This is a genomic window from Rhodoferax sp. EU05-FHT12H12 (assembly GCF_058791215.1).
This window is the reverse complement of record NZ_JBYTDI010000003.1, coordinates 311,850-366,696: the sequence shown is the minus strand read 5'-3', so window position 1 is coordinate 366,696 and position 54,847 is coordinate 311,850. Positions and strand designations below refer to the sequence as shown.

General features: G+C 63.8%; 58 protein-coding genes (1 of these 58 running past the window's edge). 40 read left to right on the top strand and 18 right to left on the bottom strand.

Annotation, left to right across the window (positions count from 1 at the left end; genetic code table 11):
* From AC3WS7_RS11160 to map, 7 genes are all read left to right on the top strand, one after another.
* Positions 1-336: the end of a cache domain-containing protein gene (locus AC3WS7_RS11160; protein ID WP_492656390.1), read on the top strand. Its footprint begins 1,122 nt before the window's first position; only the last 336 of its 1,458 coding nucleotides appear in the window; the start codon falls outside the window, past its left edge; the stop codon is at positions 334-336.
* Between the two features lie 70 nt (positions 337-406).
* Positions 407-1,519, top strand: a complete 1,113-nt coding sequence (locus AC3WS7_RS11155) for an SMP-30/gluconolactonase/LRE family protein (RefSeq protein ID WP_492656389.1) — start codon at positions 407-409, stop codon at positions 1,517-1,519.
* 85 nt (positions 1,520-1,604) lie between these two features.
* Positions 1,605-2,039 (top strand): DUF2846 domain-containing protein, encoded by a 435-nt coding sequence (locus AC3WS7_RS11150; protein WP_296468855.1) that lies wholly within the window; start codon positions 1,605-1,607, stop codon positions 2,037-2,039.
* Between the two features lie 95 nt (positions 2,040-2,134).
* Positions 2,135-2,806 carry an alpha/beta hydrolase gene (locus AC3WS7_RS11145; protein WP_492656388.1) on the top strand — a complete coding sequence of 224 codons (672 nt, stop codon included), beginning with the start codon at positions 2,135-2,137 and terminating at the stop codon, positions 2,804-2,806.
* Entirely contained in the window at positions 2,803-4,068 is a 1,266-nt protein-coding gene (locus AC3WS7_RS11140) for an Hsp70 family protein (RefSeq protein ID WP_492656387.1), read from the top strand. The genes AC3WS7_RS11145 and AC3WS7_RS11140 overlap by 4 nt, the downstream gene beginning before the upstream one ends.
* A gap of 184 nt (positions 4,069-4,252) precedes the next feature.
* Positions 4,253-4,516, top strand: coding sequence for a ParD-like family protein (locus tag AC3WS7_RS11135; protein ID WP_296468848.1), 264 nt, complete (start codon positions 4,253-4,255; stop codon positions 4,514-4,516).
* Positions 4,516-5,307: a type I methionyl aminopeptidase gene (gene map, locus AC3WS7_RS11130; protein ID WP_296468846.1), complete on the top strand. Its 792-nt coding sequence runs from the start codon at positions 4,516-4,518 to the stop codon at positions 5,305-5,307. Before AC3WS7_RS11135 ends, map begins: the two co-directional genes overlap by 1 nt.
* A gap of 13 nt (positions 5,308-5,320) precedes the next feature.
* Here the strand turns inward: map and AC3WS7_RS11125 are convergent, their stop codons facing one another.
* The gene (locus AC3WS7_RS11125; protein ID WP_492656386.1) at positions 5,321-6,055 is read right to left on the bottom strand and encodes a hypothetical protein; all 735 of its coding nucleotides are present in this window, start codon (positions 6,053-6,055) and stop codon (positions 5,321-5,323) included.
* A 104-nt stretch (positions 6,056-6,159) separates the two neighbouring features.
* Here AC3WS7_RS11125 and AC3WS7_RS11120 point away from each other — a divergent pair, with 104 nt between their 5' ends.
* Positions 6,160-6,501, top strand: coding sequence for a histone protein (locus tag AC3WS7_RS11120; RefSeq protein ID WP_296468843.1), 342 nt, complete (start codon positions 6,160-6,162; stop codon positions 6,499-6,501).
* A 72-nt stretch (positions 6,502-6,573) separates the two neighbouring features.
* Here the strand turns inward: AC3WS7_RS11120 and AC3WS7_RS11115 are convergent, their stop codons facing one another.
* Positions 6,574-6,783, bottom strand: coding sequence for a hypothetical protein (locus tag AC3WS7_RS11115; protein ID WP_492656385.1), 210 nt, complete (start codon positions 6,781-6,783; stop codon positions 6,574-6,576).
* A gap of 127 nt (positions 6,784-6,910) precedes the next feature.
* On the opposite strand from AC3WS7_RS11115, the gene AC3WS7_RS11110 reads away from it, so the two are divergent.
* Positions 6,911-7,099 carry a hypothetical protein gene (locus AC3WS7_RS11110; RefSeq protein WP_296468839.1) on the top strand — a complete coding sequence of 63 codons (189 nt, stop codon included), beginning with the start codon at positions 6,911-6,913 and terminating at the stop codon, positions 7,097-7,099.
* Between the two features lie 34 nt (positions 7,100-7,133).
* On the opposite strand, the gene AC3WS7_RS11105 is transcribed toward AC3WS7_RS11110, so the two are convergent.
* A complete protein-coding gene (locus tag AC3WS7_RS11105; RefSeq protein ID WP_296468837.1) occupies positions 7,134-7,352 on the bottom strand; it encodes a DUF2835 family protein in 219 nt (72 codons plus the stop codon).
* Between the two features lie 162 nt (positions 7,353-7,514).
* Entirely contained in the window at positions 7,515-8,099 is a 585-nt protein-coding gene (locus tag AC3WS7_RS11100; protein WP_296468835.1) for an outer membrane protein, read from the bottom strand.
* 202 nt (positions 8,100-8,301) lie between these two features.
* Here AC3WS7_RS11100 and AC3WS7_RS11095 point away from each other — a divergent pair, with 202 nt between their 5' ends.
* Together AC3WS7_RS11095 and AC3WS7_RS11090 are read left to right on the top strand one after the other, a co-directional pair.
* Positions 8,302-9,243: a class I SAM-dependent methyltransferase gene (locus AC3WS7_RS11095; RefSeq protein ID WP_492656542.1), complete on the top strand. Its 942-nt coding sequence runs from the start codon at positions 8,302-8,304 to the stop codon at positions 9,241-9,243.
* A gap of 21 nt (positions 9,244-9,264) precedes the next feature.
* Positions 9,265-9,510 (top strand): hypothetical protein, encoded by a 246-nt coding sequence (locus AC3WS7_RS11090; RefSeq protein WP_296468834.1) that lies wholly within the window; start codon positions 9,265-9,267, stop codon positions 9,508-9,510.
* 140 nt (positions 9,511-9,650) lie between these two features.
* Here the strand turns inward: AC3WS7_RS11090 and AC3WS7_RS11085 are convergent, their stop codons facing one another.
* Positions 9,651-10,610 carry a phytanoyl-CoA dioxygenase family protein gene (locus AC3WS7_RS11085; RefSeq protein WP_492656384.1) on the bottom strand — a complete coding sequence of 320 codons (960 nt, stop codon included), beginning with the start codon at positions 10,608-10,610 and terminating at the stop codon, positions 9,651-9,653.
* A 117-nt stretch (positions 10,611-10,727) separates the two neighbouring features.
* Between AC3WS7_RS11085 and AC3WS7_RS11080 the strand changes: the two genes are divergently transcribed.
* Positions 10,728-11,591 (top strand): helix-turn-helix domain-containing protein, encoded by an 864-nt coding sequence (locus AC3WS7_RS11080; protein ID WP_296468830.1) that lies wholly within the window; start codon positions 10,728-10,730, stop codon positions 11,589-11,591.
* Here AC3WS7_RS11080 and AC3WS7_RS11075 read toward each other — a convergent pair.
* Positions 11,588-12,340, bottom strand: coding sequence for an SDR family NAD(P)-dependent oxidoreductase (locus AC3WS7_RS11075; protein WP_296468828.1), 753 nt, complete (start codon positions 12,338-12,340; stop codon positions 11,588-11,590). The genes AC3WS7_RS11080 and AC3WS7_RS11075 overlap by 4 nt on opposite strands.
* Positions 12,341-12,529: 189 nt before the next feature.
* Here AC3WS7_RS11075 and AC3WS7_RS11070 point away from each other — a divergent pair, with 189 nt between their 5' ends.
* Complete coding sequence (locus tag AC3WS7_RS11070) at positions 12,530-14,179, top strand: ABC transporter permease family protein (RefSeq protein ID WP_492656383.1); 1,650 nt, start codon at positions 12,530-12,532, stop codon at positions 14,177-14,179.
* A 19-nt stretch (positions 14,180-14,198) separates the two neighbouring features.
* On the opposite strand, the gene AC3WS7_RS11065 is transcribed toward AC3WS7_RS11070, so the two are convergent.
* On the bottom strand, positions 14,199-15,125 hold the full coding sequence (locus AC3WS7_RS11065; protein WP_492656382.1) for a ZIP family metal transporter: 927 nt from the start codon (positions 15,123-15,125) through the stop codon (positions 14,199-14,201).
* A 169-nt stretch (positions 15,126-15,294) separates the two neighbouring features.
* On the opposite strand from AC3WS7_RS11065, the gene AC3WS7_RS11060 reads away from it, so the two are divergent.
* From AC3WS7_RS11060 to AC3WS7_RS11020, 9 genes are all read left to right on the top strand, one after another.
* Positions 15,295-15,705: a Rieske (2Fe-2S) protein gene (locus AC3WS7_RS11060; RefSeq protein WP_492656381.1), complete on the top strand. Its 411-nt coding sequence runs from the start codon at positions 15,295-15,297 to the stop codon at positions 15,703-15,705.
* A complete protein-coding gene (locus AC3WS7_RS11055; RefSeq protein WP_492656380.1) occupies positions 15,702-16,340 on the top strand; it encodes an ATP-binding cassette domain-containing protein in 639 nt (212 codons plus the stop codon). The genes AC3WS7_RS11060 and AC3WS7_RS11055 overlap by 4 nt, the downstream gene beginning before the upstream one ends.
* Positions 16,341-16,401: 61 nt before the next feature.
* Positions 16,402-17,007 (top strand): CDP-alcohol phosphatidyltransferase family protein, encoded by a 606-nt coding sequence (locus AC3WS7_RS11050; protein ID WP_492656379.1) that lies wholly within the window; start codon positions 16,402-16,404, stop codon positions 17,005-17,007.
* Entirely contained in the window at positions 17,004-19,187 is a 2,184-nt protein-coding gene (locus AC3WS7_RS11045; RefSeq protein ID WP_492656378.1) for a dihydrolipoyl dehydrogenase family protein, read from the top strand. Before AC3WS7_RS11050 ends, AC3WS7_RS11045 begins: the two co-directional genes overlap by 4 nt.
* 115 nt (positions 19,188-19,302) lie before the next feature.
* Complete coding sequence (gene selD, locus AC3WS7_RS11040) at positions 19,303-21,603, top strand: selenide, water dikinase SelD (RefSeq protein WP_296468814.1); 2,301 nt, start codon at positions 19,303-19,305, stop codon at positions 21,601-21,603.
* Between the two features lie 73 nt (positions 21,604-21,676).
* Positions 21,677-22,378 carry a DUF3047 domain-containing protein gene (locus AC3WS7_RS11035; protein WP_492656377.1) on the top strand — a complete coding sequence of 234 codons (702 nt, stop codon included), beginning with the start codon at positions 21,677-21,679 and terminating at the stop codon, positions 22,376-22,378.
* A gap of 4 nt (positions 22,379-22,382) precedes the next feature.
* Positions 22,383-23,510, top strand: a complete 1,128-nt coding sequence (locus AC3WS7_RS11030; RefSeq protein WP_296468811.1) for an FAD-dependent oxidoreductase — start codon at positions 22,383-22,385, stop codon at positions 23,508-23,510.
* Between the two features lie 85 nt (positions 23,511-23,595).
* Positions 23,596-25,212: a mechanosensitive ion channel family protein gene (locus AC3WS7_RS11025; RefSeq protein WP_492656376.1), complete on the top strand. Its 1,617-nt coding sequence runs from the start codon at positions 23,596-23,598 to the stop codon at positions 25,210-25,212.
* Positions 25,209-27,140: a YhgE/Pip domain-containing protein gene (locus AC3WS7_RS11020; RefSeq protein WP_492656375.1), complete on the top strand. Its 1,932-nt coding sequence runs from the start codon at positions 25,209-25,211 to the stop codon at positions 27,138-27,140. Before AC3WS7_RS11025 ends, AC3WS7_RS11020 begins: the two co-directional genes overlap by 4 nt.
* Positions 27,141-27,173: 33 nt before the next feature.
* Here AC3WS7_RS11020 and AC3WS7_RS11015 read toward each other — a convergent pair whose 3' ends face one another.
* Positions 27,174-28,148, bottom strand: a complete 975-nt coding sequence (locus AC3WS7_RS11015; protein ID WP_492656374.1) for a Bug family tripartite tricarboxylate transporter substrate binding protein — start codon at positions 28,146-28,148, stop codon at positions 27,174-27,176.
* A 187-nt stretch (positions 28,149-28,335) separates the two neighbouring features.
* Between AC3WS7_RS11015 and AC3WS7_RS11010 the strand changes: the two genes are divergently transcribed.
* From AC3WS7_RS11010 to groL, 3 genes are all read left to right on the top strand, one after another.
* Positions 28,336-28,617 (top strand): hypothetical protein, encoded by a 282-nt coding sequence (locus tag AC3WS7_RS11010; protein WP_296468802.1) that lies wholly within the window; start codon positions 28,336-28,338, stop codon positions 28,615-28,617.
* 256 nt (positions 28,618-28,873) lie between these two features.
* Positions 28,874-29,167 carry a co-chaperone GroES gene (groES, locus tag AC3WS7_RS11005; protein ID WP_094477374.1) on the top strand — a complete coding sequence of 98 codons (294 nt, stop codon included), beginning with the start codon at positions 28,874-28,876 and terminating at the stop codon, positions 29,165-29,167.
* Between the two features lie 91 nt (positions 29,168-29,258).
* Positions 29,259-30,908 (top strand): chaperonin GroEL, encoded by a 1,650-nt coding sequence (gene groL, locus AC3WS7_RS11000; protein WP_492656373.1) that lies wholly within the window; start codon positions 29,259-29,261, stop codon positions 30,906-30,908.
* Positions 30,909-31,132: 224 nt separating this feature from the next.
* On the opposite strand, the gene AC3WS7_RS10995 is transcribed toward groL, so the two are convergent.
* The 4 genes from AC3WS7_RS10995 to tal all read right to left on the bottom strand — a co-directional run bounded on the left by AC3WS7_RS10995 (position 31,133) and on the right by tal (position 35,736).
* Positions 31,133-31,783: an HAD family hydrolase gene (locus AC3WS7_RS10995; RefSeq protein WP_492656372.1), complete on the bottom strand. Its 651-nt coding sequence runs from the start codon at positions 31,781-31,783 to the stop codon at positions 31,133-31,135.
* Complete coding sequence (locus AC3WS7_RS10990) at positions 31,780-33,030, bottom strand: winged helix-turn-helix domain-containing protein (RefSeq protein WP_492656371.1); 1,251 nt, start codon at positions 33,028-33,030, stop codon at positions 31,780-31,782. Before AC3WS7_RS10990 ends, AC3WS7_RS10995 begins: the two co-directional genes overlap by 4 nt.
* Before the next feature lie 141 nt (positions 33,031-33,171).
* Positions 33,172-34,740 (bottom strand): glucose-6-phosphate isomerase, encoded by a 1,569-nt coding sequence (gene pgi, locus AC3WS7_RS10985; RefSeq protein WP_492656370.1) that lies wholly within the window; start codon positions 34,738-34,740, stop codon positions 33,172-33,174.
* Positions 34,741-34,788: 48 nt separating this feature from the next.
* Positions 34,789-35,736 (bottom strand): transaldolase, encoded by a 948-nt coding sequence (gene tal, locus AC3WS7_RS10980; protein WP_492656369.1) that lies wholly within the window; start codon positions 35,734-35,736, stop codon positions 34,789-34,791.
* Positions 35,737-35,878: 142 nt separating this feature from the next.
* On the opposite strand from tal, the gene zwf reads away from it, so the two are divergent.
* A complete protein-coding gene (gene zwf, locus AC3WS7_RS10975) occupies positions 35,879-37,345 on the top strand; it encodes a glucose-6-phosphate dehydrogenase (protein WP_492656368.1) in 1,467 nt (488 codons plus the stop codon).
* A gap of 59 nt (positions 37,346-37,404) precedes the next feature.
* Entirely contained in the window at positions 37,405-38,253 is an 849-nt protein-coding gene (locus AC3WS7_RS10970; protein ID WP_296468004.1) for a MurR/RpiR family transcriptional regulator, read from the top strand.
* Positions 38,254-38,366: 113 nt separating this feature from the next.
* Here the strand turns inward: AC3WS7_RS10970 and AC3WS7_RS10965 are convergent, their stop codons facing one another.
* A complete protein-coding gene (locus tag AC3WS7_RS10965) occupies positions 38,367-39,455 on the bottom strand; it encodes a porin (RefSeq protein WP_492656367.1) in 1,089 nt (362 codons plus the stop codon).
* 303 nt (positions 39,456-39,758) lie between these two features.
* A complete protein-coding gene (locus AC3WS7_RS10960) occupies positions 39,759-40,721 on the bottom strand; it encodes a porin (RefSeq protein WP_492656366.1) in 963 nt (320 codons plus the stop codon).
* A 242-nt stretch (positions 40,722-40,963) separates the two neighbouring features.
* Here AC3WS7_RS10960 and coq7 point away from each other — a divergent pair, with 242 nt between their 5' ends.
* Complete coding sequence (gene coq7, locus AC3WS7_RS10955) at positions 40,964-41,581, top strand: 2-polyprenyl-3-methyl-6-methoxy-1,4-benzoquinone monooxygenase (protein WP_492656365.1); 618 nt, start codon at positions 40,964-40,966, stop codon at positions 41,579-41,581.
* A 6-nt stretch (positions 41,582-41,587) separates the two neighbouring features.
* Here the strand turns inward: coq7 and AC3WS7_RS10950 are convergent, their stop codons facing one another.
* Positions 41,588-42,037 (bottom strand): OsmC family protein, encoded by a 450-nt coding sequence (locus AC3WS7_RS10950; protein ID WP_105261515.1) that lies wholly within the window; start codon positions 42,035-42,037, stop codon positions 41,588-41,590.
* Between the two features lie 122 nt (positions 42,038-42,159).
* Between AC3WS7_RS10950 and ilvA the strand changes: the two genes are divergently transcribed.
* A complete protein-coding gene (gene ilvA / locus AC3WS7_RS10945) occupies positions 42,160-43,788 on the top strand; it encodes a threonine ammonia-lyase, biosynthetic (RefSeq protein WP_296468014.1) in 1,629 nt (542 codons plus the stop codon).
* Positions 43,789-43,827: 39 nt separating this feature from the next.
* Here ilvA and AC3WS7_RS10940 read toward each other — a convergent pair whose 3' ends face one another.
* Positions 43,828-44,280: a general secretion pathway protein C gene (locus tag AC3WS7_RS10940; protein WP_296468016.1), complete on the bottom strand. Its 453-nt coding sequence runs from the start codon at positions 44,278-44,280 to the stop codon at positions 43,828-43,830.
* A gap of 59 nt (positions 44,281-44,339) precedes the next feature.
* Here AC3WS7_RS10940 and gspG point away from each other — a divergent pair, with 59 nt between their 5' ends.
* The 10 genes from gspG to AC3WS7_RS10890 are packed head-to-tail and all read left to right on the top strand — an operon-like array spanning position 44,340 to position 53,282.
* A complete protein-coding gene (gene gspG / locus AC3WS7_RS10935; protein WP_492656364.1) occupies positions 44,340-44,771 on the top strand; it encodes a type II secretion system major pseudopilin GspG in 432 nt (143 codons plus the stop codon).
* 3 nt (positions 44,772-44,774) lie between these two features.
* Positions 44,775-45,224, top strand: coding sequence for a pilus assembly FimT family protein (locus tag AC3WS7_RS10930; protein WP_492656363.1), 450 nt, complete (start codon positions 44,775-44,777; stop codon positions 45,222-45,224).
* Positions 45,221-45,586, top strand: coding sequence for a type II secretion system minor pseudopilin GspI (gene gspI / locus AC3WS7_RS10925; RefSeq protein ID WP_492656362.1), 366 nt, complete (start codon positions 45,221-45,223; stop codon positions 45,584-45,586). Before AC3WS7_RS10930 ends, gspI begins: the two co-directional genes overlap by 4 nt.
* A gap of 2 nt (positions 45,587-45,588) precedes the next feature.
* The gene (locus AC3WS7_RS10920) at positions 45,589-46,233 is read left to right on the top strand and encodes a prepilin-type N-terminal cleavage/methylation domain-containing protein (protein ID WP_492656361.1); all 645 of its coding nucleotides are present in this window, start codon (positions 45,589-45,591) and stop codon (positions 46,231-46,233) included.
* The gene (gspK, locus tag AC3WS7_RS10915; protein WP_296468026.1) at positions 46,230-47,186 is read left to right on the top strand and encodes a type II secretion system minor pseudopilin GspK; all 957 of its coding nucleotides are present in this window, start codon (positions 46,230-46,232) and stop codon (positions 47,184-47,186) included. The genes AC3WS7_RS10920 and gspK overlap by 4 nt, the downstream gene beginning before the upstream one ends.
* 37 nt (positions 47,187-47,223) lie before the next feature.
* Entirely contained in the window at positions 47,224-48,480 is a 1,257-nt protein-coding gene (gene gspL, locus AC3WS7_RS10910) for a type II secretion system protein GspL (protein ID WP_492656360.1), read from the top strand.
* Between the two features lie 18 nt (positions 48,481-48,498).
* The gene (locus tag AC3WS7_RS10905) at positions 48,499-48,993 is read left to right on the top strand and encodes a type II secretion system protein M (protein WP_492656359.1); all 495 of its coding nucleotides are present in this window, start codon (positions 48,499-48,501) and stop codon (positions 48,991-48,993) included.
* The gene (gspN, locus tag AC3WS7_RS10900; RefSeq protein ID WP_492656358.1) at positions 48,990-49,778 is read left to right on the top strand and encodes a type II secretion system protein N; all 789 of its coding nucleotides are present in this window, start codon (positions 48,990-48,992) and stop codon (positions 49,776-49,778) included. The genes AC3WS7_RS10905 and gspN overlap by 4 nt, the downstream gene beginning before the upstream one ends.
* A 52-nt stretch (positions 49,779-49,830) precedes the next feature.
* On the top strand, positions 49,831-51,888 hold the full coding sequence (gene gspD / locus AC3WS7_RS10895) for a type II secretion system secretin GspD (protein ID WP_492656357.1): 2,058 nt from the start codon (positions 49,831-49,833) through the stop codon (positions 51,886-51,888).
* Between the two features lie 5 nt (positions 51,889-51,893).
* On the top strand, positions 51,894-53,282 hold the full coding sequence (locus tag AC3WS7_RS10890) for a GspE/PulE family protein (RefSeq protein ID WP_296468037.1): 1,389 nt from the start codon (positions 51,894-51,896) through the stop codon (positions 53,280-53,282).
* Between the two features lie 9 nt (positions 53,283-53,291).
* On the opposite strand, the gene AC3WS7_RS10885 is transcribed toward AC3WS7_RS10890, so the two are convergent.
* Together AC3WS7_RS10885 and AC3WS7_RS10880 are read right to left on the bottom strand one after the other, a co-directional pair.
* A complete protein-coding gene (locus AC3WS7_RS10885; protein ID WP_492656356.1) occupies positions 53,292-54,224 on the bottom strand; it encodes a LysR family transcriptional regulator in 933 nt (310 codons plus the stop codon).
* Positions 54,212-54,427, bottom strand: a complete 216-nt coding sequence (locus AC3WS7_RS10880; RefSeq protein ID WP_492656355.1) for a hypothetical protein — start codon at positions 54,425-54,427, stop codon at positions 54,212-54,214. The genes AC3WS7_RS10885 and AC3WS7_RS10880 overlap by 13 nt, the downstream gene beginning before the upstream one ends.
* Here AC3WS7_RS10880 and AC3WS7_RS10875 point away from each other — a divergent pair.
* Positions 54,426-54,847: DUF4148 domain-containing protein (locus AC3WS7_RS10875; RefSeq protein WP_492656354.1), on the top strand; the 422-nt coding region annotated here is incomplete at its 3' end. The genes AC3WS7_RS10880 and AC3WS7_RS10875 overlap by 2 nt on opposite strands.

The window sequence follows — 54,847 nt, the reverse complement described above, 5'->3', positions numbered from 1 at the left end:
GCCGACTACGTGCAGCACACCGAAGGCCCCAGCATCAAACGCCCCCCCCCCGTTCCCGCACTTTGGAAACCCTGGTTTGACCGCGTGGCCCGCAACGCATTGCAACGGCGCGACCAGGTGATGGGTGCCCACCAGCGCACCACCCAGCTCGAAAACCAGGCCGCCCAGCACCTCGTGGACATGCGCAACGCCGCCGCCGAACACGAAGCCCAGATGGCTACCCGCGCTGGCGAGCTGCGCAGCGCCTACGCGCAACTCAGCGCCGCGCTGGCCGACGCGCAAGCCGCCCAAGGCGCGGCCAAAAAGCCCGCACGCCCCAACCCGCTGCCCGAATAACACGTCGCCCACGCGCCAGACCCACGGATGGGGTGCGCGCAAAATGGGCGCTCTTTTGGGGAGACATGCGATGAAAAAAATAGCGCTTTCTGTTGTTGCCTTGGTGGCATTGGCCGCCCTGTACCTGCTGGCCTGGCCGGTGCCCATCAACCCGGTGGTGTGGGACGCCCCCGCTGCACCGGGCTACACCGGTCCACATGCCGCCAACAACAAGCTCGCCAACCTTCAACTTATCGATCTGAAAGGTGAAGTGGGCCCCGAGCACATCCAGTTCGGCCCCGACGGCAAGCTCTACACCACCGTGCTCAGCGGCAACATCTTGCGCATGAACGCCGATGGCACCGAACAGCAGGTGTTTGCCAATACCGGCGGGCGCGTGCTGGGGTTTGACTTTGATGCCCAGGGCAACCTGATTGCCGCCGATGCCATCAAGGGTTTGCTGTCCATCGCCCCCGATGCCAGGGTCACCGTGCTGACGGACAGCGTGAATGCGGACCCCATCCGGTATGCCGATGCCGTGGTGGTGGCCAAGAGCGGCAAGATGTATTTCAGCGATGCCTCCACCCGGTTTGCCCCCAAAGACTGGGGCGGCACCTTTGAGGCCAGCGTGCTCGACATCCTGGAACAAGCCAGCACCGGCCGCATCCTCGAATACGACCCTGCCACCCAAGCCACCCGTGTGGTGGCCAGCGGCATCAGCTTTGCCAACGGCGTGGCGCTCAGCCAGGACGAACAATCCCTGTTTGTGAACGAAACCGGCAAATACCGCGTATGGAAGATTGCGGTGACCGCGAACCACCTGGACCTCAGCACCCTGGCCGCACAACCCAGTGCCCAGGCCAGCGTGTTGCTGGACAACCTGCCCGGCTACCCTGACAACCTGATGCGTGGCCTGAACGGCAAGATCTGGCTGGGTCTGGCCAAGCCCCGCAACCCCACCATCGACAAGCTCGCGCAAAAGCCCTGGTTGCGCAGCCTCACACTGCGCCTGCCGCGTATGTTGTGGCCCATCCCCAAGGCCTATGGCCATGTGATCGCATTCACCGAAGACGGCAAGGTGGTGGCCGACCTGCAAGACCCCAGCGGCACCTACCCCGAAACCACCGCCATCACCGAAACCAAAGACCGCCTGTATGTGCAGAGCCTGCATGCGCACGGGCTGGGGTGGATGGCGGCCAAATAGTTTGCACATTCACCCATTTGGGGGATAGCCATTCCCCCACGGTGCACCTAGACTCCGCGGGTCTTTTCTCAACCATCGAACACCCATGAAAAAACTTCTCTCCATCGCCTTCCTGAGCCTGAGCCTGGTGGGCTGCGCCTCTGTCTCCATGGGAGATGCCAAGCAAGACGCTGCCTTGAAAACCTTCAAAGCCCCCACAGACAAAGCCTCGCTTTACATCTATCGCAATGAGTCCATGGGCGCAGTGTCAAAAATGGGCGTCACCGTGGATGGTGTCTCGATTGGCCAGACCGCCGCGAACACCTACCTCTACAAGGAAGTGGCACCCGGCAAGCACACCATCACCTCGCAAGCAGAGAACGACAGCTCCATCGAAGTCGATGCCAAGCCAGGCAGCATTCTCTACATCTGGCAAGAAGTCAAAATGGGATTCTTCGGTGCGCGCTCCAAACTGCAGTTAGTAGACCCCGCCACAGGCCAGAAAGGCGTGCGCGAGACCAAACTGGCCGAAACCAAGTAAGCAGACCCGGCTGGCATTCTGGCTGCGGCCCCAGATGCCAGCCTCCGCTTTCGCGGACAATCACCCCTTCCCGAATTGGTGATTACTCCGCGCATATGACAGCCCTGCTCCCCCGCATCGAACTCGAATCCGCCCCCAACCCGACCGCCGCCGTCATCTGGATGCACGGGCTGGGCGCCAGCAGTGACGACTTTGCGGGCCTGGTGCCGGAGCTGGACCTGGCAGGCTGCCAGCCCATCCGATTTGTATTTCCGCAAGCGCCCAGCATCCCGATCACCATCAACGGTGGCTATGTGATGCCCGGCTGGTACGACCTGTACGGCATGGACCTGGTGAGCCAGCAGGACGCAGCGGGCATCCAGCGCTCCGAGGCAGACATTCGCGCCCTGATCAACAACGAAGTGGCGCGTGGCATTCCGTTTGATCGCATCGTGCTGGCCGGCTTCAGTCAGGGCTGCGCCATGGCGCTGCACACCGCGCTGCGCCTGCCGCAAAAAATTGCCGGCGTCATGGCCCTGTCCGGTTACCTGCCGCTGGCCGACCGTTTTCCCGGCGAACGCCACGCGGCCAATACCGACACGCCCATCTTCATGGCCCATGGCACGCAAGACCCGGTGGTGATCCTGAAGCGCGGGGAAGACTCGCGTGACGCGCTGGCTTCGCTGGGCCACACCGTGCAGTGGCACACCTACCCCATGCCGCACAGCGTGCACCCGCGCGAAGTGGCTGACATTGCCGCCTTCCTGAAGCAAGTGTTGCCCGCGTGAGCAGCACCGCTCGCCCCCCGGTGCTGGGCATTGACTTCGGCACCTCGAACTCCGCCTGTGCGCTGATTGACGCGCACGGCGCCTTGCAGGTCATCCCGCTGGACGGTGCCAAGGCCGAAATGCCAACTGCGCTGTTCTTTGCCAGCGAAACCCACACCGTGCTGTATGGCGCGGCCGCCATGCAGGCTTACCTGAATGGCACCGAGGGCCGGTTGCTGCGCTCGCTCAAAAGCCTGATGGGCAGCCGCCTGATGGACGAGTACACCGCCGTGGGCGACAAAAGCATCCGCTTCTTTGACATTGTGGTGCTGTTCTTCAAGGAGTTGAAGCGCCGCTGCGAAGCCCATGTGGGCCAGCCCCTGACCCACGCCGTGCTGGGCCGCCCGGTGCACTTTGTGGACGACGATGCCGAGCGTGATGCGCTGGCGCAGGAGACGCTGGGCCGTGCCGCGCTGGAAGCCGGCTTCACCCACATCGCCTACCAGATGGAGCCGATTGCCGCGGCGCTGGACTATGAGCAACGTGTGACACAGGAAACCACCGCACTGGTGGTGGACATAGGCGGCGGCACGTCCGACTTCACCGTCATCCGCCTCAACCCCGAACGCAGCACGCTGGGCGACCGCAGCGCCGACATTCTGGCCACCACCGGCGTGCACATTGGCGGCACCGACTTTGACCGCCTGCTGGACCTGACCACCGTGATGCCGCACCTGGGCTACAAGCACGTGGGCACTGGCGGGCGCATTGTGCCCAGCAGCGTGTTTTTTGACCTGAGCACCTGGCACCTGATCCACCAGGCCTACACGCGCAAGGCCATGCACTTTGCCAAGGAGCTGTGGACGGATTACACCGACCAGACCCTGCACCGCCGCCTGATGGACGCGCTGGAAGAACAACACGGCCACCGCATGCTGGCCAGCGTGGAAGCCGCCAAGATTGCCTGCTCCATCAGCGGCGAGAGCGCGGTGGTGCAACTCGACTTTCTGGACCGCAGCCTGACGCCCATCGTGGATGTCGTGAACATGGAAGCTGCCTTGCACCAGTCGCTGGCGCAGGTGGTGCAGTGCGCGCAGGACTGCGTGGCGGCGGCCGGATTGCAAGGGGTGGATGCGGTCTACCTCACCGGCGGTTCCTCGGCCCTGCGCCCGCTGATCGAGGCGCTGCGCCAAGCCATGCCGCAGGCCACGCTGGTGGAAGGCAACCGCTTTGGCGGTGTGGCCGCCGGGTTGGCTTGGGCCGGTGCCGTGCAGCAGTTCTAGTTTGCTATTATTTTGATAGCTGTTTGCGCATATCACGCGCTGGCTAGAGGCATATTTCATTCAAAAATCTGAGCTTCCGGCGCATGCTTGGCGCAGCCTTGTCTTTGCCATGCGCTAGGTGGTGCATGCACCAAGACCATATGAAACGCATATAATTCGTATACGTTTCATATGGAGTTAGCGAATGGGTATTGTCAAAATTTCGGACCAGATGCATGAGAACCTGCGCGTGGCGGGCAGCGCGCTCAGCCGGTCCATCAACGCACAGGCCGAACACTGGATGCGCGTGGGGATGCTGATTGAGATGTACCCTGAGCTCAACCACCGGGAGATCAGCCAGCTGCTGATCCGCGCTGAACTGGCAGGAGGGCTGGATATTGCCGGGGCGGTCAGCGGGCTGGCGGGCAAGCTCCCCACTGCAGCACCTGCGGCGGTGGGCAAACACTGATGCGGCACGACGTCCCCCTCAAATCCGCCGCCGAAATGGTCCAGTGCCGCCGGGCCGCCCAGCTGGCGGCCGAGGTGCTGGCCATGATCGAACCCCACGTGGTGCCCGGCGTCAGCACCGAGGCGCTGGACCGCCTCTGCCACGATTACATCGTCCAAGTCCAGGGCGCCATTCCTGCCAACCTGGGTTACATGGATTACCCCAAAACCATCCTCACCTCCGTCAACCAGGTGGTGTGCCACGGCATACCGTCGGCCAACAAGATCCTGAAAAAGGGTGACATCGTCAACATCGACGTGGCCGTCAACAAGGATGGCTGGTTTGGCGACACCAGCCGCATGTTTTATGTGGGCGAGCCCAGCGTGCTGGCCCGCCGCCTGGTGGAGACCACGTACGAAGCTCTGCGCGCCGGCATCCAGCAGGTCAGGCCCGGCGCCACATTGGGCGATGTGGGCCACGCCATCCAGACGGTCGCCCACCGCGCGCGCTTCAGCGTGGTGCGCGAATACTGCGGCCACGGCATTGGCCAGATCTACCACGACGAACCGCAGGTGCTGCACTACGGCCAGCGCGGCCACGGGCTCACCCTGGAGCCGGGCATGGTGTTCACCATCGAGCCCATGCTGAATGCGGGCGGCCGCGAAACCCAGGAGCTGGCCGACGGCTGGACCGTGGTGACCAAGGACCACTCGCTCTCGGCCCAGTGGGAGCACATGGTGGCGGTAACCCCTACGGGCTACGACGTGCTAACCGCCTGGCCGGGCGGCACGGGAGCCTACGCGCCCCTTTGACGCGAATGGTCCTTCAGCGCTCGTAAGGCAGCAGCGCCTTGGCGGCCTCGACCCGGTCACGCAGCGCCACGGTGGGGTCATGCATCACCTGCATCAAGAACGCGCGAGGACCTTGCTCCCGGGCGTCGCCTGCGGGAGGAATCTGGGCAGAGGCTGGCACCACTGCTGAAGCACTGGGGTGCTGCGCTGCAGCCAAGCGCAGCAGCGCTTCACGCCATGCCGGCAGTGGCATGGGCATGAGCCGCGAAAGAATGTCCGCTTGTTGGTCCCGATTGGGGGGGATGTCGAGCCAGGGTTCGTCCCCGAACACCGAAACCAAATCGGCACTCACAAACGCGGACCAGTGGCCCGTGTGTGCATCCACCGCGGGGACTGCGCGCGCCAGGCCTCCCTTGCCGACCACAAGCCCGGTGCGGGAGGGGTACAGGCCCAGGCGGCTCTCGGAGATGGCAGCGAGGTACTGCTGGCGTAGCGCTGCCAAGAAGTCTGCGGCCTCGCTGGCCGGGACAGCTTGCGCCACGGAAAACCACAACTGCAAACCATCGTTGCCCGAAACCGCAATGGCCGGCGCAGGCAATTCCAGATCGCTCTGCACCGCGCGCCACACGCTGGACAACACCGCCCAGTCCGCGGGCCTGGCCAACTCCAGCACCATCACTTTCACAGGGGCAAGTGCGTGTGCCTGGACGGAGGGCGCCTGGTCTGGCACCCCATAGAGACGGGAGAATTCTGCGTTGAAACGGGTCATGGTGTGGCGAAGGAAAGCGGGGGGTGAAAGCTGTGGTGCCAAGATTGGCGACAATACACCCCTGGCTGGATCACTGGTCAGATAACAAAAGGAAAATCAATCCCATGGCAACTGCAAAAAAAGCGGCCCCCAAAGCCGCCGTCTCCCCCAAGAAAATCGCTGCACCTGCAAAGGCCAAAAAGGCCGTTGTGTCCAAAGAAGCCAAAGCGATTGCCAAACTGACGGACAACATCGCCAAGCTGACCGAACGCAAGAACAAGATCTCTGCAGAGATCAATGCCTTGCGTGACCAGCGCACCGCGCTGAAGGCCGCACCTGCTGCTGCACCCGCAGCCCCCAAGGCCAAAGCTGCCGCGAAGCCCGCTGCCAAACCCGCAGCAAAGCCTGCGGCCAAAGCACCTGCCAAGGCACCCGCCAAAAAGGCCAAGGCAGCCGCCAAGAAATAATCGCCCCGCGATTTTTCAAAAACAACAAGGGCCCCAATGTGGGGCCCTTGTTGTTGGTGCGTCAGTTCCGTCTTAGCTGCATTTGGGGTTACACACCGCTTGTGACTTGCCGATGAACTTGCGCGTCTTGAGTTCACTGCGGGGGCGATGTTTGCCGCACAGGAAACAGGACATGGTGGTGGCGCCGGGGCTGGATGCGGTCAGGAACGGAGAACCTCCGACCTTGGACTTGTATCGCAACCCGTCTTCCAGGATCTTGGTTTTGTCTGCTGGCTTACTCATAACCCCGATTTTACGTCCTAGCTGGCCTGGATACTGCTTGCACACCATGGAGCCAAACTGTCAGACACCCTTGTTAGTATGGGACTGACGTTTGAATCGAACCAAGAGGCGACTCCTAATGCAAACAATGTCTCCATCAGCCCGTGTGAATGTCACGCCTGAGAACAGCAGCCTGGACCACCGGGAAGCAGCCCGCTTCCGCTTCTGCTCCGGGCGCTGCCAGGGCGAGCGCCCACCCGAGGGTGGCGTAGAGCTGGCACCCGGCCGCTGGCGCTGCAGCGTCTGCTGGATGGAGCTCGCCAGAAAACGCAGTTGAGGCCGTCAACCCATCCTCCCGGCGCCCCGATGCCCTAGCTGCGCTGCAGCCGCGCGCCTGTGCCACCGTCATCGCAGGTCAGCACGAACTGCCCCCGAACGCCGCCGCTGCTGACAAACGGTGTGAGCAGCGCGGCCGGAAACTGCACCCTGCGCCCGTCCGTACACCGCACCAGAACCTGCCGAACCTCGCCACGGTAGTACGGGAGATAGTCTTGGGCGGAAATGTGGAGGCTGAATTCGAAGCGGTGCATGGAGGAGATGCTAGCGTCACTTCACCTTCGCAGGATTTGCTATTATTTTCATAGCTGCTTGCGCATATTCCATAATGGCTACCTGTCAATTTGACCAAGAAAATGCAAACACCTCCCAGAGCACACTCCGGGAGGTGTTTCTCAGGTCGCTGCGGTGTCCGCTCAGAACTTGTAGCCGATGCCGAACGAGAACACGTTCTCCTTCAGGCTCGATGTGGTGCCTGAGGCAAAGGTCACGTCACGGAACTGGTTGAGGTCGTAGCCCGCTTGCCAGTACATGTTTTTGTCCAGCATCTGGCGCACGCCGATGCCGTAGCCCACACCTTGCACGTCGTTGGTGCTGCTACCGTCATTGGCGGCGGCAGAACCGTAGATGGAGGACAGCTTGCCGTAGAGCTGGAAGTTGTTGGCCAGCGCAAAGGTAGGAATCACATCAATCGAGTACCGGTTGTTGATGCTGGCTGCGGTGCCGTTGGCGTAGGTGCCGGCCAGGTGGTTGCCCGAGCTGTAAGAGCCACCCAGGCCGATGGCGAAGTTGGGGGCCAATGCCCAGTCGTAGCGGGCCTGCAGGCCCAGGGCGGTGGTTTTTCCGGTGTCAGACGTTCCATCGGTCGCCGTGGCTGATCCGGTGGACAGCTCGGCGTTGGCGCCGATGCTGAAACCCGAGAGATCCGCCGGGCCCGCCGCAAAGGCGGAAGAGGCTGCAAAAGCACCCAATGCAAGGGTCGTCAGAACAAGTTTTTTCATGGAGAGAACCGGGTTAAGGGTCCGAGTTAAGGGACCTCCATGGTCTCGGTGGCGTGTAAACCTGTGTTGGCTGCTGCGCAAAAGCACGTAAACAAGCGTGCGTGCCCTGTAAAAATTTGTGCGACCGATTGGCACCCCACACGGCACAACGCGCAAACCCCTGCATACACTTGGCAACCTTTTCTGAGTGACCCACCCACCTGTGCAAGCCCTGCTCCACACCATCGCCACGATGGAACTGCCCCTTGATGCCCAGCGCCTCTTCCATGGCCGCGGCGGCCTGCACCCTGGCTGCGAACAGTGGGCGCTGGACTTGTATCCGCCCGTGTGGGTGCTCACCAGCTTTGCGCCAGTGGATGCAGCCAGCCTTGACACCATTGGCACGGCGTTAGCGGCACGCTGGGCGCAGCTGGTGCCCAAGCAGCCGCTGAACTGGGTGTTCCAGTGCCGGGCCGAGGGCCACGCGGAAACGCGGCTGATGGCCGGTGCCGTGCCCGAGCCACATGTGGTGTCGGAAGACGGCACGCAGTACAAGGTGCATGTGCTGCGCGGGCAAAACCATGGCCTGTTCCTGGACATGGCCGAGGGCCGGCGCTGGGTGCGAACCCATGTGGCCGCGCACCCCAAGACCTATGCCTTCAAGGTGCTCAATCTGTTTGCCTACACCTGCGCCTTCTCGGTGGTGGCACTGCAGGCGGGCGCCAAGCAGGTGGTGAACGTGGACATGGGCCAGGGCGCGCTGGCCATTGGCCAGCAAAACCACCGGCTCAACGGCTTCAACACCGGCGCCAGTTTTCTGGCACACGACATCTTCAAGACCTGGGGCAAGATCACCCGCGGCGGGCCGTATGACCTCATCGTGCTGGACCCGCCCAGCTACCAAAAAGGCAGCTTTGTGGCCACCAAAGACTACGCCCGCCTGGTACGCCGCCTGCCCGAGCTGCTGGCCCCCGGTGGCCACGCGCTGGTGTGCCTGAATGCGCCCGAGCTGGACACCACTTTTCTGCAAACCCATATGCAAGAGCAGGCACCGGAGTTGACGTTGGTGCAACGCCTGCCCAACCCGCCCGCGTTTGCCGATGTCGCACCCGAGCGTGCGCTCAAGGTGCTGGTGTACCGGGCACCTGAACTGGCAACCCTCTGAAGCCTTGACGTATAAATCACCATGCCCGCTACCGAATTGAAAGTCACCCCCGCCGGCACCGTGGCCGGCAAACTGCTGCTGATCCCCACCGGCGAGCAAGGCCCGCTGCTGCCCCATGTGCAGGACTGGGTCACCACCAAACTCAAAGCCAAACAGCCCGTCAAGGATGTGAGCAACACGGTGCTTGTCAAAGGCATCAAGCAGTGGTCCGCCTTTGAAGAAAAGGTGGGCGGCAAGAAGGTGCTCACCGTGTTCAAGATCACCTGAGGGGCTGAAAGCCATTGTTCGGGGCCGAGAGTCCGGGTGACTGGGCGTTCTGCTCCGTGTCCCCCGGCCTTCGGCCTCCTCCTTGACCTGCGCAGAACACCCAGTCACCCGAACTCTCAGGTGGCTTGTGTGCAGAGCGCTTAACTCCAGTCGGCCAGCCCCAGAATGCGCTCGCCTAGCGGGGTGAGTGTGGCGGTGGGGTACTTCTTCTTTTCCCACTCCCGCGGGTCGCCCGGAAAGGCGTAGCCCTGCGGAGCTTCACGTTCGCGCCACGATGTCACGCGCGCATCGCGCAGCATGGTGTCCCCCTCGTTGGCGGGGGTGAAGGCGATGTACTGCGCAGCGCGCACCCGGTGGTCTGACGTGTTGGGGCGGATGCCGTGGGCCAGCAGGCTGTTGAAGATCAGCAGGTCGCCCGCCTGCATGGCAATGAACTGCACCGGCCACGGCAGACTGTCCACATCGGGGCGCCAGGGGTTGCGGTCCGCGGGTGCGGTCTTGCGCCATTCGTTGAAGTGTTTGAACAGCTCGGGGATGCACTGGAAACCGCCACTCTCCGGACTGGTGTCCGACAAGGCCAGCACGCCCTGCACGTTGACGGGCAACGGGTCCAGCGTGGTGTCGGCGTCCCAATGGATAAAGCCAGTGAACTGGCGCGCGCCGCGGTTGGGTGTGTTGAGGTTGGCGCGGTCGATGCTGACCCACAGGTCTTCGCGGTCCCAGATGTCCACAAACGCGTCGTACACGCGCGGCGTCTGTCGGTTGTTCCACAAGGTCTGGTGCTGGTAGGTCTCCACCATGCCCGAGCCGTTGAGTTCTTTCATCTCGTGGCCGCGCAGCTCGGCACGGTTCCAGGTGCTGGGGTCTTTCGGGTCCCAGTCCTGGAACGCCCACAGGAAATCGGTAGTGGCCTTCACCTGCTCGGCCGGGATGGCTTGTTTGATGACCACATAGCCATAGGTCTGCCAGTGCGCAAAGTCGGCTTCGGACAACACGCGCAGCGGCAGTTGCTTTTGAATGTCGCGCAGCTGTTCGCTGGCGGTGTACGAGAGGGTGGGGTTGCCCGGGCGTTGGTCGCCGTAGCGGTAACGGTCGTTCATGTCGGTCTCCTGCGTGTTGTTTTGACGTAGGGAATTGTGGAAACGGACGTGCCTTGGCGGTACCTGCGGACTGCCCAAGACTGGTACGATTCTGACCAATTCAATCCACCCAAGGTCATGAAACCGCAGTTTGAACAAGTCACCGTACCGGTGGGCGAGTCCTGGAGCCTGTTGTGGCGCGAGCTGCCCGAGCTGCCGTTTCTCTGGCACTACCACCCCGAGTTCGAGCTGACCCTGACGCTGAACGCGCAGGGCCAGCGTTATGTAGGCGACAGCCTGGAAGACTTTGCCTCCGGCGACCTGGTGCTCACCGGCCCCAACCAGCCCCACACCTGGGCCGCCACCGAGCGGCCCGATGCCAGCCTGCCCATGCTGGCCGTGGTGATGTGGTTCAGCACCGACTGGCTGGAGCGTGCCTTGGCCAGTTGGCCCGAGCTGACGGCACTGCACACCCTGTCGGCCCAGGCCGGACGGGGGCTCAAGTTCTCGGATGCGGCGCGTGCGCAGGTGCAGCCGCTGATCCTCGCGCTGCAGGCGCAAGAGCCGGCGCTGCGCCTGCCCACGCTGCTGCACATCCTCACGCTGCTGTCCAAAGATGCAGAGGCACGCCCGCTGGCCACCCACGCCTACACGCCCGCGGGCGACAAGGTGGGGGCACGCATCGGCAAGATCCTGCACCGCCTGCATGCGCAGCCGACGGACACCGTGTCAGCCCCGGCCTTGGCCGCGGAGGTGGCCATGTCGGTCGGCGCCTTCCACCGCTTCTTCAAACGCCACACCGGCATGACGGTGCTGGACTACGTGGGCCAGCTGCGCATCGGCCAGGCCTGCCAGTTGCTGATCAACACTTCGCGGCCCATCAAGGTGATTGCCAGCGACGTGGGCTACGGCACGCTGGCGCACTTCAACCGCCAGTTTCTGCAGCGCAAGGGCATGACGCCGCGCGCGTTTCGCGCCAGCTACCAGGGGGCAACGGCCTAGGACTTTCCGGCCGTAAAGCCGCCATCCACCAGCAGGTTGGCGCCGGTGATGAAGCTGGCCTCGTCACTCAGCAAAAACAGCACCGGGTTGGCCACCTCTTCGGACCGCCCCAGGCGCCCAATGGGGTGCAGGGCAATCAGCCCTTGTTTCATGGCGGGGTCCAGCCCGGCGAGCAAGGGCGTGTCGATGTAGCCGGGCCCGACCGAGTTCACCCGCACGCCCTTGGCCGCCGCCTCCAGCGCCAGGGTGCGTGTCAGGTTCACCACACCACCCTTGGCCGCAGAGTAGGCTGCCGTCATGCTCTGGCCAAACACCCCGAGGATGGACGCGCAGTTGACGATGCTGCCGCTGCCCTGCCCATACATCGGGCGCAACGCAGCGCGTGCCACGCGGAACACGCCCATCAGGTTGATGTCGATGATGCGCAGGAAGTCTTCGTCGGTGTACGCGTCGGCCGGGCTCAGGCCGCCAATGCCCGCGTTGTTGAACACACCGTCCAGGCGACCAAAGGCAGTGACCGTGTCGGCGATGAGCTGATCGACTTGGGGCGTGGACGCCATGTCGGCCGCCAGAAAACGGCAGCGACCGCCATGTTGCTGGGCCAGCGCGTCTGCAAGCCTGGCCCCCTGGGAGCTGGCCAGGTCGGCCATCACCACATTGGCGCCCTCTTGCAAACAACGCTCTACCGTGGCCAGACCAATGCCACTGGCACCGCCCGTAACCAGAATGCTCTTGCCTTGTAAACGCATGGTTTTCTCCTGAAGATGTGTAAGGGAACATCCGACAATGACAGCTTCTATCGTGTTCAACTGTCGTGCACCGTACATTGATGCAGCGCAGAGAAAGCGCCTATCGCAGTGCGTTTGAATGCTATATTTTTAATAGCTTCTTGCGCACACTCCATATGGGCTGCAGACCAATTTGACTACTATTTACCCATGCAGCATGCCCCCCCCACCCACAGCCACCCCGTAGCCCTTGCGCTGCTGCTGGCCGTGCTGCTGCCGCTGGGCTGGAGCCTGTGGGGCGCCGTGGCCGCCGGACTGGATGCAGCGGGCTGGGCCGCGCTGGCCCATGCACCACACACCCTGGCAGCACTGGGCGCCAGTGTGTGGACGGGCGTGGCCTCCACGCTCTTGGCCACCGCGGCTACCGCGTGGATATTGGCCGCCACCGTGGGGCGGCTGCACAGCACGGCACAGGGCAACCGGCTCACGCGCCTGCTCTCGCCCCTGCTGGCCGTGCCGCACGCGGCCTTTGCCATTGGGCTGCTGGCCCTGCTGGCGCCCAGTGGCTGGCTGCTGCGCTTGTTGTCGCCCTGGGCCACCGGCCTCACTACGCCCCCGCCCTGGCCGACCACCCAAGACCCCTGGGGCCTGGGCCTGATGGCGGTGCTGGTGTGCAAGGAGATTCCGTTTTTGCTGTGGGCTGCACTGGCCCACCTGCAGCGGCCCGATGTGGCGCGCCGACTGCAGCAGGAGCTGCGCCTGGCGCACACGCTGGGCTACGGTGCCTCTGCCGCCTGGTGGCGCGTGGGCTGGCCGCAGCTGCTGCCGCGCCTGGCCGCGCCCTTGCTGGCGGTGCTGGCCTACGGGCTCACGGTGGTAGACGTAGCGCTGCTCATAGGCCCCAGTACACCGCCCACACTGGCCGTGCTGGCCTGGCAGTGGCTGCAAGATGCCGACCCGATGCGCAACGCACAAGGTGCCGCCGCGGCTTGGCTGCTGGCTGCGGTGCTGGCCCTGTGCGCCACGCTGGCTTGGGGGCTGCTGCACACGCCCTGGAGACGCCAGCGCTGGACGCGTGGTGTAGCTGAGCACACAGGCCGCACGCCCACGGCAGGTAGGCCCACGGCACTGGCCTGGCTGGCGGCGCTGTACGGCGCGGTGATGCTGGCGCTGCTGCTGGGCAGTGTGATCGGGCCCTGGCCGTTTCCGCAGCTGCTGCCCGAGGCCTTCACTTGGGTCGCCTGGCAAGGCGTAGCCCGCAGCAGCAGCACCCTGTGGACCACGGTGTGGCTGGCACTGGCCAGCAGCGGTGCCGCGCTGCTGTGGGCCGTGGCGTGGCTGGAGTGGGCGCCAGCGCACTGGCAACTGCGGGCACGGCCCCTGCTCATGCTGCCGCTGGTGTTGCCCGCGGTGCTGTGGGTGGTGGGCCTGCACCGGCTCAGCCTGGCCTGGGGGTTGGACACCACGGGTATGGGCCTGTGGCTGGCGCACACGCTGGCCGCACTGCCTTATGTGCTGATAGCGCTGCAAGGCCCTTATCAAGGGTTTGACCCCCGCCTGCGCCACGTGAGCGCCAGCCTGGGCCATGGCCATGCGGTGTTTTTGCTGCGCGTGAAATGGCCGCTCTTACGCAGCGCGCTGGCCGCCAGCGCGGCGATTGGGTTTGCGGTGAGCGTGGCGCAGTACCTGCCCACGCTCTATGTGGGCGCGGGACGTTTTGCCACGGTCACCACGGAAGCCCTGAACCTGGCCGCCGGTGGGCAGCGCTCGCTCACCGCGGCCTTTGCCTGGCTGCAGTGGCTGCTGCCGGTGCTGGTGTTTGCGCTGGCCGCACGGCTGGGGCGGGCACGCCGGTTTTAGACGATGCGGGAGGCTGGGCTTAACCCAGCGTGGTGTCCAGCACCATCATCAGCGCAAAGCCGGCCATCAGGCCCAGGGTGGCTGCGGTCTGGTGGCCGTTGCGGTGGGTCTCGGGTATCACCTCATGCGACACCACAAACAGCATGGCGCCCGCGGCCAAGCCCAGGCCCACTGGGTAGGCCAGCGCGGAGCTGCCCACCAGGCTGATGCCCACCAACGCACCCAGCGGCTCCAGCAGTGCGCCCAGGGCAGCAATGCCCACGGCCTTCCAGGCCGGGGTGCCAATGGAGCGCAGCGTCATGGCCACGGCCAGGCCTTCGGGAATGTCTTGCAAGGCAATGGCCGTAGCCAGCGGCAGGCCCACGCCCATGTCGCCCTGCGCAAACGCTACGCCCACCGCCATGCCCTCGGGCAGGTTGTGGATGGCCACGGCAAACACAAACAGCCACACGCGGTTGCAGCGCGCGTAGCCGGGGCCGCAGGGGCCGCTGCTGTCATGTTCATGCGGCGTAAAGGCGTCCAGCCCCAGCATCAGCAACACCCCCAGGGCCATGCCCAGCACTACCAGACCCGCGCCCAAACCCGCATTACCAGTTAGCTCGCGCCCGGCAGCAATACCCGGCAAGAGCAGCGAGAAAGCCGCCGCGGCCAGCATCATGCCGGCGGCCAGGCCGAGCATCACGTCTTCGGTCTTTTGCTGCAGGCTGCCAAACAGCAAGGCAGGCAAGGCCCCCACCGTGGTGGCCACCAAGCCCGCCGTGCCACCCAAGAGCGCCCAAGTGACAAACGGATTGCTCTGCCCCGCAGGCAGCACGCCACCCTGGGCCCACAGCGCCAGCAAGCCCAGCAACGCCACACCGAGTCCGGCCAGCGCCAGCGGGTGGGCACGGGCGTGGGCGCTCAGGGACTGGGACCAGGTGGAGGCGGTGGTGGTGGTGCTAGGCATGGGCAGGACTCTGAAAACGCGAACAGTGGGCAAACTTGGAGGAAGGCTAGATGTTAGCCATTCACTATGAACATATAAACATCAATATTTTTAAGCTACCCATAGCGGCCTTCAATGGCGCAACCCGCCAGGGCTATCATGCAAAGCCCCAACCCACCCGGCCCGCCCTGTGAGCACGCCTCCGCCCGACCCGCAACACTGGCATCAAGTGCCCCACGCCCCGGCCCCCGGCACGGTGCTGGGCACGCTTCCAGCCGTGGCGGATGGCCAGGCCCTGATGCAGGAACTGCCGCCGTCCACCGGAACACCGGGCCACGGCTTCCGCTACCTGCTGCTGCGCAGCGGCGCCGAGGTCAAGGCCTATGTGAACCGCTGCGCCCACTTTGGTGTACCGCTGGCCGCGCGGCAAGACCAGCTGATTTTTCAAGCCCACACCAGCCTCAGCTGCAATGTGCACTACGCACGCTACCGCTGGAGCGATGGCACCTGCGCGGGCGGCGAATGTGAGGGTGTGGGCCTGCTGCCGATCCCGGTGGTGGTGGACGCACAAGGCCGCATTTGTATTGCCCCCAGCCCATGAGCCTGCACATCCGCATCACCCAGCTGGCCACGCCCACCACCTCCCTGGTGCAGGGTCTGGACCTGCACGTGGCCCCCGGCACCGTGCACACGCTGATGGGCGACAGCGGCTCCGGCAAAAGCAGTGTGCTGGCCGCCGTGTGCGGCACGCTGGACGAGGCCCTGCAGTGGAACGGCGAAGTGACGTTGAACGGCCAGCGCATTGACACCCTGCCCACCCAGGCGCGCAAGGTCGGCATCCTGTTCCAGGAAGACCTGCTGTTCGCCCACATGACGGTGCGTGAGAACCTGCTGTTTGCCGTGCCCGCCGGGCCGCAGCCCGTGCGCGAGGCGGCGGTGTTGGCCGCACTGGCCGATGTGGAAATGGGCGCTTTTTTGCACGCCAACCCGGCCACCCTGTCGGGGGGCCAGCGTGCCCGCGTGGCACTGGCGCGTGCGCTGCTGGCCCAACCGCGCGCCCTGCTGCTGGACGAACCGTTTTCCAAGCTGGACGCCGCGCTGCGCGGCCGCATGCGCACGCTGGTGTTTGGCCTGGTGCAAAGCCGCCAGATTCCGGCCCTGCTGGTCACACACGACGCCGCCGATGTGGCCGACCCGCAGTGCCTGACCCAGCTGCGCCCGCCAAGCCCCCTGTAAGAAACCCCGGCTTTGTGCGACCAACCGGCAGACGCCAAGCGCGTCGCCTAGACTGCACGCCATGCTCGACCGCTACGCCATCCCCCTGATCCGCCCGCCCATCACAGCCACGGCCCGCCTGTTGGTGCGCGCCGGGCTGGGGGCCAACACCGTCACCTTGCTGGGTTTTGGCCTGGGCCTGTGCGCTGCAATTTTGATAGCTAGTGGCGCATATCCCATGGGCGCTGCGGCCATTTTGGCTTCAAGACTGTGCGACGGACTGGACGGTGCCGTGGCCCGCCAGACGCAGGCCACCGATGCGGGCGGCTTTCTGGACATCACGCTGGACTTTTTGTTTTACGCCAGCATTCCGCTGGCCTTTGCCGTGGCCGACCCGGCCAACAACGCCCTGCCTGCAGCGCTGCTGCTGGCCGCCTTCATGGGCACGGGCAGCAGCTTTTTGGCCTTTGCGACCTTGGCTGCCAAACGCGGGCTGCAAGACCTGGCCACACCGGGCAAATCGTTCTACTTTTTGGGCGGGCTGACCGAGGCCACCGAAACACTGGCCTTCTTTGTGGCCATGTGCCTGTGGCCCGCGCACTTTGCCACGCTGGCCTATGCCTTTGCCGCCTTGTGCGGCATCACCATCGTCACCCGCATCTGGTGGGGCTGGAGAACCTTCCAATGAAGCTGTCCAAACTGGTGCTGCTGGCGGTGGTGGCCGCGGCCATTGCCGCGTTTGTGGGGCTGGACCTGGGCCGCTTCTTGAAGCTGGACTACCTGCAGTCCAGCCAGGCGGCGTTTGCGGCCCTGTATGCCGAACAGCCGTGGACGGTGCGGGCTGCGTACTTTGCCATTTATGTGGCCGTGGCCGGCCTGTCCCTGCCCGGTGCGGCGATTGTCACGCTGGCCGGCGGCGGCATTTTTGGCCTGGGCTGGGGCTTGCTGCTGGTGTCGTTTGCCTCCAGCATCGGCGCCACCTTGTCGTTCCTGGCCGCGCGCTTTGTGCTGCGCGATGGGGTACAGGCCCGCTTTGGCAAACGCCTGGCCGACATCAACGCCGGGGTAGAGCGCGAGGGCGCGCTCTACCTGTTCAGTCTGCGCCTGATTCCCGTGGTGCCGTTTTTTGTGATCAACCTGGCCATGGGCCTGACCACGCTGCGCACCTGGACCTTTTACTGGGTCAGCCAGCTGGGTATGCTGGCGGGCACCGCGGTGTATGTGAACGCGGGCACACAGCTGGCCGACATCCACAGCCTGCAGGACGTAGCCAGCCCCGGCCTACTGGGCGCGCTGGTGCTGCTGGGTGTGTTCCCCCTACTTGCAAAGGCTGCCATGAACTACCTCCAGAAACGCCAGGTCTACGCCCGCTGGAATGCGGTGCGCCCCAAGTCGTTTGACCGCAACCTCGTCGTCATCGGGGGTGGCGCGGGCGGGCTGGTGTCGGCCTACATTGCCGCCGCCGTCAAAGCCAAGGTCACACTGGTCGAGGCGCACAAGATGGGCGGCGACTGCCTGAACTACGGCTGTGTGCCGAGCAAGGCGCTGATCAAGAGCGCCAAGTTGGCCCACCAGATGCAGCATGCAGAGCGCTATGGTTTGCATAGCAGCTTGCGCACAGAGGACAGGGGCCAGGCACTCTTTTCATTCAAAAAAGTGATGCAGCGCATCCACGACGTGATTGCAGCCATCGCGCCGCACGACAGCGTGGAGCGTTACACCGGCCTGGGCGTGGAGGTGCTGCAGGGCCACGCAAAAATCATCAACCCGTGGACGGTGGAGATTGCACTGAATGACGGCGGTAAACAAACCCTGACCACACGCAGCATCGTCATCGCCGCGGGTGCCCGCCCTTTCGTGCCGCCGCTGCCGGGCCTGGATGAAGTGGGTTATGTGACCAGCGACACCCTATGGGACGAATTCGCCAAGCTGGACGAGGTGCCTAGGCGCCTGGTGGTGCTGGGCGGCGGGCCGATTGGTTGCGAGTTGGCGCAAAGCTTTGCGCGGCTGGGCTCACACGTCACCCAGGTAGAGATGGCAGCCCGCATCATGGCGCGGGAAGACCTGGAGGTATCGGAGCTCGCAGCCGCAGCCCTGCGCGCCGATGGTGTGGACCTGCTCACCAGCCACAAGGCCTTGCGCTGCGAAAAGGTCGACGGCGAAAAAGTGCTGGTGGTGGAGCACGCCGGGGTGGAAAAGCGCATTGCCTTTGACCAGTTGTTATGCGCCGTGGGCCGCAGTGCGCGGCTCACGGGTTATGGCCTGGAAGAGCTGGGCATCCCCACCCACAAGACGGTGCAAACCAACGAGTACCTGCAAACCATCTACCCCAACATCTATGCGGCGGGCGATGTGGCCGGGCCCTACCAGTTCACCCACACCGCGGCGCACCAGGCCTGGTATGCCGCGGTGAATGCGCTGTTTGGCGACTTCAAGAAGTTCAAGGCCGACTACGCCGTCATCCCCTGGGCCACTTTCATTGACCCCGAGGTGGCACGTGTGGGCCTCAACGAGCAAGACGCCAAGGAGCAAGGCATTGCCTACGAGGTGACGAAGTACGGCATCGACGACCTGGACCGCGCCATTGCGGACAGCGAGGCCCACGGCTTTGTGAAAGTGCTGACCGTGCCGGGCAAAGACAAGATTCTGGGGGTGACGATTGTGGGCACCCACGCAGGCGACCTGCTGGCCGAGTACGTGCTGGCCATGAAACACGGGCTGGGCCTGAACAAAATTCTGGGCACCATCCACACCTACCCCACGCTGGCCGAAGCCAACAAATACGCAGCCGGTGAATGGAAGCGTGCGCACCAGCCGCACCAGCTGTTGGAATGGGTGCGCAAGTTCCACGACTGGAAACGCGGCTGAAATAGTGCCCCCACGCTCCGCCGCTGCGCGGGTCGCTGCCCCCCGAGGGGGCGCGTTTCCGCTTGGGGCGGCCCGGCGCTGAAACCAGCCCCCCAACCCGGCACAATCCACGCCTATGCAAACTCCCGCCTCCCCCATCGTCCGCGACATTGTGCTGGTGGGCGGCGGCCACAGCCATGTGGGCGTGCTGCACCATTTCGCAATGCACCCGCTGCCCGGTGTGCGCCTCACCCTCATTTGCACCGATGCACACACGCCCTACTCCGGCATGCTGCCCGGCTATGTGGCGGGCCACTACCGCTATGACGACGTGCACATCGACCTGTGCCGCCTGTGTGCTGCCACCGGTGCGCGTTTCATCCAGGCCGAAGTCACCGGGCTCAACCGCGAAGCCCGCACCGTGCAGCTGCGCGGCCGGCCCGACATCGACTACGACGTGGTCTCTATCAACACCGGCTCTACCCCCCAAATGCAGGTGGTGGGTGCGGCCGCGCATGCGGTGCCGGTCAAGCCCATCACCGGCTTTCAGCAGCGCTGGCTCGCGCTGCTGGCGCGGGTGGAACAGCACCAGGGCCCGTTGCACGTCGCCATCGTCGGTGGTGGCGCGGGCGGGGTGGAGCTGTGCCTGTCCATGCAGTACCGGCTACGCGCTGTGCTGCAGGCCGCCGGGCGCGATGCCGAAGCCTTGCAGTTCCACCTGTTCACCTCCGAGGGCTTGCTGCCCACCCACAACACCGGTGTGCGCAGCCGCTTTGCACGGGTATTGGCGCAACGCGGTGTACACGTGCACCCGCACACCGCCATTGCCGAAGTGCAGGCCGGGCGCCTGCGCAGCGCCCAGGGCAGCTGGTTTGCTGCCGACGAAGTGCTCTGGGTCACCCAGGCGGGCGGCGGCGCCTGGCTGCAGGGCACGGGCCTGGCGCTGGATGCGCACCGCTGCATCCGCCTGCACGACACGCTGCAAAGCATCACCGACCCGCGCGTGTTTGCGGCGGGCGATGTGGCGGCCATGGAGAACTTCGCGCTGGAGAAAGCCGGCGTGTTTGCCGTGCGCATGGGCATGCCACTGGCGCGCAATCTGCAGCGCGCGGTGCAAGGCCTGCCGCTGCAGCCCTACCGCCCGCAGCGCCGCTGGCTGGCGCTGATCAGCACCGGCGACCGCTATGCCGTCGCCTCGCGCGGCGCCATCGGCTTTGCGGGTGCCTGGGTCTGGCGCTGGAAGGATTGGATAGACCGGCGCTTCATGCAACGCTTCAGTGTGCAGGGAGCGGATGGTTTGCCAGGCATGGCGGCACCGTCGGTGCCCGCAGCACCCGCCGCCCTTCAGCTATCGGCGGAAGAGTCCCAACAAGCCCAGGCCGCCGTGGCCATGCGCTGCGGCGGCTGCGGCGCCAAGGTGGGGGCCAGTGTGCTGTCGCGCGCGCTGCAAGACCTGTGGGTGGCGCCCAACCCCGATGTGCTGCTGGGTCTGGACAGCCCGGACGACGCCGCCGTGGTGCGCGTGCCGCCCGGCCGGGCGCTGGTGCACAGCGTGGACTTTTTCCGCGCCTTTGTGGACGATCCGTTTGTCTTCGGCCAGATCGCCGCCAACCACGCGCTGGGCGACCTGTTTGCCATGGGCGCGCAGCCGCACACGGCCACCGCCATTGCCACCGTGCCCCCGGGTGTCGACCGGCAGGTGGAGGCCACGCTGCGCCAGATGATGGCCGGTGCGGTGCAGGTGCTCAACGCTGCGGGCTGCACCCTCATTGGCGGCCACAGCGGTGAAGGGGCCGAGCTGGCGCTGGGTTTTGCGGTGAACGGCCTGGTGGAGACCGATGCCAACGGACAGATGACTGGCGTGTTGCGCAAAGGCGGCATGCAGCCGGGCGACGTGCTGCTGCTGACCAAACCGATCGGCACCGGCGCCCTGTTTGCTGCCCACGGCCGCGCGGCGGCCACCGGGCGCTGGGTACAGGCCGCCCTGCACAGCATGGTGCACAGCAACCAAGCGGCGGCACACACCCTGCGCAGCTTTGGTACCACGGCCTGCACCGACCTGACCGGCTTTGGCCTGATCGGCCACACGGTGGAAATGGCGCGCCCCAGCGGCGTGCAGGTGCTGCTGGACGTCAACGCCCTGCCCCTGCTGGATGGCGCGCTGGACTGTGTGCAGCAAGGCCTGCTGAGCTCCTTGCACGGCGCCAATGCGCGCCAGCAGCATGTGGTGCAAAACGCAGCGCACGCCATGGCCCACGCGCGCTGGCCGCTGCTGGTGGACCCGCAAACCGCCGGCGGCCTGCTGGCCAGCGTGCCCGCGGCGCAGGCCACTGCCTGCCTGGCGGCGCTGCACGCGCAGGGCTACACCGCTGCCTGCGCCATTGGCCGGGTACAGGCCCTGCCAGCCGGAGAAGCGCCGGTGGTGGTGGCCCTGTAACGCTATGTTTTCAATAGCTGCTCGCGCATATTCCACAAGGGCTAGAGGCATTATTTATGCATTTTTGTGGGCAATGGCGGGCGCTGAATCCTGGGCGCAAGCACCCGAGCCACCCTTGCTGCAGCCCTTTGCGGGGGCCCCAGAAGGCGCGCCGCCCGCGCCCTGGCGCGTGGTGGGCCTGCCGGGCAAAAAGGTGCCGCTGCTGGCGCCCGACATCACCCCGCTCGATGGCCAGTCGGTGCTGCGCCTGCGCAGCGACAAGAGTTATGGCACGGTCAGCCATGCCGTGCCACCCGGTGCCGGTGCCCGCTTTCTGCAATGGCGGTGGCGTCTGGACCAGCCCTTGGCCGCGACCAACCTGCGGCGCAAGGACGGTGACGATGCCGCACTCAAGGTCTGTGCCCTGTTTGACCTGCCGCTGGAAAAAATCCCCTTTGTGGAGCGCAACCTGCTGCGTCTGGCGCGCCGCGTGAGCGGTGAGGCCCTGCCCGGCGCCACGCTGTGTTATGTGTGGGACACCACCTTGCCGACCGGCACCCTGCTGGCCAACGCCTACACGGGCCGCGTGCGCCTGCACATCCTCGCCAGCGGCTCGGATGCCCTGGGCCAATGGCACGGCCAGCGGCGCGATTTGCAGGCTGACTTTCTGGCCAGTTTTGGCGACGAAACCGACACCGTGCCGCCGCTGCTGGCGATTGTGCTGGGCGCCGATTCCGACAACACCGGTAGCGCCAGCCTGGGGTTTGTCAAAGACCTGCTACTCATGAAACAATAGCAGCATGAACGCTCTGGCTGCGCATCTCAAGAACCATGTGGACTCGGTGCCGCATGGCGATGCGCGTGGTTACCAGCCGCGCCAACTGGTCTTGCTGGGGGGTGGCATGGCCAATTTGCAGGTGCTGGCCAACCTGGCCGCCCACCCGCTGGCCGAGATGCGCATCATTTTGGTGGCGCCCCACCCGCGCAGCATTTACCCCGGCATGTTGCCCGGCTTTGTGGCCGGTCACTACGCGCTGGACGAATGTGCCATCCCGCTGGAGCCGCTGGTCCGGCGCGCCGGCATTCGCTGGCTACAACGCAATGTGAAGGCGCTGGACGCCGCCACCCAGACCCTGCTGTTGGACGACGGCAGCACCCAGCACTACGACTGGCTGTCGGTCAACACTGGCCAAATACAAAACCGCGAGCAGATTGAACGCGACATCCCCGGTGCGCGCGAGCACGGCCTGTTTGTGCACCCCATGGAAACCTTTGCCGCCCTGTGGCCGCGCGTTTGCGAACTCGGCGAGACACGTGCGTTGCGCGTGGCCGTGATTGGCACCGGCACCGCCGCCATGGAGCTGGCCATGGCCGTGCGCCAGCGGCTGCCCAACAGCGCGGTCACGCTGGTGGCCGGCCCGCTGGCCGATGGTGCCAGCACCCCCAGCCCCTTGCAGCAGCGCCTGACCACCACCATGAAAGCCCAGCGCATCACCGTGCTGCATGACAACGCGGTGGGCCTGAAAGCCGACGAGGTGCATTTGGGGTGCGGCGCCCGTCTGGCATGTGATGTGCCACTGCTCGCCATTGAGGGGCAGACGCCCGCCTGGCAGGCGCAAAGCGCGCTGGCCCTGTCGCCCCAGGGCCGGATCATCACCGACGACTACCAGCGCAGCACCAGCCACCCGCAAGTGTTTGCCGTGACGGACAACAGCATGGCGCTGGCGCGCAACCTGCCGGCCGCCACCACCGGCGGCACCCTGCACGCCAGCCGCAACGAGGCGCATGCCCTGCACCTGCTCTTTGGCGGGGCACGGCAGGCGGTAGCGGGCTGGGGCACCTACAGCGCCCAGGGCCGCCCCATCAGCTGGCTCAAGGAATGGGCCGACCGCCGATTTGTGGCGCGTTACTTGCAAAGCACGCCTTAGTGCGTCCAGCACGGCGCAGCCGTGCCGCCGCTGTTGCAGCCCGGTAACCCGGGATTGGCTGCCTTGAGCGACAATGATTTTCACCATGAAACGCATTCTCTTTGCCTGTTGTCTGGGCCTGTTTGTCGTCAGCTCCGGGGTGGCAGCAGAGCCAAGCCCGCCCCCCGCCACGGCGGTGGATGCCGCCAATACCCTGCACTACTTCAACCGCCCGGTAGTCACCTTTCGCAGCAGCTTGTCCGGCGTCTCCGCCTCCGACCGCGCGCAGCGCGCTGCGGCCCGGCTGCGCGAACAACTCGACGCCCCGGGGCCCCACCGGGTAGACCAGAAGCCTGAGCCCATGGGGGTGCTGGTGCAGATTGATGGCGCCACCACCTTTGTGGTGACGGCTGACGATGTGGATGTGCTGCAGCAAGAAAGCCTGGAGGCCAGCGCCCAGCGTGCGGCCCAGGCGCTGGAGCGGGTGATCGCCGAGAGCCGCGAGGCGCGTGACTGGCAGGCCCTGCTGTGGGCGCTGGGCTGGTCGGCCCTGGCCAGCGCACTGGCGCTGGTGCTGGCCTGGGCGCTGCGGCGCGGCCATGCGGCACTGGCGCGGCGCCTGGTCACGCTGTCCGAGTGGCATTCCCGCAAGCTGCAGTGGGGCGGCATCGAGCTGCTGCAGCGCGAGCGTGCTGCGGCGGTAGTGCGCAAGCTGCTCAACGGCGCCTATGCCGTGGTGCTGCTCTTGCTGGTGTACGAGTGGCTGAGCTTTGTGCTGGCGCGTTTTCCCTTCACCCGCGTGTGGGGTGAAACGCTCAACAGCTATTTGCTCAATCTGCTGGGCCTGATAGGGGGCGCCATGGTGGGCGCCGTGCCGGGCCTGTTCACCGCGGTGGTGATCTTCTACCTGGCGCGCGCCGCCACCGGCATGCTGCACCGCTTTTTCGACCGCGTCCAACAAGGCCAACACAGCGTGGCCTGGCTGGACGCCGATGTGGCCGTGCCCACCCGGCGCATTGCCACCGCCGTGGTCTGGCTGTTTGCGCTGGCCATGGCCTACCCCTATTTGCCGGGCGCACAGACCGAGGCGTTCAAGGGCCTGTCGGTGCTGGTGGGCCTGATGATTTCGCTGGGTGCCTCCAACCTGGTGGGGCAGGCCGCCAGTGGCCTGATCCTGACCTACGGCCGGGTGTTTCGCCGCGGCGAGTATGTGCGCATTGCGGACCAGGAAGGCACGGTGACCGATGTGGGCATGTTTGCCACCCGCATCCGCACCGGCCTGGGTGAAGAGGTCACCATCTCCAACACCACCATCCTGGGCAGCACCACCAAAAACTATTCACGTGCCGTGCAAGGCGAAGGTTATGTGCTGGACACCACGGTCACCATTGGCTACGACACCCCTTGGCGACAGGTGCACGCCATGCTGCAAGAGGCCGCCGCCCGCACCGAAGGCGTGTTGACCACCCCCGAGCCCCAGGTGTTCCAGACCGCACTGTCGGACTGGTACCCGGTGTACCGCCTGGTCTGCCAGGCCGTGCCCTCGGAGCCGCGCCCGCGGGCGCTTCTGCTGAGTGCGCTGCACGCCAACATCCAGGACGTGTTCAACACCTACGGCGTGCAAATCATGTCGCCGCAGTACATTGCCGACCCACAAACGCCCAAGCAGGTGCCGCCGGACCAGTGGTTCGCCGCACCAGCCCAGCCACCGCGCCAGACATGACACCTTTGCAGCAAATCGCCTACATCGTGCGCACCGAGCTGCGCGCGTTTGTGCGTTACCCCAAGATGCGGGTGGCCGCCGTGGCCGTGGCCTTGCTGCCAGCGCTCTACGCACTGATCTACCTCTCCAGCGTGTGGGACCCGGCGTCCAACACGCGGTCACTGACCGTCGCCTTGGTGAATCTGGACGAAGGGGTGGAGTACCGCGACCATGTGTTCAACGTGGGCTGGCAGGTCGTGTCCAAGCTGCGCAGCAGCCACCGGTTTGGGTATGTGGACCTGCACGATGCCGAGGAAGCCCGGCACCGGGTGCGCCAGGGCAGTCTGGCCTTTGCGCTCATCATTCCCAAAGACTTCAGCTCCAACGCCATTCCCGGTGCACAGCCGGGTGGCGGCAAGCTGGTGATCTACAGCGCCGAAGGCAACAACTACGAGACCGCCGTGATTGCCCGCCAGTTCGCCACCGAACTGGGCCACGAGGTGAATGAGAGCCTGAACGAGCGGCGCTGGGCCCTGGTGCTGAGCAACGCGGCTGGCTCCCAGCACAGCGTGGAGCAACTCCGGCAAGGGGTGGAGCAGTTGCGCCTGGGCGCGGTGCAGCTCAAGGCCGGCAGCGAACAAACCGCCAGCGCGGCAAAAACGCTCTCGGGCGGTGCGGGCAAGCTGCAAAACGGAGTGGAACAACTGACCGATGGCATGCGCCAACTGGGCGCAGGCCTGCGCACCATGGACGCTCGGCGCCCCCCCAACTCCGAACTCAACCGCCTCAAAACCGGGGCGGAGAGCCTGGCGGCGGGCCACGACGAGCTGTCGCGCGGCATGGACGAGCTGCAGGTGGGTTCGCAAAAAATTCGCGAAGGCGTGGCGGGTTTTCAAGAAGAGGCCAACGGTAGCCTGCTGGTGTCTACCCGCGTAAAAGACAACACCAACCAGTTGGCCAACGGCGTCAACCAGCTCGACGAAGGCATCAAAACCGCGGGCCATGCGCAACGCCAGCTGGCCGAGGGCGCGGACAAGGTCAGTGTTGGTGTTGGCGCGCTCACCACCGGCATGCGCGCACTCAATGGCGGCATTCGCACTGCAGTGGCCAAACTGCCCGAAGACAGCCAGCTGGATGAGCTGAACCGGGGCGCCAGTGCGCTGGCCAACGGCAATTTCGCCCTGGCCGACGGGCTGCAGAAAATCCGGGCTGGCTCTCAGGGCCTCTCGGGCGGGCTGGATCTGCTGGCCAACTCCCTCCCCGCTGCGCTGGACACCCCGGGCGGCAGTGCTGCCGGAATGGCCAGCTCGGTGCAGCCGGTGATGGAGCTCAGCGCCCCGGTGTCCAACAGCGGCAGCGGTTTTGCCCCCAACATCCTGCCCGCTGCCTTGTGGCTGGGTGCAGGCATTGCGGCTTTTTTGATCCATGTGCGCACGCTGCCGCGGCGGGCCCAGCATTTCTCGCGCCCGGCGCAGCTGCTGGGCAAGATGGGCCTGCCCGCAGGGGTGGTGGTGGTGCAAGCGCTGCTGCTGGGGTTTGCGGCACAGCAGGTGCTGACCATGCATGTGGCCAACGGCCTGGCCTTTATGCTGACATTGGTGGTATCCGGCCTGAGCTTTCTGGCCATGGTGCTGTTGCTGACCAAGGCCTTTGGCGATGCGGGCAAGGCCATGGCCATGGTGCTGCTGGCGGTACAGCTGTCCTCGTCGGGCGGCGTGATGCCGGTGGAACTGAGCGGCGGCCTGTTCACCCAGATCAGCCCCTGGTTGCCCATGACCTGGGTGGTGCGCGCCGTGAAGGCCAGCCTGTTTGGTGCCTTTGATGGAGAGTGGGTCCGACCGCTGGCCTATGTGGCCGCGTCTGGGGCAGCGGCCATGCTGCTGTCGATGGCGCTGGGGCGCTGGCGTTTTGTCAAAACTGCCGCCATGCGCCCGGCGGTCGATTTGTAATACGCCACGCGGCGCATCCCTGCAGACCTTGGCTTACTCGACCTTGGCGCCCGAGGCCTGGACGATGCCCTTCCACTTGGCGTAGTCGGTCTTGAGCAGGGTGGAGAACTGCTCGACCTTCATGGCCACAGGCTCGGCACCCTGGGCCTGGATGGCAGCCTTGACTTCGGGGTTGGCCAACAACTTGTTGACCTCGGTGTTCAGCGTGGTCACCACGGCAGCCGGTGTGCCGGCGGGGGCAAACAGGCCGTACCAGGTGCTCACATCAAAGTCCTTGTAGCCCGACTCCGCCACCGTGGGCACATCGGGAAGCGAGCTGCTGCGTGCAGCCGAGGTGACGGCCAGGGGGCGCAGCTTGCCGGCCTTGATCTGGGCCATGGCCGAGGGCACGGAAGACACCAGCAAATCCACATTGCCCGCCAGCGCGTCCATCAACGCCGGATTGGAGCCCTTGTAGGGAATATGCCGGATATTGATATTGGCAGCCTTCTCAAACAGATGACCGGCCAAGTGGATGGTGGTGCCATTCCCCGGCGAGCCGTAGGTGATGGTGTCGGGCGTGGCCTTGGCAGCAGCCACCACATCGGCCAGGGTCTTGAACCTGGAATTGGCGCTGGTGGCAATCACCACCGGGGTGTACGCCACATGGGCCACGGCGACCAGATCCTTGGTCGGGTCCCAGGGCAGGTTGCCATACAGCCAGGGGCCGACCACCAGGTTGTCCTTCTGGCCCATCACGATGTCATAGCCGGTGGGGGCGGCCTTCACCGCCTCGGTGATGCCGATGGTGCCGCCAGCGCCCGCGCGGTTGTCAGGCACTATCGACCATTTGTTGGCCTCGGTGAGCTTTTGCGCCACCAGGCGGGACAGGATGTCGGTGCCGCCGCCGGGAGGAAAGGGAATGATCAGGCGGACCGATTTGTTGGGGTAGGCCGCATTCTGGGCCTGGGCTACGCCCACCGCCGCCGCAGACACCAGACCCCACACCAACAACTTCTTCAACAACATGGCAATTTCTCCAGAAAAATAAGGGCCGGGGGCCCACGTCCCAAGTCGGGCGATTCTGCCCCAAGGCTGCGAGTTTCATCCTGCGGGATACCCGCACAGCCCGTGCGGCGAACACAACACCCCACTTGAGAGAGACTAGGGTTTACCCTATACTGCAGTGCAACATCGTTCATTTTGGAGGTTTCCCATGGCCAGCACTGCAATACGTACCCCCCATTTCGCCCCCGCCCAGCAGCCCAATGTGGCACAGGCACTGCGCGACCTGCTGGTGTCGGCACGCACACTGAGCAGCGCGCTGTGGGCAGCGGCCTTCCAGCGCCAAACCGTAAGCCCAGTGGAACTGGACGAAGCCAGTCAGCTGCGTGCCCTGGCCGACGACGCGATGGCCAAGGACCCCAACTTTGCGCAAGACCTCTATGCCCTGGCCGATCGCGTAGAGCGCGCGGCCCTGGCCGGCCAGACGGTCTGAACATCCGCCCCCTCCCTTAAAAAGCGTCCCTTGGCGGGGCGCTTTTTTTATGCCCGTGCACGGTGCAATGCGGTGCAGGCAGGACCCGGTACCGTGAGGGCATTCGCGGCACGCTCCCTTGAAAGTGGGGCAAAAGGCCTTATCATTAGCACTCGTTGGGATGGAGTGCTAACAGCGCCCTTTCCACAAGTTCATGTGTGCTTACCCTTAGGTGGGCACCTGTTCCCTTTCTGTTTCAAACCCTAGGAGATTCCTCATGAAACTGCGTCCTCTGGCAGACCGCGTGATTGTTAAGCGCGTTGAAAGCGAAACCAAGACTGCTTCCGGCATCTACATTCCTGACAACGCCGCTGAAAAGCCAGACCAAGGCGAAGTGCTGGCTGTGGGCCCAGGCAAGACCAACGACAAGGGCGAAACCAAGGCCCTGACCGTGAAGGTCGGCGACCGCGTGTTGTTCGGCAAGTACTCCGGCCAGACCGTGAAGGTGGACGGCGACGAACTCCTCGTGATGAAAGAGGATGATTTGTTTGCTGTGGTTGAGTCCAAGTAATACCGGGCTTAAAGCACTATTGAATTCATAGCTGGCCGCGCAATATCCATGCGGGCTAGCGGCATATTTCACTTAAATTTGGAGTCATAACATGGCAGCAAAAGACGTAATTTTCGGCGGCGAAGCCCGCGCACGCATGGTTGAAGGCGTGAACATTTTGGCCAACGCGGTCAAAGTGACCCTGGGCCCCAAGGGCCGTAACGTGGTGCTGGAGCGCTCTTTCGGCGCCCCCACCGTGACCAAGGACGGTGTGTCCGTGGCCAAGGAAATCGAACTCAAAGACAAGCTGCAAAACATGGGCGCGCAGATGGTCAAGGAAGTGGCTTCCAAGACGTCCGACAACGCCGGTGACGGCACCACCACTGCTACCGTGCTGGCCCAAGCCATCGTGCACGAAGGCATGAAGTACGTGGCTGCCGGCATGAACCCCATGGACCTGAAGCGCGGTATCGACAAGGCTGTGACAGCCCTGATCGCCGAGCTGAAGAAGGCCTCCAAGCCCACCACCACCTCCAAGGAAATCGCCCAAGTGGGTTCCATTTCCGCCAACTCTGACTCCTCCATTGGCGAAATCATCGCCAACGCGATGGACAAAGTGGGCAAAGAAGGCGTGATCACTGTGGAAGACGGCAAGTCCCTGCAGAACGAGCTGGATGTCGTGGAAGGCATGCAATTCGACCGCGGCTACCTGTCCCCCTACTTCATCAACAACCCCGAAAAGCAAGCTGCCTTGCTGGACAACCCCTTTGTGCTGTTGTTCGACAAGAAGATCAGCAACATCCGCGACCTGCTGCCCACACTGGAGCAAGTTGCGAAGGCTGGCCGTCCCCTGCTGATCATTGCTGAAGATGTCGAAGGCGAAGCCCTGGCAACTTTGGTGGTGAACACCATCCGCGGCATCCTGAAGGTGGTGGCTGTGAAGGCGCCTGGCTTCGGCGACCGCCGCAAGGCCATGCTGGAAGACATCGCCATCCTGACCGGCGGCAAGGTTATCGCTGAAGAAGTGGGCCTGACCCTGGAAAAGGTGACTTTGGCCGACCTGGGCCAAGCCAAGCGCATCGAAGTGGGCAAGGAAAACACCATCATCATCGACGGCACCGGCGCCGCTGCTGACATCGAAGCCCGCGTGAAGCAAGTGCGTGTGCAAATCGAAGAAGCCACGTCCGACTACGACCGTGAAAAGCTGCAAGAGCGCGTGGCCAAGTTGGCCGGCGGTGTGGCCGTGATCAAGGTTGGCGCTGCCACCGAAGTCGAAATGAAGGAAAAGAAGGCCCGCGTGGAAGACGCCCTGCACGCTACCCGCGCTGCTGTGGAAGAAGGCATTGTGGCTGGTGGTGGCGTGGCTCTGCTGCGCGCCAAGCAAGCGGCTGGCGCCATCAAGGGTGACAACGCCGACCAGGACGCCGGTATCAAGCTGGTGTTGAAGGCCATCGAAGCGCCTCTGCGCGAGATCGTGTTCAACGCCGGTGGCGAAGCCTCGGTGGTGGTGAACGCCGTGTTGAACGGCAAGGGCAACTACGGCTTCAACGCTGCCAACGACAGCTACGGCGACATGATCGAAATGGGTATTCTGGACCCCACCAAGGTGACACGCACAGCCCTGCAAAACGCAGCGTCTGTGGCATCCCTGATGCTGACCACCGAGTGCATGGTGTCTGAGTCCCCCAAGGCTGAGTCCGCTGGCGGCGGCGGTATGCCTGACATGGGTGGAATGGGCGGCATGGGCGGCATGGGCATGTAAGCTCTCCTGGCCTGAGGCGCCATGCCGGCGTTGCAAGGGCTTGCCGTACCGTAGGTACTGTCTGCGCCCTTGCGCCTTGGCCTGGCACCTCATGCTGCGTCGTAGTGGCTTTGCCGCTTGCGACAAAAGCCAAATAAAAAGCCCCGCAAGGTTTTACCTTGCGGGGCTTTTTTACGCCTAGCTCACTATACTTTTGAGAGCTGCTTGCGCAATATCTACGCGGGCTAGAGGTCTATTTCTCTCAAACCTGCGGTTTGCAGATCCTGCGCCACCTGGGTAGCATTCTTGAAGTGGATGCCGTGCCAGCCCTGGGCACGGGCGGCCTCGATGTTGCCCAGCAGGTCGTCGATGAACACCGTCTTGGCCGGCTCCAACGCATAGCGGCTTTGCAGCAGCTGGTAGATGGCGGGCTCGGGTTTGATGAGCAGCACATCGCCCGAAAAAATACCACCGTCGAAGTTCCGCAGAAACGGGTGCAGGCGCTCCAGCGTGCGCGCATAGGGCACGGGCATGTTGGACAGGAAATAGAGATGCAGCGGCTCGCCGCCATTCACCTGCGGCTGCGTGCGCAGCGCACACAACCGGTTCAGCAGCGCCATGGACTCGGGCATGGGCACCAACCGCTCACCAATGCTTTCCACCAACTTGGTCAGCGCAGCGCGGTCCAGCCCCAGGCGAGCCACGGTGCGCTCAATGACCTCGGGCATGGACACCGTGCCGCGGTCAAACTCCTGCCAGTCGGCATGGCCAAACACCTCGTGCGCCAGGTGGCCGGCCAGCGCGGGCGTCGGCGCACGGTCGGGAAAACATTCAGTCACCAGATCTACCGGGCGCCAGGTGAACAGCACCGCGCCAAAGTCAAACACCACATTCATGCGTCAGGTCCTTCAAGTTTTAAATGCTTCAGGGCGCGTTTGAGCGCGGCGGCCAGCTTGGCCGGTTGCGTGCGCGTGACGCGCACCTGCGGCGTGCCGTGCCAGTCCGCACTGCGCTGGATAGCCAGGGCCACATCGACGATGTGCTGGTCGCTCCACACCAGGCCGGGCTGGGCATGGAGGGCACGCACCTCGAACACCCCCTCGGCGCGGTGCGCCTTGGCGTCCAACCGGCCAATGAGTGCACCGCGGCACAGAATGGGCAGCACAAAGTAGCCGTACACACGTTTCTCTTCAGGCGTGTAGCACTCCAGCCGGTAGTCAAAGTCAAACAGCGTGGAGCCGCGTTCACGGTCCCACACCACGGGGTCAAACGGAGACAGCAGTGCAGTGTGTGTGGCCTCCAGCTTGTTGGCACTCGCCTTTTTCAGCAGCGCAGTGTGGCTAGCGTGTACATAGCCGGGTGCATCCCAGCCCTCCACGTCCACGCGCAGCACGCTGCCAGCGTCCACCAGCGCATCCAGGTCCGCGTCTTTGAAGCGCGGCTTGGTGCGGAAGTAGTCGTTCACCCAACGCGCCTGGGTGATGCCCAGCGCAGCGATGGCTTTTTCCATCAGTTGGGCGTGCAGCGCTGCCTCGCTGGGCGGGGCCGCAGGCTGCAGCAGCTGCGGTGCCACGCGTTCGCTGAGGTCATAGACGCGGTGGAAGTTCTCGCGCCGTGCAATCATCAGCTCGCCCAGCGCAAACAGGGCTTCCAGCCAGCGTTTCTCGTCCTTCCAGCCCCACCAGGCACCGCCCTTGCCTTCGGGCCGCTCAAAGTCGGACGATTTCACGGGGCCGTTGCTGCGGATGTGCTCCAGCAACTTGTCCAGGTGCGGGCGCTGCGCCGCATGGCTTTGCGCGGCCTTGGCCAGGCCCCAGTGGCGGCGGGTGTGGCGGTTGTAGGCTCGGTGGATGTGCAGATCGTCCACGTGGGCAAAGCAGGCCTCGTGGGCCCAGGTTTCAAACACCTGGGCTGCGGCGAGCGTCTCTTCCAGCCATTCGCGTGGGTAGTCCCCCAAGCGGGAATGCAGGACGAGGTAAGGGCTGCGCGAGACCACATGGATGGTGTCGATCTGCAGCAGCGCCATGCGCTGGATGCAGGCCGCCACATCGGCCCGCTTGGCGGCACGCGTGGGGGGCTGCAACAAACCCTGCGCTGCGAGATGCAGGTTGCGGGCTTGCACAAGCGAAAGGGAAACACTCATGGATGCATGAGATCTATGCCGCCCAACGCCCCGCAGCATGCAGGGGCGCGGAGGCGGGTGATTTCTGCGCGTTTGGCAGTATGAGCCCGCCGCCGTGCCCCTGCGTGCTGTGCGAGTGCCAGACAACGCACAGGCAAAGGGTTAGCTCCGCAAGCGTGCCAGCAAGCCAGCGGTAGAGCCGTCCAATCCAGTGACATCACCGGAAGCCAGACGTGGCTCAATCTCCTTGGCCAGCACCTTGCCCAGCTCCACGCCCCACTGGTCAAAGCTGTTGATGCCCCACAGGCTGCCGCTGACAAACACGCGGTGCTCCTGCAACGCAATCAGCGCGCCCAACGCAGCCGGGGTCAGGTCGTCCAGCAACAGGAAGGTGCTGGGGCGGTTGCCCGTGAAATGCTTGTGGCCACCCGCGTCGCTCTTGCCCTGCAACAGAGCCTGGGCTTGCGCCAGCACATTGGCCAGCAACAGCGGTTGGTGGCCCTTCAGGTCATGGCGCGCCTTTTTGACGGCGATGAACTCCATGGGCACCACATCGGTCCCCTGGTGCAGCATCTGGAAGTAGGCGTGTTGGCCGTTGGTGCCGGGCTCGCCCCACAGCACGGGCGAGGTGCCAAACGGCAGCGCTTCACCCGACGCGTCCACACGCTTGCCATTGCTCTCCATCTCCAGTTGCTGCAGGTAGGCCGGCACGCGGCGCAAGGCGCTGTGGTACGGCGCAATGCTGCGGCTGGTGAAGCCGTGGAAATTGCGGTACCAGACGTCCAGCAGGCCCAGGCGCACCGGCAGATTGCTTTCCAGCGGCGCGGTGCGGAAGTGCTCGTCCATGGCATGCGCACCGGCCAAAAACTCGCGGAAGCCCGCGGCACCAATGGCAATGGCGATCGGCAGGCCAATGGCCGACCACATGGAATAACGACCGCCCACCCAATCCCAGAACCCAAAGGTGGTGGTGATGCCAAAGGCGTTGGCCGCCGGCACGTTGGTGGTCAGCGCGGCAAAGTGGCGGGCAATGTCGGTGCCGCCCTGCGCCTCGAACCAGGCCTTGGCCGAAGCGGCATTGGTCATGGTCTCGATGGTGGTGAAGGTCTTGCTGGCAATCAGGAAGACTGTGCTGTCGGCTTTGAGATGCGGCAGTTTGGCGGCCAGCTCATGGCCATCCACATTGCTCACAAAGTGCAGGCGCTTGCCGGTGGTGGCAAACGCGTCCAGCGCCAGCACCGCCATTTGCGGGCCCAGATCGGAACCGCCAATGCCGATGTTCACCACGTCGGTGATAGCCTGGTCGGCACGCACCTTCTCTGCGTAGGCCAGCATGGCGTCCAGTGTGGCATGCACCTTGGCCTGCTCGCCTGCTACAAATTCCGTAGCTGCTCCCGCATATTCCACGGGCACTCCAGGCGGATTTCGCAACAGAACGTGCCAAACCTCGCGCTGCTCGGTGTTGTTGATCTTCTGGCCTGCGAACATGGCGTCGCGGTGTTCCAACACTCCGCTCTGGCGCGCCAGGTCCATCAACAAGGCTTCGGTCGCGGCGTCGATGCGGTTCTTCGACAGGTCGGCAAACACATAGGGCGCCTCCTGGCTGAAGCGGCCAAAGCGCTGGGCGTCGGCCTTGAAGGCCTCGCGCACATCGAGCGCCTTGCCGGTGGCGTCATAGGCGGCTTGCAGGGCGCCCCAGGCGGGCGTGCGGTCACAACGGGTACGTGTCATAGTCTTTAATCAGTTGGGGACAGAGCACAAGGTCTGTCCCGCAAAGTATCAAGCGGCCAGCAGCAGCTGTTCCAGCTTCACCGCATCCACACAGAAGGCGCGGATGCCTTCGGCCAGCTTCTCGGTCGCCATGGCGTCGTTGTTCAGCGCCAGGCGGAAGCTGGCTTCGCCATAACTCACATGCTCCAGTGCCAGGTCCTTGGCCGTGTCGGCGTTCAGAGCCTGGGTCAGCGGTGCGTCGGTCGCGGCCAGGCTGGCCAGCAAATCGGGGCTGATGGTCAACAGGTCGCAACCGGCCAGGGCCGTGATCTGGCCCACGTTGCGGAAGCTCGCGCCCATCACCTCGGTTTGGATGCCGAACTTCTTGTAGTAGTTGTAGATCTGTGCCACAGACTTCACGCCGGGGTCATTGGCCAGCGCGTTGTCGGCTTCCACCCAGGCGGCGCCGGCGTTCTTTTTGTACCAGTCGTAAATGCGGCCGACAAACGGGGAAATCAGCTGCACCTTGGCCTGGCCGCAGGCCACGGCCTGGCAGAACGCGAACAACAAGGTCAGGTTGGTGCGGATGCCCTTGCGTTCCAGCTGCTCGGCAGCCTTGATGCCTTCCCAGGTAGAGGCGACCTTGATCAGCACGCGGTCGGAATGGATGCCTTGGGCTTGGTACAGCTCGATCAGACGCTCGCCACGCGCCACGGTGGCGTTGGTGTCAAAGCTCAAACGGGCATCCACTTCGGTGGACACGCGGCCGGGGATGATGGAGAGGATTTCGCAGCCAAAACGCACCAGCAAGCGGTCCACGATCTCGTCCATGGGGCGGCCACGGAACTGGTTCACCGTGTCTTTCACCAAAGGCGCGTAGTCGGCCTTTTGCACGGCCTTCAGGATCAGTGAAGGGTTGGTGGTCGCGTCTTGGGGTTTGAAAGCGTCGAGCTGTTTGAAGTCGCCGGTGTCAGCCACCACGGTGGTGAATTGTTTGAGTGCGTCGAGTTGGTTCATGGAGGGCGCGGGCCAAAGGCCAAGGTTGAAGACTAGGGGTAAACCTGCACAGAGTTGCGGTTTGTCCCCTTGAATTATCAATGAAACAAAGTTACATTACAACGTCATCTTTCATGTAACTCTTAAACGTACCACCTGTCTTATGAGCTTTGATCTAGTCATGTTTGGCGGCACCGGCGATTTGGCCTGGCGCAAGTTGATGCCCGCGTTGTTTCAGGCGTTCCGCCATGGCTCGCTGCCAGAAGGTGGACGCATTATCGGCGTAGGCCGTGACAACCTCAGCCACGAGCAATACCGCGATTTGATCCAGTCTCGCTTCGAAAAAGTGGAGTTGGCCAAGCGCCCCAGCGCCGAAGAGTTTGCCCGCTTTGCCGCCATCCTCGAGTTCCAGCGCATGGACCTGTCCAAGCCCGACGACTACGCCGCCTTGGCCGAGACACTGAACGCCCGCAACGCCGACAGCGTGGTGATCTACGTGGCCACCGCGCCCAGCCTGTTCACCAATGTGTGCGAGCAACTGGCCGCCGCCGGGCTGAACACACCCAAGACCCGCGTGGTGCTGGAAAAACCGCTGGGCCATGACCTCGCCTCCAACCGCGCGATCAACCAGACCGTGCGCCGCTTCTTTGAAGAAAAGCAGATCTTCCGCATCGACCACTACCTGGGCAAGCCCTCGGTGCAAAACCTGTTTGCCATGCGCTTTGGCAACGCCTTGTTCGAACCGCTGTGGCGCCGCGAACATATCGCCAACATCCAGATCACCATTGCCGAAGACCTGGGCGTGGAAAGCCGTGGTGCGTTTTATGAAACCACCGGTGCCCTGCGCGACATGGTGCAGAACCACGCGCTGCAACTGCTGTGTGCAATCGCCATGGAACCGCCGATCAACTCGCACGCCGATGCCATCCGCGACGAGAAGCTCAAGGTGCTGCGCTCGCTCAAACCCTGGACCACAGAGACATTGAAGCAGGATGTGGTGCGCGGCCAGTATTCAGCCGGCACCAGCGGCGGCAACAAGGTGCCCGGCTACCGCGAAGAAACCGGGGTCGACCCCAAGAGCAATACTGAAACCTTTGTCGCCCTGCGCACCGAGATCGCCAATTGGCGCTGGGCCGGCGTGCCCTTCTACATCCGCACCGGCAAGCGCCTGGCGGGCCGCGATGCACGCATCGTCATCAATTTCCGGCCTACGCCCCACGCCATTTACGACTCCAACGAGGGCGCGGCCAACCGGCTGATCATCAATTTGCAGCCCAAGGACGGACTGGAGTTGCACCTGCTGGCCCAGGGCCAGGAGAACCGCCAGTCGCGCGCTGCGGCATCACAAAGCCTGGCTCCCGTGCAACTGGACCTGGACTTTGACAAACGCTTCGGCTCCGAACGCGTGGGTGCTTACGAGCGCTTGCTGCTGGACGTGATTGACGGCCGCCTGAACCTGTTTGTCCGCAGCGACGAGCAGGAAGAAGCCTGGCGCTGGGTCGAACCCATGCTGGAACACTGGGCCGCGGACACGCAAGGCCCGCGCCTGTACGCTGCCGGCACCTGGGGCCCCAGCGCCTCCAGCGCCATGATTGCGCGTGACGGCTTTTGCTGGTCAGAAGAGTCTTGATGTGCTGACGACGGCGCAGCGGCCACGGGGTTGCTGCGCTGTTCACCTGGAACCCGATCATGCTGGACCGAATCAAAGCTTCCCTGCCCTCCTTGGCCCCCGCTGAACAGCGGGTGGGCAAGCTATGCCTGGCCGACCCCCGTGCCTTTGCCAAATTGCCGGTCAGCGAGCTGGCCGACCGCGCCCATGTGAGCAAGCCCACCGTCGTGCGGTTTTGCCGCAGCGTGGGTTATGACGGCCTGTCAGATTTCAAACTGAAGCTGGCTGGCACCGTGAACGAGGGTGTGCCCTTTATTCACCGCAGCGTAGACGCGGACGACAAGACCGGTGACGTCATGGTGAAAGTCATTGACAACACCGTAGCGGCCTTCCTGAAATACCGCAACGACGCCTCTACCCTGGCAATCGAAAAGGCTGTCTTGGCCCTGGTGGAGGCCTATAGTGCGGGCCGCCAAATCCAGTTCTTCGGTGTCGGCAACTCCGGCATCGTGGCGCAAGACGCCCAACACAAATTCTTCCGCCTGGGCATCAACACAACGGCCTATAGCGATGGCCATATGCAGGTCATGAGCGCCTCCATCCTGGGGCCCGGAGACTGCGTGGTGGTGATCAGCAACTCCGGCCGAACCCGCGATCTCATGGACGCCTGTGACATCGCCCGCAAAAATGGCGCTATCACCATCGTCATCACCGCCAGCGGCTCACCTCTGGCCAGCGCTGGGCACATCCACCTGAGCGCCGACCACCCCGAAGGCTTTGACCGCTACAGCCCCATGGTGTCGCGCCTGCTGCACCTGATGATTATCGACATCCTCGCCACTTGCGTCGCCCTGCGCATCGGCAGCGGCACGCTGCAGCCGCTGCTGCGGGAGATGAAACACAACCTGCGGAACAAGCGCTACGCTTGATCCGCAAACGCTTGTCGTAGGCCAAGTACCAAGCTCCCAATAAAAAGCCCCACTGCATCGCTGCAGCGGGGCTTTTTCATCCAATCAAATCACTGGCTTGCGCCAGCGCTGGATTAGAAGGAGTGGGAAACCAACAGGTTGGTCTGGTTGCTGCGGTCTTTGCCAGCGGCAGACAACCAGTTGGCGTAGTTGGCAATCAGGCTGGTGCGCTTGCTCAAAGCGTAAGTGGCGGACAAGCCATAACCATTACGTGTTTGATCCAACTGGCCAGCCGTCAGTGGCAGAGGTCCAGAGAAGGTTTGCGCAATGGTGCCAGCAGATGTTTCTTGGGCAAAGTTTGCACCCAAAGTCAGCGCACCAAAAGGCACGGAGACAGCAATCATCGAGTCAGTCAGCGTAGAACCACCTGTGGTTGTCAACACGGACACACCACCACCCAGTTTGGCAACGCCAAAATCGTAAGAAGCTGCGGTGCGAATCACGTCTTTGTAAGAGGTGTTCACGTTGTCTGTGCGGCCGTCGTACACCAAGTAGTTCACGTTCGCGATCAACGCACCACCTACGTAGGTAGCAGAAAGGCTGTTGAGGCGCTGACCTGTGGTGCTTGCAGCACCGGCGGCACCAACACCCAAGCCCATTCCAACACCAGCAGTGGTACTAGAACTGACAGAAGCTTGCTCCAAATGTGAAAAACCAACGTAGACAGGGCCGAGCTTGGTGTCAAAACCAACACCTTCTTTCAGACCGCGGGAAGGAAAAACTTTGTTATCCATACCAACACCACCAACGCCAGAGATACCACCCGACAGGTAGTCAACAGGTTTGTAAGTCTGCAGCGTGAAACGACCTACGGAGGTTGTCAATTTCAAAGAAGAATCACCGCCCGAGGCCGCGCCACGGCTAAACCCGTCAAGGCTCATTTCTGCCGCCACACTCATGCCACCGCCGAGATCTTCTTTGGCAGTGAAGGTCACCAGCGATGTGTCAACGCCAAAGCCAGAGGATTCACCAACAGCATTACCACCGCTACCACCAGCCAAGGCCTGCGTAACAGTTTGAATACCTTGCTGCAAAGCAGTACCGGAATTTGGCGCTGTGTAGCTGGACTTGAACCCATAGATGTAGTTGCCAGTGATGGTCACTTGCGCGAAGGAAGCGCCGGAAGCAGCCAAAACTGCCAAAGCGATGAGCGATTTTTTCATGGAATGTCTCTTCAGTTTGAGTTAGATGGTAAGCAAGCCAAGGTTTTGAACACTCAACCTGCAACTCCTACTTCTTGATTCAGAAGTAGCTTGTATTGAAACAAAAATTCACATTCACGTCATGTAATTGAGGCGACAAAAAGTAGACGACCGTGCCAAAAAGTGTGTTTTGTTGTATTAGCACCAACACCACCCTTTCTCCCATATTGTGAACTTTTAAGTTTTTGGTGCATAAAAAAACCCGCTGTATTGCTACAGCGGGTCTTGCTTTTAAATCTCACACTGGCTTACGCCAGCACTAGATTAGAAAGTGTGGGAGATCAACAGTTCTGTCAGGTTTGCGCGCTGTGTGCCAGACTCATCCCAGTTGGTGTAAGCACCAATCAGGGAAGTACGCTTGCTCAGCGAGTACACAGCCTTCAAGCCGTAACCGGACTTGGACACGTCACCAGCAGCAACAGTGGAGTTTTCACGCTTGGAAGAGCCGATATCCAAACCGAGTGTCAATGCACCCAGAGGAGCAGTCACAGCCACGATAGACTCGGAATAAGTGCCTTCGTTACGCTGAACTTGCACGAAACCAGCGCCCAACTTGAATGCGCCGAAGTCATAAGAACCCTTCACGCGAGCACGGCTCTTGGAGCGATCCTTAGAAGTACCGTTGAAGGCACCAGAAGTAGCCAAAGCACCTTGGTTATCCCAAGAAGTGAAACCACCGGTCACAGCCAAGGGGCCAGCTGCATAGGACAAAGAAGCAGTGTTGCTGCGTTGGTCATTGTTGCTTGCAGAGCCAGCACCCAAGCCAGCGCCAGATGCATTTTCAGTGTGAGACAGACCGAAAGTCAAGCCACCGAAAGAAGGCGATGTGTATGCCACGGAGTCATTGATTGTACGACCACCGAAGACTTTGTCATCAAATCCAGGAATGCCGCCGATCACGGAAGACAGGTAGTCAGCGCCCTTGTCGTTGGCCAGCTTGAACTTACCGAAGCCGCCTTCCAGGGTCAGGGAGTTGTCGCCGCCGTTAGCAGCACCGCGAGTGAAACCGTCCAAAGACATTTCAGCAGAAGCCTTCAGGCCACCGCCCAAGTCTTCGGAAGCAGCGAACTTCACGAAGGATGTGTCCACGCCCAAGCCGGACTTTTCAACACCAGCGCTGGAGTTGGAAGTGTTCCAACCGTAAGCGTATTCACCAGTGATAGTCACTTGAGCGAAAGAAGCGCCGGAAGCAGCCAGAACGGCCAAAGCGATGAGGGTCTTTTTCATGTAGAAATACTCCAAGGTTAAACATAGAGCTCCGGACCGATTGTTCGGAACTCCGGGCCAACCTCCTATTCAGGAAGTTGGATGTATTGCACCAGACGGGGGGACGTTTGGCAAAGAAAACAGGCAAAAGATTAGGGTTCTTACGGGTTACCGTTGTTGGGTTGCAACAATTTGTTTGACTGCTATCAAGCTCACCTTAACGTCAGCCCCGGTAGACTCTGGCCATACTGGAAAGACTCTCTATGGACGCAATTTTCACGGCGGCAGACACTGCGTTGCGCACCCTGTTTGCCCAACCCCACGCAGCCAAACCCTGTCCCACCGTGGCCGAGCAGGCAACGCAACTGACGGATGCGGAAAAACGCAAGGCGGCAGGCCTGATGCGGGTGAACCATGTGGGCGAGGTGTGCGCCCAGGCGCTCTACACGGCGCAAGCCCTGGCCACCCCCAACCAGGCCCTGCGCAAACACTTCACCCAGGCCTGCATTGAAGAAACCGACCACTTGGCGTGGACGGCCCAGCGCCTGCAGGAACTGGGCTCGCGGCCCTCGCTGCTGAACCCCTTGTGGTACGCGGGCGCCTTCGGCTTGGGGCTGCTGGCGGGCCGCATGGGCGATGCCATCAGCCTGGGTTTTGTGGTGGAAACCGAAACACAGGTAGGAGCCCACCTGCAAAGCCACCTGGAGCTGCTGCCAGAAAGCGACCACGCCTCGCGCGCGATCGTGGCGCAGATGCACGATGACGAACTTCGCCATGCCAACGAGGCACAGGCGGCAGGCGGTGTGGACTTGCCACAACCCGTCAAAGCACTCATGCGCGCCGCCGCCAAGGTGATGACCACCGTGGCAGAGCGGATCTAGGGCTGATTAGGCCTCGACCAAGTCAAACCCGGTCGTGATTTCGGCCGTTTTGCCCAGCATGATGCTGGCCGAGCAGTATTTTTCGTGACTCATGGCAATGGCACGTTCCACGGCACTGGCGGGGATGCCCTTGCCGGTCACGGTGAACTGCATATGGATCTTGGTGAACACCTTGGGGTCCACCTCGGCGCGTTCGGCAGTGAGCTTGACGGTGCAGCCTTGCACATCGTGGCGGCCACGCTTCAAAATCAGCACCACGTCATAGGCTGTGCAGCCACCGGTGCCAGCCAGCACGGTTTCCAGCGGGCGGGGCGCCAAATTCTGGCCACCGTTTTCAGGTTTCGCCGCGTCAGGCGCACCATCCATCATCAAGGTGTGGCCGCTGCCGGTTTCCGCCACAAAACCCATGCCGGAGCGGGTATTCAAACCGCCGGTCCAGCTCACTGTGCATTCCATCGTCGTATTCCTTTAACAAATTGCCCCGCGCGGGGCCAAAAACAGTTCGCTACAATACGTCAAACAGCTCCGCGCGGAGCTAGCCGATTGCGTTTTACCTCGTCGTACTGGAGTGTAGCCCCGTGAGTTCCCCCCAACAGCCCCCTGTCCCCCACCTCACCCCGGCGGATTACCTCAAGAAAATTCTGACAGCCCGCGTCTACGACGTGGCCAGCGAGACCGCCCTGGAGCCCGCCCGCGCCCTGAGCCGCCGCTTACACAACACCGTGCTTTTCAAGCGCGAAGACCAGCAACCGGTGCGCAGCTTCAAGCTGCGCGGCGCCTACAACAAGATGGCACAAATGCCGCCCGAGCAGATCGCCAAAGGTGTGATTTGCGCGTCTGCCGGCAACCACGCGCAGGGCGTGGCCCTATCGGCCAGCCGCATGGGCGTGCGTGCGGTGATCGTGATGCCGACCACCACGCCCCAGCTCAAGGTGGACGCAGTGCGCGGTTTTGGTGGCGAGGTGGTGCTGTTTGGCGAGAGCTACTCGGACGCTTACGGCCATGCCGTGACCCTGCAGAAAAAAGAAGGGCTGACCTTTGTGCACCCGTTTGATGACCCGGACGTGATTGCGGGCCAGGGCACTGTGGCCATGGAAATCCTGCGCCAGGTACAGACCCTGGGCGCGGACAAGGCGGCCAAGTCTGGCCACAGAACCGGCAGCAAAACCGGCCCCGGCCTGGATGCCGTGTTCGTAGCCATTGGCGGCGGCGGTCTGATCTCGGGTGTGGCCAACTACATCAAGGCGGTGGCGCCGGGCGTCAAAGTCATCGGCGTACAGATGAATGACTCCAACGCCATGATCCAGTCCGTGGGCGCCAAGCAGCGTGTGACGCTACCGGACGTAGGCCTGTTTTCCGACGGCACGGCCGTGAAGTTGGTGGGCGAGGAGACCTTCCGGATTGCGAGCAACCTGGTAGACGACTATGTGACGGTGGACACCGACGCAGTGTGCGCGGCCATCAAAGACATCTTTGTGGACACCCGCTCTATCGTGGAGCCAGCCGGTGCGCTGGCCGTAGCCGCCATCAAACAGTACGTGGCCACCCACAAAACCAAGGGCGAGACCTACGCCGCCATCCTGTGCGGCGCCAACATGAACTTCGACCGCCTGCGCTTTGTGGCCGAGCGGGCGGAGGTGGGAGAAGAGCGCGAGGCGCTGTTTGCCGTAACCATCCCCGAGGAGCGTGGCAGCTTCAAGCGCTTTTGTGAGCTGATTGGCGAACTGCCCGGCGGCACGCGCAATGTGACCGAATTCAACTACCGCATCAGCGACGCAGCCCAGGCACATGTGTTTGTGGGCCTGAGTACCCAGGGCAAGGGCGAGTCGGCCAAGGTGGCCAAGAACTTCGAAAAAAACGGTTTTAAAACCTTGGACCTGACCCACGATGAGCTGGCCAAAGAGCACATCCGCCATATGGTGGGGGGCATCTCCAGCCTGGCGCAGGACGAGCGCCTGCTGCGCTTTGTGTTCCCGGAGCGGCCGGGCGCGTTGATGAAGTTCCTGAGTCTGATGCGCCCGGGTTGGAACATCAGCCTGTTCCACTACCGCAACCAAGGCGCGGACTACGGCCGCATTTTGGTGGGCTTGCAGGTCCCGCAAGCGGATGACCTCGCCTTCGCGCAATTCCTGGAAACTCTGGGTTACCCCTATGTCGAAGAAACACAAAATCCGGTCTATCGGATGTTTCTTCAGCTACAAAAATAATAGCTGCTTGCGCAATATCCACGCTGGCTAGAGGCCGTTTTAACCCTTAATCTTGGGTGGAAGCTCCAGCCGCAGGGGCGCATCCCCCTCGCGTTCCAGCGTGGCGCTGCGGCCTTGCACGTGGCGCAAAACCCAGCCCTCTCCGACGCTGGCGCCCACGGCCACCGGTTTGGCGGGTTTGCCGTCCAGCCCAATAAGGGCAACGCCGCTACCCGCCTGATCCACCACCCCCACCAGCGCAAAACGGGCCGACGCGGCGACAGGCGCTGCCACAGCAGACGGCAAGTCGGCCGGCGCCGCCGAGCCCCCCAGCGCACGCGCCACGAGCCCGGTGTCAGGCGCCAGCACGGGGACCTGCACTGCTGCAACCGCGCTGCCCGTGCCGGACACCGGCACCTTGAGCGCCCAATAGACCACACCAGCGGCTGCCAATCCCGCCAACAGCGAAGCGGCCAGCCTGGGGGCCCATCGTGAAGTAGTGGAAGAAACCATGCTGCGCATTATCATGTACACACTGCCCGGCCCTGTCACGCCTTAGCGAAGTACCCACCATGTCCACCACCACCCGCCCCCATCCCAAGTCACGCGGCTTCACCCTCATCGAACTGATGGTGGTGCTCGTCATCATCGGGGTTCTGGCCGCACTGATCGTGCCCAATGTGCTGGACCGGGCCGATGACGCCCGCGTGTCTGCCGCCAAAACCGACATTGCCAACCTGCACCAAGCGCTCAAACTGTACAAACTCGACAACCAGCGCTACCCCAGCCAGGAGCAGGGCCTGCAGGCCCTGGTGCTCAAGCCCACCAACGGCGTGGTACCGGCCAACTGGAGACCCTATGTAGACAAGCTGCCCAATGACCCCTGGGGCCGCGCTTACTTGTATATGAACCCCGGCTTGCATGGTGAAGTGGACGTGCTGAGCTTTGGCGCCGACGGCCAATCGGGGGGGGAAGGCAAGAATGCTGACATTGGCAACTGGTAACTCGTGACGCCGCACTCCCCCTGGCACCGGCGCCCCCAAGGCTTTACCCTGCTGGAACTGCTGCTGGTGGTGGCCATCGTCGGCATGGCGTCCGCCGGGGTGGCGTTTGCCCTGCGGGATGCCGGTCAGTCCCGCCTGGACCGTGAAGCCCAGCGACTGGCGGCCCTGCTGGAGGGTGCACGTGCGCAGTCGCGCAGCCGTGGGGTGCCGGTACGCTGGCGCAGTGCGGCGCCCGGCTTTGTCTTTGAAGGCCTGCCGACCGCCGCCGCATTGCCCACGGCGTGGGACTATCCCGAAACCGCAGCCTACAGCGCCAGCCCCGTGGTGCTGGGGCCCGAGCCGGTCATTGGTCCGCAACAGATCCGCCTGTGGCAGCAAAATGCCCCCGAACGCAGCCTGTGGGTCAGCACGGATGGCCTGCGGCCATTCACCGTGCAAAACACCGAACCATGACACGCCGCACGTACCTGCAGGGTTTTACCCTGATCGAAGTGCTGGTGGCTTTGGCCATTGTGGCCACCACCCTGCTGGCGGGCCTGCAAGCGACGGGTGCCCTCACACGCAACGCCCAGCGCCAAACCGACCGGGTATTGGCCCAGCTATGCGCTGAAAATGCCCTGGCCCAGGTCCGACTGAGCCAGCGGCTGCCCGATGTGGGGGACAGCACCCACCCCTGCGCGCAAGCAGGCCGTGTGCTGCAGCTGCGCCTGCTGGTGCAGCCCACCCCCAATCCCAACTTCCGTCGCGTCGAAGCCCGCCTGTCGATCGAAGACACCCCCGTGCTGCAACTCACCACCATCGTGGGCCGCATCTGACCATGCAACGCGGCTTCACACTCATCGAATTGTTGGTGGCACTGGCCATCATGGCCTTGATGGCGACCCTGGGCTGGCGCGTTCTGTCCAGCATGCAGACCGCCGTGGACATCAACCGCCAGCATGCCGACCAAGTGCTGACACTGGACGCCAGCTTGGCCCAATGGGGCTTGGATCTGGATGCATTGGTGGAGCTGCCCCTGACGCGCACCCTGGACTGGGATGGCCGGGCCCTGCATCTGACACGTCGCAGCGGCAGCACGGGCAGGGACGGGGCCATCGTTGTGGCCTGGACGCGTGCCAACCGCGACGGCCAGTTCCAGTGGCTGCGCTGGCAGTCGCCCCCCTTCACCAGCCGCGAGGGCTGGCAATTGGCCTGGAACGAGGCCCACACCTGGGCGCAAACCACCCAAGACGGCACCGACCGGCGCGAAGTCCGCGTGACGCCCCTGACCGAATGGCAGGTGTATTTTTATCGCACTGGCGCCTGGAGCAACCCCCTGTCGAGCACTGGCACAGACCCCGCAGTGAACAACAGCCTACCCGATGGCATTCGGCTGGTGCTCACCCTGCCGCAAGGCCATCCCCTGATGGGGCCGTTGGTGCGCGATTGGGCCCGCAGCAACACAGCGGGGGCCCTGCCATGAAACACACACAGCGTGGCGCAGCCATCCTGACTGCTTTGCTCCTGGTCACGCTCGTCGCCACGCTGAGCACCTCCGCACTCTGGCAGCAGTGGCGCGCGCTGGAGGTGGAAACGGCCGAAAGGACCAAGGTCCAATCGCGCTGGCTGCTGCAAGGTGCACTGGACTGGGCACGGCTCATTCTGCGTGAAGACGCCCGCAACGCGGCCCCCGATCACCTGGGCGAGCCTTGGGCGGTGGTGCTGCAAGAAGCACAGCTGTCCAGCTTTTTGGCGGGCAGCGGGTCCGCAGCTGACCTGGGTGAGCACCTGAAGGCAGCCTACCTCTCCGGCCAGATTACCGATTTGCAGGCGCGGCTCAACCTGCTCAACCTGGTCCAGGAGGGCCAAATCCACCAGCCCAGCCTGCGGGCATTCAGCCGCCTGTTTGAAGCACTGCAGTTGCCGCCTGCCGAGCTCGCATTTTTGGTAGCACAGTTGCAACTGACTCTCCAGGCCACGCAGGCAGAGAGCGCCACCGAGGGCCCCCACCCTCTGTTGCCCCGCAACATCGAGCAACTGGCTTGGCTAGGCCTCACGCCGGCCACCTTGGCCGCCCTGCAAGCCCATGCCGTAGTTCTGCCGGAACGCACCCCCGTCAACCTGAATACCGCCTCTGCACTGGTGCTGCATGCAAGCCTGCCGGGGCTGGACCTGGCCGCGGCAGAGCGCATGGTGCAGGCCCGCAAGCAAAGCCACTTCCGCACCCTGTCCGATGCGGTGCAAGCATCGGGCGTTCCGGACCTGGCCGTCAACAGCGGCCAGCACAGTGTGGGCTCCCGCTATTTCGAGGTACGCGTACGCCTGCGCCTGGGCAGCGCCGTGAGCCAGGAACGCAGCATGCTGCGCCGCGAAGGCCTGCAAGTGAAGACTTTGGCCACGCTGCGTGAAACACCGCCCCTGGCGTCCGTACAATGAAAGCCCCACTCCGGCCCATGGGCCCGCCCCGACACACATGATCCACCAGGCCATTTTGTTGCCCTTGCTGCCCGCCCCACCGGCCGGCGTGAGCGTGCACCTGGAAGGCATGTGGGAGAGTGTGCGCAGCAATGACGGGCGCAGTGTCACGGAGCATTTGATCTTGCCCGAGCTGCCGCACCGCGTGGGCAGGCAAGCCACAGTAGCCATTGTGCCGACCCAAGCGCTGTCGTGGCACCGGGTGACGCTGCCTGCGGGTACGCTGCGCCCCGGGTGGCGCGGGGGCAGTACAGCACGCCTGCGTGCCGTGCTCGAAGGCCTGCTGGAAGACCAACTGCTGGACGAGCCCGCCAACCTGCATTTCGCCTTGCCCCCCGGGGCGACACAGCAGGGCACGGTGTGGGTCGCGGTTTGCCAACGGCAGTGGCTGCAGAACGCCTTGGCCGCCATCGCCCACGCAGGCCACACCCCCGAGGCCGTAGTGCCCGAATGGGTGCCCGGCAATGGCCCCACCAACGCCCTCTGGTGCACCGGTGGCGGCCATGATGCCCAGTGGATCTGGACCGATGCCCAAGGGGTGCACCGGCGCCCCTGGCCCTCGCCGGTCGCGCCCCACCTCCCACCCGACGCCTTGCAAGGAACCGTGTGGGCCGAGCCCGGCATGGCGGCGCTGGCCGAAACCGCACTGCAGCGCGATGTGGAGGTGATGTCACGCGCGCAGCGCCTGCTCAACTGCACCCACACAGACTGGAACCTGGCCCAAGGCGAGCTAGCCCCTACCCATGCGGGCTGGGGCCGCATCCGCCAAGCCCTGCAAACGCTGTGGCAAGCCCCCGACTGGCGCCCGGCGCGGTGGGCAGCGCTGGCACTGGTGGCCACCCAACTGGTTGGCCTGCAGGCCTACGCCTGGTGGGCCGAGCACAGCCTGGCACAACGCCGCAGCGTCTTGCACGGCCTGCTGCAAACCACATTTCCTGCGACCACCGTGGTGGTGGATGCGCCTCTGCAAATGGAACGCGCCGTGGCGGCCCTGCGCCAGTCCAGCGGCAGCGCAGCCAAGGGCGACCTGGAGAGCCTGCTGGCCGCGCTCGGAGGATCGGAGAACTTTGAGCCATTCATGCACACCGGATCTGCGCAACCCGCTATGGAATTTGCAGCAGGTGAACTGCGCATCAGCGGCTTGCCACTGAGCCCGGAGCCCGTGGAGGCGCTGCGCCGCCAGCTCACCGACCTGGGCTACACCCTGCAGGCCGATGGCAACAGCCTGCGCGTGCGTGCCACCACCAGCCCCTGACGACCCACCGCACCCACCATGGCACGCCCCCCTTCCGCACCGACCAACGCCTTGCAGGTCTGGTGGCAGCAGCGCCCGCCACGTGAGCAGGCCCTGCTGCTGGCAGCTGCCGGCCTGGTCGGCCTGACACTGCTGTGGAGCCTGCTGCTGGCTCCCGCATGGCGCAGCTTGCGCACCTTTGACGCCCGGCACCTCGTCCTGGAGCAACAACACCAGCGCATGCTGCAATTGCAGGCCCAGGCCAAAAGCCTGCAGGCCATGCCGGCACTGGAACCCGCCGCCGCCCAACAGGCCTTGCAGGCCAGCGTGAGGACCAGCCTAGGGCCCCAAGCCAGCATGCAGGTGCAAGGCAATATTGCCACCGTCACCTTGCAAGGCGTACGCCCCGAGGCGCTGGCGCAGTGGCTGGTACGCACCCGCAGCACGGCACGGCTGGCCCCCTTTGAGGCGAAGCTGCAACGCGGGCCGCAGGGCTGGAGTGGCACTCTGCGTATTCGGCTGGGGCCCGCATGAGACGCAGCACACCGCCCTGGATCTGGGCCTGGCTAGGAGCCATGGCCGGTTTGCTGCTGGCCGTGGCAGTGGTGGCGCCAGCGCACTGGCTGGCCTACGGCATCGGCCAACTGACTGCCCAGCGGCTGCAACTGCAATCCGCCCAAGGCACGGTATGGAACGGGCGTGCCCAACTCACATTGGGCAGTGAGGACCCCTTGGCACCACGTACCGCCTTGCCGGGCGAGGTGATGTGGCAGCTGCAGCCCCACTGGCAGGGATTGCGGGTGCGGTTGAGTGCCTCCTGTTGCCTGGACGGCACATGGACCTGGGATCTGCAGCCGCGCTGGCTGGGCCTGCAGATCCTGCCCGAAGACCGCGACGCCCAACACCCGCTGCGATTGCCCAGCGCCCTGCTCATCGGCCTGGGCACCCCCTGGAACACGCTGCAACTGGAGGGCACATTGACGCTGTCCACACAAGCCCTGTTGCTGGACCTGGGCCAAGACCACCCCAAGCTGCAAGGCCAGCTGCAGTTGCAGGCCCTGGCCATGTCCACCGCCTTATCCCCGCTGCGGCCGGTTGGCAGCTATGCCGTCACCCTGGAAGGCGGCCTAACACCTACACTGGCACTGCGCACGCTGGAAGGGGGCCTGCAATTGCAAGGCACCGGACGGTGGCGCCAGGGACAGCTGCAATTCACCGGTGACGCCCAGGCTGCACCTGGCCAAGAAGAGGCATTGGCCAATTTGCTCAATATCATTGGACGGCGCAGCGGCGCACGCTCCATACTCCAAGTGGGTTAACTGCATGCCACACCATCTACCAACATCTCGCCCCCGATGGCGCCAAGCAGCTATGCATTTGATAGCTGCTTGCGCACTATTCACGGGGGCTAGCGGCATATTTACTACCAATTCCTGGGGCCAGGCTGTAGCCGGCAAGCGCGGCGAACCCGTCACGCTGAACTTCAACAACGCCGAAATCGAGGCCGTGGCCCGCACCATGGCCGCCCTCACCGGGCGCAATGTGGTGGTGGATCCGCGCGTCAAGGGCACCATCACCCTGGTCACCGACAGTCCCGCATCACCCGCCCGCGCCTACTATTTGTTCCTGACCACCCTGCGCATGCAGGGCTTTACCGTGGTGCAGGTGGACGGCCTGGACAAGGTGGTGCCCGAGGCCGACGCCAAGCTGCAAGGCACCGCCGTGTCGGTCGACGATGGCAAAGGCCCGGTCACCACTGGCCAGATCCAGACCCAGATCTTCAAGATCACCCACGAAAACGCCAACAGCCTGGTGCCTGTGCTGCGCCCGCTGATCACGCCCAACAACGTCATCAACGTGAATACCGGCAACAACTCGCTGGTGATCACCGACTACGCCGACAACCTGCGCCGCATCGCCCGCATCGTGCAGGCGCTGGACGTGCCCAATGCCACCGACTTGGAAATCATCCCCATCCAGCACGCAGTAGCGACCGACCTGGCTCAGTTGGCCACCCGTTTGCTGGAAGCTCCCGCGGGCGCGGCGCCGGGCGGCCAGGCCGATGCAAGTTACAAGACCACCATCCTGGTGGAACCCCGCTCCAACGCCGTCATCGTGCGTGCGGCCAACCAGGCCCGCCTCGCGCTGGCCAAGACCCTGATCCAGCGGCTGGACCAACCCAGCGCCAACACCAGCAACGGTGCAGCAGGCAACATCTATGTGGTCTACCTGAAAAACGCCAACGCCACCCAACTGGCTGGCACGCTACGCGCCGCCATCAGTGCGGACACACGCGGCAGCAGCCCGACGGCCACACCGGCAGCAGGGGCAGCGGCCGCAGGGACCGCGAGCCAGCCCAGCACAGGGGGCCAGATCCAGGCCGACCCGAGCACCAACTCGCTCATCATCACGGCGAGTGAACCGCAGTACCGCCAGCTGCGTGCCGTCATCGACAAGCTCGATGCACGCCGCGCCCAGGTGTTTGTGGAGAGCCTGATTGCCGAGGTCAGCGCCGACAAGGCGGCCGAGTTTGGCATTCAGTGGCAAGGTGCGGTGGGCAATGCAGGCGACGGCGTGATTGGCCTCTTGGGCACCAACTTTGGCAGCGCAGGCAAGAACATCATCAGCCTGGCCACCCAGGGTGCGGCAGGCACGGTGGCCCCCGCCCGCGGCTTTAACCTCGGTGCAGCCAGCAAAACCAATGGCGTTTACGTGCTGGGTTTTCTGGCGCGTTTTCTGGAAGAGTCAGGCAGTGGCAATGTGCTCTCCACCCCCAACCTGCTGACACTGGACAACGAGGAGGCCAAGATCGTCATTGGCCAGAACGTGCCCTTTGTGACCGGCCAATTCACCAACACCGGGGCCAGCACCAGCACAGTCAACCCCTTCCAGACCATCGAGCGCAAGGACGTGGGCCTGACCCTGAAAGTGAAACCACAAATCAGCGAGAACGGCACGGTGAAGCTGACCATCTTCCAGGAGGTCTCCAGCGTGCTGGCCTCAACGGCCAACGCCACCAACGGCCCCACCACCAACAAGCGCACCATCGAATCGAATGTGCTGGTGGAAGACGGTGCGGTGGTGGTGCTGGGTGGACTGCTGCAAGACGAGTACGCCGGCAACGAAGAGAAAGTGCCTGGCCTGGCCGATGTCCCTTTCTTTGGCAACCTGTTCAAAAGCGAGGCACGTAGCCGCAAGAAGACCAACCTGATGGTCTTTCTGCGGCCGGTGGTGGTGCGCGATGCGGCGGCCACACAAGCCCTGTCGACCGACCGTTACGAACTCATGCGCAGTGGCCAGCAAAGCAGCCAGCCTGCCCCCAGCAGCTTGGTGCCCATCAACGAGGCTCCCGTGCTTCCGGTGTTGCCCGCGCGCCCTGCTGCACCGGCCCCAGCGCCTGCAGCAGCCCCCGCCACCAGCACACCGTAGCCCGTATGCGCTACCCGCTGCCTTACGCCTTTGCGCGCAGCCAGCAACTTTTGCTGGAAGACGACGGCCAGATTCTGATGCTGTGGGTGCACCCTGGAACGGCCCCATCGGCCGTGGGCGAGGTGCTGCGCAAGTACGCCGTCTACAACGTGCAGAACCAGGAAGCTGAGGCCTTGGCCCAGCGCATCAGTGCAGCCTATGCCCAGGGCGAGTCCAGTGCCGCCACGGTGATGCACGAGGTGCAGGGCGAGGCCGACCTCAGCCGCATGATGCAAGAGCTGCCCGCGGTGGAAGACTTGCTGGAAACCGCTGACGATGCCCCCATCATCCGCATGCTCAACGCCTTGCTGACCCAGGCAGCACGCGATGGCGCCAGCGACATCCATATCGAGCCCTATGAACGCCACAGCAGTGTGCGCTTCCGGGTGGACGGCACCTTGCGTGAAGTCGTGCAAGCCCAGCGTGCGCTGCATGCTGCGCTGATTTCCCGGCTCAAGGTGATGGCCGACCTGGACATTTCAGAGAAGCGCCTGCCACAGGACGGTCGCATCAGCCTGCGCATTGGCACGCGGGCGGTGGATGTGCGCGTGAGCACCCTGCCCAGTGCGCACGGCGAGCGCGCGGTGCTGCGCCTGCTGGACAAAAGCCAGGACCAGCGCAGCCTCGAATCCATCGGCATGCAGGGCACGGTACTGCAGCGTTTTGAGGGCCTGATCGCCCAGCCCCACGGCATCATTCTGGTGACCGGGCCTACGGGCTCGGGCAAGACCACCACGCTCTACGCATCGCTGGGCCGGCTGGACGCTGCGCGGCAGAACATCATGACGGTGGAGGACCCCATCGAATACGAGCTGCCCGGTGTGGGCCAAACGCAGGTCAATCCCAAGATTGAGCTCACCTTTGCCAAGGCCTTGCGCGCCATCCTGCGCCAGGACCCGGACGTGATCATGATCGGCGAAATCCGCGATTTCGAAACCGCGCAAATCGCCATCCAGGCCTCGCTGACCGGTCACCTGGTATTGGCCACCCTGCACACCAACGACGCGGCCAGCGCCGTCACGCGCCTGCTCGACATGGGGGTGGAGCCGTTTTTGCTGAGCTCATCGTTGCGCGGCGTGCTGGCGCAGCGCTTGGTGCGCAAACTGTGCACCCAGTGCAAGGGCAAAGGCTGCCCCCAATGCGGCCACACCGGCTACCTGGGCCGCACCGGTGTATTCGAGTTGCTGGTGGTGGATGACGCCATTGCAGAGCGGGTACACCACCGTGCCTCCGAAGCTGAAATCCGCCAGGCCGGGCTGGCCACCGGCATGGTGCCACTGCGCGAGGACGGTGAGCGCCTGGTGCGCGACGGTCTCACCAGCCCCGAGGAACTGCTGCGCGTGGTGCGGGACTGAGCCTGCCGCTCAGCAGCGCGTGCAGGCGCGCAAAGCGTTGGCAGACTGCTGTCGAGTCTGCGTGATCAGGTAATCCAAAAACACACTGGTGCGCTCTGGCAGGAACTTGCGGCTGGGCAGTGCCGCATACAGCGAGAGGCGCCCCGCAATCCAAGGCGCCAACACACGCACCAGCGCGCCACTGTTGAGCAGCGGCGCCACCAGGTCCACCGGCGCGGAGGTGATGCCGGCCCCATCCATGGCGGCACGCAACAAGGTGTCGGAGTGGTTGGCCAGCAGCTTGGGCCGGATCGTTACCTCCTGCACCGCATCCGCATCGTCCGCATTCAGCAGACGCCACTGCGTGTGCACCTGGCCCGGCAGCTTCAGCCGCAGGATGTCGTGGCTGCCCAGGTCCTGGGGCAACACGGGAGCACCCATGCGCTGCAGGTACTGCGGCGAGGCGACCAACACCGCCTCGGTGGACGACACCTTGCGGGCGATGATGTCTGCATCAAAGTCCCCTTCCGTGGGCAACAGGGTGACGTCGTAATCCTCGATCGGTGGCTCCTTGAAGGTTTCCACATCGATGTGCAGCGCGATGTCCGGGTACTGGGCATTGAAGCCTGCCACCAGCGGCGCCAACACATGCGAAGCCAGCACTGGTGGTGCCAGCACACGCAGCACCCCCGAGAGCTCATGGGTCTGGGAGCTGGCCGCCTCATGTGCAGCATCGATGTCCTGCAGGATGTCGCGCACACGGCCCAGGTAGGTTTCTCCCGCGGGACTGAGCGAGATACGGCGGGTGGTCCGGTGCAGCAGGCGGGTGCCGAGGTAGTCCTCCAGATCCGCAATCAATCGGGTGACGGCAGCCGAGGAAATATCGAGCGCACGGGCCGCCGCTGCAAAGCCACCCTGGTCGATCACAGTCTGGAATACCCGCATTGACATCAAGCGATCCATGGAGTCCCTTTTTTGATTTTCAAGTTCTGAATTATTCCAACTAACGTAATGAACCACTGTTCGCAGAGGTATTTTTCTAATGCTAGGCCTTCTCTAAAGTTCACCCCATCGACGAGACGAACCTTAAACGCCCCCTCGATACCGCCCACAGGACGCTGTGTCCTGCCGGCGGAATCAATCAACCAGAGAAGGATTTGAATCATGAAATACGCAACCGCTTCCATCGCATTGGCCGTCGCTGCATTGGTCACAGGCCACGCCCAGGCTGCCGACGTCGGCAAGACCCGCGAACAAGTACGCGCTGAACTGGCAGAAGCCCAGCGCACCGGTGACATCGCTGCCAGCAAAGACATGGGCACGGACGAATTCGCCTCCGGCGCAGGCCGCAAGCTCAACGAGTTGAACCCCGCGGCCTACCCGGCAAAACCTGCAGTGGCAGGCAAGACCCGCGAACAAGTACGCGCTGAACTGGCAGAAGCCCAGCGCACCGGCGACATCGCTGCCAGCAAGGACATGGGCACGGACGAATTCGCCTCCGGCGCGGGCCGCAAGCTCAACGAGTTGAACCCCGCGGCCTACCCGGCAAAACCTGCAGTGGCAGGCAAGACCCGCGAACAAGTACG

Excerpts from the sequence above, each read along its gene's own strand:
- AC3WS7_RS11090 (WP_296468834.1), top strand. The coding sequence starts at position 9,265 with ATGCCCGCTACCGAATTGAAAGTCACCCCCGCCGGCACCGTGGCCGGC.
- AC3WS7_RS11045 (WP_492656378.1), top strand. The coding sequence starts at position 17,004 with ATGAAGCTGTCCAAACTGGTGCTGCTGGCGGTGGTGGCCGCGGCCATT.
- AC3WS7_RS11105 (WP_296468837.1), bottom strand. The coding sequence starts at position 7,352 with ATGCACCGCTTCGAATTCAGCCTCCACATTTCCGCCCAAGACTATCTC.
- coq7 (WP_492656365.1), top strand. The coding sequence starts at position 40,964 with ATGGACGCAATTTTCACGGCGGCAGACACTGCGTTGCGCACCCTGTTT.
- AC3WS7_RS11010 (WP_296468802.1), top strand. The coding sequence starts at position 28,336 with ATGGCCAGCACTGCAATACGTACCCCCCATTTCGCCCCCGCCCAGCAG.
- selD (WP_296468814.1), top strand. The coding sequence starts at position 19,303 with ATGCAAACTCCCGCCTCCCCCATCGTCCGCGACATTGTGCTGGTGGGC.
- AC3WS7_RS10890 (WP_296468037.1), top strand. The coding sequence starts at position 51,894 with ATGCGCTACCCGCTGCCTTACGCCTTTGCGCGCAGCCAGCAACTTTTG.
- AC3WS7_RS11080 (WP_296468830.1), top strand. The coding sequence starts at position 10,728 with ATGAAACCGCAGTTTGAACAAGTCACCGTACCGGTGGGCGAGTCCTGG.
- tal (WP_492656369.1), bottom strand. The coding sequence starts at position 35,736 with ATGAACCAACTCGACGCACTCAAACAATTCACCACCGTGGTGGCTGAC.
- gspN (WP_492656358.1), top strand. The coding sequence starts at position 48,990 with ATGAGACGCAGCACACCGCCCTGGATCTGGGCCTGGCTAGGAGCCATG.
- gspD (WP_492656357.1), top strand. The coding sequence starts at position 49,831 with ATGCATTTGATAGCTGCTTGCGCACTATTCACGGGGGCTAGCGGCATA.
- gspI (WP_492656362.1), top strand. The coding sequence starts at position 45,221 with ATGACACGCCGCACGTACCTGCAGGGTTTTACCCTGATCGAAGTGCTG.
- AC3WS7_RS11155 (WP_492656389.1), top strand. The coding sequence starts at position 407 with ATGAAAAAAATAGCGCTTTCTGTTGTTGCCTTGGTGGCATTGGCCGCC.
- AC3WS7_RS11110 (WP_296468839.1), top strand. The coding sequence starts at position 6,911 with ATGTCTCCATCAGCCCGTGTGAATGTCACGCCTGAGAACAGCAGCCTG.
- zwf (WP_492656368.1), top strand. The coding sequence starts at position 35,879 with ATGAGCTTTGATCTAGTCATGTTTGGCGGCACCGGCGATTTGGCCTGG.
- AC3WS7_RS11020 (WP_492656375.1), top strand. The coding sequence starts at position 25,209 with ATGACACCTTTGCAGCAAATCGCCTACATCGTGCGCACCGAGCTGCGC.
- AC3WS7_RS11025 (WP_492656376.1), top strand. The coding sequence starts at position 23,596 with ATGAAACGCATTCTCTTTGCCTGTTGTCTGGGCCTGTTTGTCGTCAGC.
- AC3WS7_RS11030 (WP_296468811.1), top strand. The coding sequence starts at position 22,383 with ATGAACGCTCTGGCTGCGCATCTCAAGAACCATGTGGACTCGGTGCCG.
- AC3WS7_RS11100 (WP_296468835.1), bottom strand. The coding sequence starts at position 8,099 with ATGAAAAAACTTGTTCTGACGACCCTTGCATTGGGTGCTTTTGCAGCC.
- AC3WS7_RS11065 (WP_492656382.1), bottom strand. The coding sequence starts at position 15,125 with ATGCCTAGCACCACCACCACCGCCTCCACCTGGTCCCAGTCCCTGAGC.
- gspL (WP_492656360.1), top strand. The coding sequence starts at position 47,224 with ATGATCCACCAGGCCATTTTGTTGCCCTTGCTGCCCGCCCCACCGGCC.
- AC3WS7_RS11055 (WP_492656380.1), top strand. The coding sequence starts at position 15,702 with ATGAGCCTGCACATCCGCATCACCCAGCTGGCCACGCCCACCACCTCC.
- gspK (WP_296468026.1), top strand. The coding sequence starts at position 46,230 with ATGAAACACACACAGCGTGGCGCAGCCATCCTGACTGCTTTGCTCCTG.
- AC3WS7_RS10960 (WP_492656366.1), bottom strand. The coding sequence starts at position 40,721 with ATGAAAAAGACCCTCATCGCTTTGGCCGTTCTGGCTGCTTCCGGCGCT.
- groL (WP_492656373.1), top strand. The coding sequence starts at position 29,259 with ATGGCAGCAAAAGACGTAATTTTCGGCGGCGAAGCCCGCGCACGCATG.
- AC3WS7_RS11075 (WP_296468828.1), bottom strand. The coding sequence starts at position 12,340 with ATGCGTTTACAAGGCAAGAGCATTCTGGTTACGGGCGGTGCCAGTGGC.
- gspG (WP_492656364.1), top strand. The coding sequence starts at position 44,340 with ATGTCCACCACCACCCGCCCCCATCCCAAGTCACGCGGCTTCACCCTC.
- AC3WS7_RS10995 (WP_492656372.1), bottom strand. The coding sequence starts at position 31,783 with ATGAATGTGGTGTTTGACTTTGGCGCGGTGCTGTTCACCTGGCGCCCG.
- AC3WS7_RS11050 (WP_492656379.1), top strand. The coding sequence starts at position 16,402 with ATGCTCGACCGCTACGCCATCCCCCTGATCCGCCCGCCCATCACAGCC.
- AC3WS7_RS10880 (WP_492656355.1), bottom strand. The coding sequence starts at position 54,427 with ATGATTCAAATCCTTCTCTGGTTGATTGATTCCGCCGGCAGGACACAG.
- AC3WS7_RS10905 (WP_492656359.1), top strand. The coding sequence starts at position 48,499 with ATGGCACGCCCCCCTTCCGCACCGACCAACGCCTTGCAGGTCTGGTGG.
- AC3WS7_RS10920 (WP_492656361.1), top strand. The coding sequence starts at position 45,589 with ATGCAACGCGGCTTCACACTCATCGAATTGTTGGTGGCACTGGCCATC.
- AC3WS7_RS11015 (WP_492656374.1), bottom strand. The coding sequence starts at position 28,148 with ATGTTGTTGAAGAAGTTGTTGGTGTGGGGTCTGGTGTCTGCGGCGGCG.
- AC3WS7_RS10885 (WP_492656356.1), bottom strand. The coding sequence starts at position 54,224 with ATGGATCGCTTGATGTCAATGCGGGTATTCCAGACTGTGATCGACCAG.
- AC3WS7_RS10970 (WP_296468004.1), top strand. The coding sequence starts at position 37,405 with ATGCTGGACCGAATCAAAGCTTCCCTGCCCTCCTTGGCCCCCGCTGAA.
- AC3WS7_RS11035 (WP_492656377.1), top strand. The coding sequence starts at position 21,677 with ATGGCGGGCGCTGAATCCTGGGCGCAAGCACCCGAGCCACCCTTGCTG.
- AC3WS7_RS11120 (WP_296468843.1), top strand. The coding sequence starts at position 6,160 with ATGGCAACTGCAAAAAAAGCGGCCCCCAAAGCCGCCGTCTCCCCCAAG.
- map (WP_296468846.1), top strand. The coding sequence starts at position 4,516 with ATGCGGCACGACGTCCCCCTCAAATCCGCCGCCGAAATGGTCCAGTGC.
- AC3WS7_RS10950 (WP_105261515.1), bottom strand. The coding sequence starts at position 42,037 with ATGGAATGCACAGTGAGCTGGACCGGCGGTTTGAATACCCGCTCCGGC.
- pgi (WP_492656370.1), bottom strand. The coding sequence starts at position 34,740 with ATGACACGTACCCGTTGTGACCGCACGCCCGCCTGGGGCGCCCTGCAA.
- AC3WS7_RS11135 (WP_296468848.1), top strand. The coding sequence starts at position 4,253 with ATGGGTATTGTCAAAATTTCGGACCAGATGCATGAGAACCTGCGCGTG.
- AC3WS7_RS11070 (WP_492656383.1), top strand. The coding sequence starts at position 12,530 with ATGCAGCATGCCCCCCCCACCCACAGCCACCCCGTAGCCCTTGCGCTG.
- AC3WS7_RS11125 (WP_492656386.1), bottom strand. The coding sequence starts at position 6,055 with ATGACCCGTTTCAACGCAGAATTCTCCCGTCTCTATGGGGTGCCAGAC.
- AC3WS7_RS11150 (WP_296468855.1), top strand. The coding sequence starts at position 1,605 with ATGAAAAAACTTCTCTCCATCGCCTTCCTGAGCCTGAGCCTGGTGGGC.
- AC3WS7_RS11115 (WP_492656385.1), bottom strand. The coding sequence starts at position 6,783 with ATGAGTAAGCCAGCAGACAAAACCAAGATCCTGGAAGACGGGTTGCGA.
- AC3WS7_RS10965 (WP_492656367.1), bottom strand. The coding sequence starts at position 39,455 with ATGAAAAAATCGCTCATCGCTTTGGCAGTTTTGGCTGCTTCCGGCGCT.
- AC3WS7_RS10990 (WP_492656371.1), bottom strand. The coding sequence starts at position 33,030 with ATGAGTGTTTCCCTTTCGCTTGTGCAAGCCCGCAACCTGCATCTCGCA.
- AC3WS7_RS11085 (WP_492656384.1), bottom strand. The coding sequence starts at position 10,610 with ATGAACGACCGTTACCGCTACGGCGACCAACGCCCGGGCAACCCCACC.
- AC3WS7_RS11145 (WP_492656388.1), top strand. The coding sequence starts at position 2,135 with ATGACAGCCCTGCTCCCCCGCATCGAACTCGAATCCGCCCCCAACCCG.
- groES (WP_094477374.1), top strand. The coding sequence starts at position 28,874 with ATGAAACTGCGTCCTCTGGCAGACCGCGTGATTGTTAAGCGCGTTGAA.
- AC3WS7_RS10940 (WP_296468016.1), bottom strand. The coding sequence starts at position 44,280 with ATGGTTTCTTCCACTACTTCACGATGGGCCCCCAGGCTGGCCGCTTCG.